General features: G+C 64.7%; 53 protein-coding genes (1 of these 53 cut by a window edge). 24 read left to right on the plus strand and 29 right to left on the minus strand.

Features of this window, described 5'->3' with window-relative positions; all coding sequences use genetic code 11:
- Nucleotides 1-59 carry the final stretch of an N-acyl-D-amino-acid deacylase family protein gene (locus tag AC1DPF_RS08840; RefSeq protein WP_477960791.1) on the plus strand. 1,663 nt of this gene lie to the left of the window's left edge, so 59 of the gene's 1,722 nt are visible here — the last part of the coding sequence; its start codon lies off the left edge, out of view; the stop codon is at nt 57-59.
- A gap of 49 nt (nt 60-108) precedes the next feature.
- Here the strand turns inward: AC1DPF_RS08840 and AC1DPF_RS08845 are convergent, their stop codons facing one another.
- A complete protein-coding gene (locus AC1DPF_RS08845) occupies nt 109-678 on the minus strand; it encodes a TetR/AcrR family transcriptional regulator (RefSeq protein WP_477866822.1) in 570 nt (189 codons plus the stop codon).
- Nucleotides 679-862: 184 nt separating this feature from the next.
- Here AC1DPF_RS08845 and AC1DPF_RS08850 point away from each other — a divergent pair, with 184 nt between their 5' ends.
- Together AC1DPF_RS08850 and AC1DPF_RS08855 are read left to right on the plus strand one after the other, a co-directional pair.
- A complete protein-coding gene (locus AC1DPF_RS08850; RefSeq protein ID WP_477960793.1) occupies nt 863-1,261 on the plus strand; it encodes a RidA family protein in 399 nt (132 codons plus the stop codon).
- 110 nt (nt 1,262-1,371) lie between these two features.
- Nucleotides 1,372-1,629 (plus strand): hypothetical protein, encoded by a 258-nt coding sequence (locus AC1DPF_RS08855; protein ID WP_477866826.1) that lies wholly within the window; start codon nt 1,372-1,374, stop codon nt 1,627-1,629.
- Between the two features lie 209 nt (nt 1,630-1,838).
- Here AC1DPF_RS08855 and AC1DPF_RS08860 read toward each other — a convergent pair whose 3' ends face one another.
- The 3 genes from AC1DPF_RS08860 to AC1DPF_RS08870 form a co-directional block, all read right to left on the minus strand.
- Complete coding sequence (locus tag AC1DPF_RS08860; protein ID WP_477960795.1) at nt 1,839-2,144, minus strand: hypothetical protein; 306 nt, start codon at nt 2,142-2,144, stop codon at nt 1,839-1,841.
- A 196-nt stretch (nt 2,145-2,340) separates the two neighbouring features.
- A complete protein-coding gene (locus AC1DPF_RS08865; protein WP_477960797.1) occupies nt 2,341-3,024 on the minus strand; it encodes a GNAT family N-acetyltransferase in 684 nt (227 codons plus the stop codon).
- 194 nt (nt 3,025-3,218) lie between these two features.
- Nucleotides 3,219-3,629, minus strand: coding sequence for a GNAT family acetyltransferase (locus AC1DPF_RS08870; RefSeq protein ID WP_477960799.1), 411 nt, complete (start codon nt 3,627-3,629; stop codon nt 3,219-3,221).
- A 377-nt stretch (nt 3,630-4,006) separates the two neighbouring features.
- Here AC1DPF_RS08870 and AC1DPF_RS08875 point away from each other — a divergent pair, with 377 nt between their 5' ends.
- Both AC1DPF_RS08875 and AC1DPF_RS08880 read left to right on the plus strand, forming a co-directional pair.
- Nucleotides 4,007-4,261 carry a hypothetical protein gene (locus AC1DPF_RS08875; protein WP_477960801.1) on the plus strand — a complete coding sequence of 85 codons (255 nt, stop codon included), beginning with the start codon at nt 4,007-4,009 and terminating at the stop codon, nt 4,259-4,261.
- A 32-nt stretch (nt 4,262-4,293) separates the two neighbouring features.
- Nucleotides 4,294-4,539, plus strand: a complete 246-nt coding sequence (locus AC1DPF_RS08880; RefSeq protein ID WP_477960802.1) for an HGGxSTG domain-containing protein — start codon at nt 4,294-4,296, stop codon at nt 4,537-4,539.
- Nucleotides 4,540-4,724: 185 nt separating this feature from the next.
- Here the strand turns inward: AC1DPF_RS08880 and AC1DPF_RS08885 are convergent, their stop codons facing one another.
- The 4 genes from AC1DPF_RS08885 to AC1DPF_RS08900 are packed head-to-tail and all read right to left on the minus strand — an operon-like array spanning nt 4,725 to nt 7,744.
- On the minus strand, nt 4,725-6,143 hold the full coding sequence (locus tag AC1DPF_RS08885; RefSeq protein ID WP_477960804.1) for an NAD(P)(+) transhydrogenase (Re/Si-specific) subunit beta: 1,419 nt from the start codon (nt 6,141-6,143) through the stop codon (nt 4,725-4,727).
- 21 nt (nt 6,144-6,164) lie between these two features.
- Nucleotides 6,165-6,452, minus strand: coding sequence for an NAD(P) transhydrogenase subunit alpha part 2 (locus AC1DPF_RS08890; protein WP_477866834.1), 288 nt, complete (start codon nt 6,450-6,452; stop codon nt 6,165-6,167).
- A 22-nt stretch (nt 6,453-6,474) separates the two neighbouring features.
- Complete coding sequence (locus tag AC1DPF_RS08895; RefSeq protein WP_477866836.1) at nt 6,475-7,596, minus strand: NAD(P) transhydrogenase subunit alpha; 1,122 nt, start codon at nt 7,594-7,596, stop codon at nt 6,475-6,477.
- A 4-nt stretch (nt 7,597-7,600) separates the two neighbouring features.
- Complete coding sequence (locus AC1DPF_RS08900; protein ID WP_477866838.1) at nt 7,601-7,744, minus strand: aa3-type cytochrome c oxidase subunit IV; 144 nt, start codon at nt 7,742-7,744, stop codon at nt 7,601-7,603.
- Nucleotides 7,745-7,900: 156 nt separating this feature from the next.
- On the opposite strand from AC1DPF_RS08900, the gene AC1DPF_RS08905 reads away from it, so the two are divergent.
- The 5 genes from AC1DPF_RS08905 (at nt 7,901) to AC1DPF_RS08925 (ending at nt 12,923) form a co-directional block, all read left to right on the plus strand.
- The gene (locus AC1DPF_RS08905) at nt 7,901-9,340 is read left to right on the plus strand and encodes a sigma-54-dependent transcriptional regulator (protein ID WP_477960806.1); all 1,440 of its coding nucleotides are present in this window, start codon (nt 7,901-7,903) and stop codon (nt 9,338-9,340) included.
- 87 nt (nt 9,341-9,427) lie between these two features.
- Nucleotides 9,428-10,486 carry a type III polyketide synthase gene (locus AC1DPF_RS08910; protein ID WP_477866842.1) on the plus strand — a complete coding sequence of 353 codons (1,059 nt, stop codon included), beginning with the start codon at nt 9,428-9,430 and terminating at the stop codon, nt 10,484-10,486.
- Nucleotides 10,486-11,595, plus strand: coding sequence for an NAD(P)/FAD-dependent oxidoreductase (locus tag AC1DPF_RS08915; RefSeq protein ID WP_477960808.1), 1,110 nt, complete (start codon nt 10,486-10,488; stop codon nt 11,593-11,595). Before AC1DPF_RS08910 ends, AC1DPF_RS08915 begins: the two co-directional genes overlap by 1 nt.
- 114 nt (nt 11,596-11,709) lie before the next feature.
- Complete coding sequence (locus AC1DPF_RS08920) at nt 11,710-12,360, plus strand: hypothetical protein (RefSeq protein ID WP_477866846.1); 651 nt, start codon at nt 11,710-11,712, stop codon at nt 12,358-12,360.
- Between the two features lie 50 nt (nt 12,361-12,410).
- Entirely contained in the window at nt 12,411-12,923 is a 513-nt protein-coding gene (locus AC1DPF_RS08925) for a hypothetical protein (protein ID WP_477866848.1), read from the plus strand.
- A 20-nt stretch (nt 12,924-12,943) separates the two neighbouring features.
- Here the strand turns inward: AC1DPF_RS08925 and AC1DPF_RS08930 are convergent, their stop codons facing one another.
- The 4 genes from AC1DPF_RS08930 to AC1DPF_RS08945 are packed head-to-tail and all read right to left on the minus strand — an operon-like array spanning nt 12,944 to nt 15,656.
- Complete coding sequence (locus AC1DPF_RS08930; RefSeq protein ID WP_477866850.1) at nt 12,944-13,180, minus strand: hypothetical protein; 237 nt, start codon at nt 13,178-13,180, stop codon at nt 12,944-12,946.
- Between the two features lie 55 nt (nt 13,181-13,235).
- On the minus strand, nt 13,236-14,021 hold the full coding sequence (locus tag AC1DPF_RS08935; protein WP_477866852.1) for a LysR family transcriptional regulator: 786 nt from the start codon (nt 14,019-14,021) through the stop codon (nt 13,236-13,238).
- Nucleotides 14,022-14,046: 25 nt separating this feature from the next.
- A complete protein-coding gene (gene apaG / locus AC1DPF_RS08940) occupies nt 14,047-14,445 on the minus strand; it encodes a Co2+/Mg2+ efflux protein ApaG (protein ID WP_477866854.1) in 399 nt (132 codons plus the stop codon).
- Nucleotides 14,446-14,447: 2 nt separating this feature from the next.
- Nucleotides 14,448-15,656 carry a trans-sulfuration enzyme family protein gene (locus tag AC1DPF_RS08945; protein WP_477960810.1) on the minus strand — a complete coding sequence of 403 codons (1,209 nt, stop codon included), beginning with the start codon at nt 15,654-15,656 and terminating at the stop codon, nt 14,448-14,450.
- Between the two features lie 107 nt (nt 15,657-15,763).
- On the opposite strand from AC1DPF_RS08945, the gene AC1DPF_RS08950 reads away from it, so the two are divergent.
- The 4 genes from AC1DPF_RS08950 to AC1DPF_RS08965 all read left to right on the plus strand — a co-directional run bounded on the left by AC1DPF_RS08950 (nt 15,764) and on the right by AC1DPF_RS08965 (nt 22,504).
- Nucleotides 15,764-16,312, plus strand: a complete 549-nt coding sequence (locus AC1DPF_RS08950; RefSeq protein ID WP_477866858.1) for a glutathione peroxidase — start codon at nt 15,764-15,766, stop codon at nt 16,310-16,312.
- 194 nt (nt 16,313-16,506) lie between these two features.
- Nucleotides 16,507-17,781, plus strand: a complete 1,275-nt coding sequence (locus AC1DPF_RS08955; RefSeq protein WP_477960812.1) for an efflux RND transporter periplasmic adaptor subunit — start codon at nt 16,507-16,509, stop codon at nt 17,779-17,781.
- Between the two features lie 89 nt (nt 17,782-17,870).
- Complete coding sequence (locus tag AC1DPF_RS08960) at nt 17,871-21,059, plus strand: efflux RND transporter permease subunit (RefSeq protein ID WP_477960814.1); 3,189 nt, start codon at nt 17,871-17,873, stop codon at nt 21,057-21,059.
- 11 nt (nt 21,060-21,070) lie between these two features.
- Nucleotides 21,071-22,504 carry an efflux transporter outer membrane subunit gene (locus AC1DPF_RS08965; RefSeq protein WP_477960817.1) on the plus strand — a complete coding sequence of 478 codons (1,434 nt, stop codon included), beginning with the start codon at nt 21,071-21,073 and terminating at the stop codon, nt 22,502-22,504.
- A 12-nt stretch (nt 22,505-22,516) separates the two neighbouring features.
- Here the strand turns inward: AC1DPF_RS08965 and AC1DPF_RS08970 are convergent, their stop codons facing one another.
- Entirely contained in the window at nt 22,517-23,551 is a 1,035-nt protein-coding gene (locus AC1DPF_RS08970; RefSeq protein WP_477960819.1) for an acyltransferase family protein, read from the minus strand.
- 224 nt (nt 23,552-23,775) lie between these two features.
- Here AC1DPF_RS08970 and AC1DPF_RS08975 point away from each other — a divergent pair, with 224 nt between their 5' ends.
- The 4 genes from AC1DPF_RS08975 (at nt 23,776) to AC1DPF_RS08990 (ending at nt 28,613) form a co-directional block, all read left to right on the plus strand.
- Nucleotides 23,776-24,849, plus strand: a complete 1,074-nt coding sequence (locus tag AC1DPF_RS08975) for an acyltransferase family protein (RefSeq protein WP_477960821.1) — start codon at nt 23,776-23,778, stop codon at nt 24,847-24,849.
- 62 nt (nt 24,850-24,911) lie between these two features.
- The gene (locus tag AC1DPF_RS08980; RefSeq protein WP_477960823.1) at nt 24,912-26,162 is read left to right on the plus strand and encodes a hypothetical protein; all 1,251 of its coding nucleotides are present in this window, start codon (nt 24,912-24,914) and stop codon (nt 26,160-26,162) included.
- A 38-nt stretch (nt 26,163-26,200) separates the two neighbouring features.
- Nucleotides 26,201-27,067, plus strand: a complete 867-nt coding sequence (locus AC1DPF_RS08985; protein WP_477866872.1) for a glycosyltransferase family 2 protein — start codon at nt 26,201-26,203, stop codon at nt 27,065-27,067.
- A gap of 127 nt (nt 27,068-27,194) precedes the next feature.
- Nucleotides 27,195-28,613, plus strand: coding sequence for an oligosaccharide flippase family protein (locus tag AC1DPF_RS08990; protein WP_477866874.1), 1,419 nt, complete (start codon nt 27,195-27,197; stop codon nt 28,611-28,613).
- Between the two features lie 18 nt (nt 28,614-28,631).
- Here AC1DPF_RS08990 and AC1DPF_RS08995 read toward each other — a convergent pair whose 3' ends face one another.
- The 8 genes from AC1DPF_RS08995 to AC1DPF_RS09030 all read right to left on the minus strand — a co-directional run bounded on the left by AC1DPF_RS08995 (nt 28,632) and on the right by AC1DPF_RS09030 (nt 37,590).
- Complete coding sequence (locus AC1DPF_RS08995; protein WP_477866876.1) at nt 28,632-29,615, minus strand: glycosyltransferase family 2 protein; 984 nt, start codon at nt 29,613-29,615, stop codon at nt 28,632-28,634.
- Nucleotides 29,616-29,617: 2 nt separating this feature from the next.
- Nucleotides 29,618-30,550, minus strand: coding sequence for an NAD-dependent epimerase/dehydratase family protein (locus AC1DPF_RS09000; protein WP_477866878.1), 933 nt, complete (start codon nt 30,548-30,550; stop codon nt 29,618-29,620).
- A gap of 14 nt (nt 30,551-30,564) precedes the next feature.
- Nucleotides 30,565-31,782, minus strand: a complete 1,218-nt coding sequence (locus AC1DPF_RS09005; RefSeq protein ID WP_477866880.1) for a DegT/DnrJ/EryC1/StrS family aminotransferase — start codon at nt 31,780-31,782, stop codon at nt 30,565-30,567.
- A complete protein-coding gene (gene rfbG, locus AC1DPF_RS09010; protein ID WP_477866882.1) occupies nt 31,773-32,906 on the minus strand; it encodes a CDP-glucose 4,6-dehydratase in 1,134 nt (377 codons plus the stop codon). Before rfbG ends, AC1DPF_RS09005 begins: the two co-directional genes overlap by 10 nt.
- Nucleotides 32,899-33,708 (minus strand): glucose-1-phosphate cytidylyltransferase, encoded by an 810-nt coding sequence (gene rfbF / locus AC1DPF_RS09015; RefSeq protein ID WP_477866884.1) that lies wholly within the window; start codon nt 33,706-33,708, stop codon nt 32,899-32,901. The genes rfbG and rfbF overlap by 8 nt, the downstream gene beginning before the upstream one ends.
- A 206-nt stretch (nt 33,709-33,914) precedes the next feature.
- A complete protein-coding gene (locus AC1DPF_RS09020) occupies nt 33,915-35,513 on the minus strand; it encodes a glycosyltransferase family 39 protein (protein WP_477960825.1) in 1,599 nt (532 codons plus the stop codon).
- A complete protein-coding gene (locus tag AC1DPF_RS09025; RefSeq protein ID WP_477960827.1) occupies nt 35,510-36,718 on the minus strand; it encodes a glycosyltransferase family 4 protein in 1,209 nt (402 codons plus the stop codon). The genes AC1DPF_RS09020 and AC1DPF_RS09025 overlap by 4 nt, the downstream gene beginning before the upstream one ends.
- Nucleotides 36,715-37,590, minus strand: a complete 876-nt coding sequence (locus AC1DPF_RS09030; protein ID WP_477866890.1) for a hypothetical protein — start codon at nt 37,588-37,590, stop codon at nt 36,715-36,717. The genes AC1DPF_RS09025 and AC1DPF_RS09030 overlap by 4 nt, the downstream gene beginning before the upstream one ends.
- Nucleotides 37,591-37,723: 133 nt before the next feature.
- Between AC1DPF_RS09030 and AC1DPF_RS09035 the strand changes: the two genes are divergently transcribed.
- Complete coding sequence (locus tag AC1DPF_RS09035) at nt 37,724-39,142, plus strand: lipopolysaccharide biosynthesis protein (RefSeq protein WP_477960829.1); 1,419 nt, start codon at nt 37,724-37,726, stop codon at nt 39,140-39,142.
- Here AC1DPF_RS09035 and AC1DPF_RS09040 read toward each other — a convergent pair.
- The 5 genes from AC1DPF_RS09040 to AC1DPF_RS09060 all read right to left on the minus strand — a co-directional run bounded on the left by AC1DPF_RS09040 (nt 39,072) and on the right by AC1DPF_RS09060 (nt 42,684).
- On the minus strand, nt 39,072-39,710 hold the full coding sequence (locus tag AC1DPF_RS09040) for a Crp/Fnr family transcriptional regulator (protein ID WP_477960831.1): 639 nt from the start codon (nt 39,708-39,710) through the stop codon (nt 39,072-39,074). The genes AC1DPF_RS09035 and AC1DPF_RS09040 overlap by 71 nt on opposite strands.
- 67 nt (nt 39,711-39,777) lie before the next feature.
- Nucleotides 39,778-40,164 carry a DUF6894 family protein gene (locus AC1DPF_RS09045; protein WP_477960833.1) on the minus strand — a complete coding sequence of 129 codons (387 nt, stop codon included), beginning with the start codon at nt 40,162-40,164 and terminating at the stop codon, nt 39,778-39,780.
- A 12-nt stretch (nt 40,165-40,176) separates the two neighbouring features.
- Nucleotides 40,177-41,619, minus strand: a complete 1,443-nt coding sequence (locus tag AC1DPF_RS09050; protein WP_477960835.1) for a M48 family metalloprotease — start codon at nt 41,617-41,619, stop codon at nt 40,177-40,179.
- A gap of 280 nt (nt 41,620-41,899) precedes the next feature.
- Nucleotides 41,900-42,274, minus strand: a complete 375-nt coding sequence (locus AC1DPF_RS09055) for a GFA family protein (protein WP_477866900.1) — start codon at nt 42,272-42,274, stop codon at nt 41,900-41,902.
- 2 nt (nt 42,275-42,276) lie between these two features.
- On the minus strand, nt 42,277-42,684 hold the full coding sequence (locus AC1DPF_RS09060; protein ID WP_477960837.1) for a DUF2177 family protein: 408 nt from the start codon (nt 42,682-42,684) through the stop codon (nt 42,277-42,279).
- A gap of 129 nt (nt 42,685-42,813) precedes the next feature.
- On the opposite strand from AC1DPF_RS09060, the gene AC1DPF_RS09065 reads away from it, so the two are divergent.
- Nucleotides 42,814-44,049: an MFS transporter gene (locus AC1DPF_RS09065; protein ID WP_477960839.1), complete on the plus strand. Its 1,236-nt coding sequence runs from the start codon at nt 42,814-42,816 to the stop codon at nt 44,047-44,049.
- A 119-nt stretch (nt 44,050-44,168) separates the two neighbouring features.
- On the opposite strand, the gene AC1DPF_RS09070 is transcribed toward AC1DPF_RS09065, so the two are convergent.
- Nucleotides 44,169-44,939, minus strand: coding sequence for a competence/damage-inducible protein A (locus AC1DPF_RS09070; protein WP_477866989.1), 771 nt, complete (start codon nt 44,937-44,939; stop codon nt 44,169-44,171).
- Nucleotides 44,940-45,075: 136 nt separating this feature from the next.
- Between AC1DPF_RS09070 and map the strand changes: the two genes are divergently transcribed.
- From map to AC1DPF_RS09090, 4 genes are all read left to right on the plus strand, one after another.
- Nucleotides 45,076-45,906, plus strand: a complete 831-nt coding sequence (gene map, locus AC1DPF_RS09075) for a type I methionyl aminopeptidase (RefSeq protein ID WP_477960841.1) — start codon at nt 45,076-45,078, stop codon at nt 45,904-45,906.
- Nucleotides 45,907-46,110: 204 nt separating this feature from the next.
- Complete coding sequence (locus AC1DPF_RS09080; RefSeq protein WP_012051005.1) at nt 46,111-46,449, plus strand: P-II family nitrogen regulator; 339 nt, start codon at nt 46,111-46,113, stop codon at nt 46,447-46,449.
- 92 nt (nt 46,450-46,541) lie between these two features.
- Nucleotides 46,542-47,954 carry a type I glutamate--ammonia ligase gene (gene glnA / locus AC1DPF_RS09085; RefSeq protein ID WP_477866909.1) on the plus strand — a complete coding sequence of 471 codons (1,413 nt, stop codon included), beginning with the start codon at nt 46,542-46,544 and terminating at the stop codon, nt 47,952-47,954.
- A gap of 111 nt (nt 47,955-48,065) precedes the next feature.
- Entirely contained in the window at nt 48,066-49,322 is a 1,257-nt protein-coding gene (locus tag AC1DPF_RS09090) for a multidrug effflux MFS transporter (RefSeq protein ID WP_477960843.1), read from the plus strand.
- 8 nt (nt 49,323-49,330) lie between these two features.
- Here the strand turns inward: AC1DPF_RS09090 and AC1DPF_RS09095 are convergent, their stop codons facing one another.
- A complete protein-coding gene (locus AC1DPF_RS09095) occupies nt 49,331-53,509 on the minus strand; it encodes a translocation/assembly module TamB domain-containing protein (RefSeq protein ID WP_477960845.1) in 4,179 nt (1,392 codons plus the stop codon).
- A complete protein-coding gene (locus tag AC1DPF_RS09100) occupies nt 53,509-55,572 on the minus strand; it encodes an autotransporter assembly complex protein TamA (protein ID WP_477960847.1) in 2,064 nt (687 codons plus the stop codon). Before AC1DPF_RS09100 ends, AC1DPF_RS09095 begins: the two co-directional genes overlap by 1 nt.
- Between the last annotated feature and the right edge of the window lie 124 nt (nt 55,573-55,696).

Raw genomic sequence — 55,696 nt, forward strand, 5'->3', positions numbered from 1 at the left:
GCACGGGCGAGGATACCGGCGCGCGGCCGGGCAAGCTGGTCGGCAGTTACGGAGATTGAAGCCGCCCTCGATCGCCACGGTTGTCGCGATCGTTGCCAGACGCGGACGTCAACTTTGCTCCGCCAGAAAACCCGTCGCCATGAGCCGGAACGCCTCGATCGCCTTCGGCAGGATTGATTGCGGCTCGTCGCTGGCCGCCACCCACAGCGCTGCATTCAATGCCGCGCCGCTCAGAAGGCGGGCCGCAGCCTCGACGTCGACAGGCTTCATGACAGCTTCGGAAACCAGCTTTGCCACCGCTTGCTTCGTCAGCTGCAGACAGGCGTTCTGGCTTGGCCACCGGGAGGGATCGCCGAGGAACGCAGGTCCGTCCAGCAGCACGATCCGTTGCACTTCGGGGTCCAGCGCCAGCTCGATATAAGCCACGCCTTCGGCCAGCAGCCCCTCCCACTCGTTTTCCGCGCCCGCGCCGGCCTGTTGTGCGCGCGCGGCCATCTCACCGTCGACCTCTGCCACGACGGCACCGAGCAGTCCCTTCTTGTCGCCGAAATTATGATAGAGCGCGCCGCGGGTGAGCCCGGCATCCGCGGTCAGTTCATCCATCGAGGACGCTGCAAAACCGTTCGCAGCAAACGCTTTTCGCGCAGCCGCGATCAGCTTGACGCGGTTTTCCTCCATCGTTTCAACACGCCGCCTCGCAGCCACAATAAACCTCCGCTCAGATACGCTTCGTATTTGAATTGACATACACATCGTATTCGTACTACATACGGTGCGTATATCAACCTGCATCGCTCTCTCTTTGAACAGCCCGCGCGCGCTTTCTGCGCGTAGGGGCAACAGACATGAAAGGAATTCGAATATGGCTCAGCGTGAAGCCGTCTTTCCCGCAAACCGTCATGCCCTCTACGAAGCGCATGGCTATTCGGCTGCTATCCGATCCGACAATCTGCTGTTCGTGTCGGGACAGGTCGGCAGCCGCGATGATGGCTCACCGGAACCGGACTTCGCGGATCAGGTTCGGTTGGCCTTCTCCAATCTGCAATCGACGCTTGTCGCGGCAGGGTGCGGCTTTGATGACATCGTCGATGTAACGACCTTCCATACCGATCCTGAGAAGCAGTTCGAAACCGTCATGGCCGTGAAGAGCGAGATCTTCCAACGGGCTCCATATCCAAACTGGACGGCGATCGGGGTCAATTGGCTTGCCGGCTTTGATTTCGAGATCAAGGTGATCGCCCGCATTCCCGGCAAGATATAGGCCGGCCTGGCGGGTCCCCATCTGCGCACCACCTGCTCACCGCCATTCACATCCAAATTGGATGGAACCAGTGCTGACGTCGGACATCTCCCGCTGCTACCAGCAGCGGGATGGGGGACAATGAGCATGATCGCCTCGCAACGATCGTTGGCGAAGTTCTAGACGCCGGGCGACTGGAGCTAGGTACGACGTACACCTCTTCACCAGCCATATGCGAGGCGCTGATAACAATCCTCGCGATGTCCATCGAGGCCAATGGCCACAACCGGGATGAGGACATCCGCACCGCCGCTCGGCATATGGCTCATAACCTGAGAGAAGACATTTTGGCGTTCGTGCTGGATTGCGACAAGGAACTATTCGCCTAGCCACCGAGCGTGGAAGTTCGCCAACGGATAGGAGGAGGACCCAATTGCCGTCCATTCCTGAGCCCTACGGTATATGTATAAGCGGACGATCGAACTAGGTGTTTGGTCCCAGCATGTGATGGTGTAAATTTATCACCGTCGCAGAGGAGGGGCTTATGGGCGTGCTTCAGTGGCTTCACGGTCAGATCATTGTGGCCAGAAGCATGGGGCTAATGCCTCTGATCCTTGCCTTTGTCGCTGCTGCTGTTCTGGCCATCGCTATCGGCCAGTTGGATCGCGATAGGCAGCGCAAAAGGAGGTCGCCGGTAATCGCCGTCATCACCGGATTTGGCGTGCAGGAAAGTCGGTGGCATCCGGGTCCAATTGTCGTGGCCGAAGACGTAGACGGGATTACCGGTAGCGCGCTCGTTCAACCGGGACAAATCGCTGGATGCCGCGTCGGTGACAAAATCAGGGCCGAACGCGATGGGATGGCCTTGTACCCTCGCCCGGCTCCGTGCCCCATCCAACTCCACCCCAGCTTACTTCAATCCAAAATCGGCCGATAGTCGAGCTAAGCTGAAGCAGTGTCCGTTCTAGCCCGCGCAGGTCGAAAGCGGACAGTCGAACCACCCATCCCGGCCATACTCATTCCAGATCGGCTCGAATGGACCGCTACCGAGCGAAGTCGCTTTGCAGGGTCGACTATCGGGCCGTCCGAAACAGCCGACATCAAGTGGCCGGGATCAAAGACCTTATCGCCCGACCTGAGGCATCGAAATTGCTGTCGTCGAGCCATGCTTCAAATCGTGCCCGCCGTTCCGGCCATTCCTGCTCAAGCATGGCGAACCAGGCCGTATTGCGGCGACGGCCTTTGACAATCTCGGCTTCCCTCCATGTACCTTCATAGACAAATCCGAACCGCTGAGCGGCCCGCATGGAGGCCGCATTCAATGCATTGCAGCGCCATACGACGCGGTGGTAGCCGAGCGCGAAGGCGTGCCAGAGCATCAAGAATATGGCTTCCGTTGCCGCCCGTGTGCGCTGCAGACGAGGCGAAAACCAGATGCTCCCGATCTCGATAGACGCATTGGCTGGAACGATGTCGCAGAAGGACGCCCACCCCTCCGCTCTACCGCTTGAAGCAGGGATCACCGCAAAGAAGGGCTGGTACGGCAATCCGACGATTTGTTCGAGATGCGCGCCGAACGCCTCTTCGCACGGAAACGGGCCATATCGCAGATACGTCCAGGACATATCGGCTGTTTGAGCTGCATCCCAAAGCTCAGCCGCGTGGGCCAATGACAGGGGTTCTAGGGACACGGACTCGCCCATGTAGCATTCCAGCGTGGGACTCTTTCTCACCGCGTCCGGCACGATTGGACCCAGCGGCCGCTCCGTCACACTGTTGGACATGCGGAGATCATGCCGCGCATCGGTTATTTGATCAACTGACCTTAGCCCCGCTGAATGCATGGGCCGCAACCAATGACCGCTCCACCCTCCATCATCGCCATTCCCGTCCAGCCCGCACGGAATGGCGGGTGCCGACCCCTGTTGGACTCTTATGGCGATCTGGCCCTCTCCGGGCGCTGTCGTTACACTCGGGGCTACAGCTGGCGACCCAGGCTAATGCGATCCTCAACCGAATACCCGAGGCTTTCATAGAACCGCACCATGGCCTCGTTTGTCGTCCTGACCTGAAGATTTACCTTACCGCAGCCGAGAGCATGCAACGCCTCTTCAGCCTGCCGAACAAGGGCGGTTCCAAAGCCACTGCGCCTGTTCTCCTTGCGGACCGCAACTGAGTAGAGCCAGCCTCGATGCCCGTCGTACCCAGCCATAATGGACCCGATAACATCGGTACCATCTACCCCTACAAAGAGAAGGTCAGGCTGGAACGCAAGTTTGGCCGGAACGGCGCTTTCGGCTCGGTTCCACGGCGGATCATTCGGAAACACCTCGTTCCACAAGGCCTTAACCCCATCGAAATCGGATGCTTGGTATCGCCTGATCTCCATTAGACTTTCCTTTCTAGCGTCGCTGCGCGGCGATTCACCGACAACTGCCGCCCATAGGGGACCGTCGCAAGGCCACCTCATGTCGCCGCTCGCCTCTCGCACGGCGCGTGTGACGAACGGATCGCCCGTTCGTGCTCGACGCCCGAAGCCATGCAGGCCTGCTTTGAGAGCCGAGGTGCCGCTTACGTAGTGGAACCTTGATGGGCCTATCCGGATTGTGTTCCGTATTTGTTCTTGCATATCCGCGCACCATCTGCTAGCAATCCGCCCCTGCACGCCAAGGCTTGCGCGCGATGGAAACAGGCCGGAATTGCCCTCGTCATCGCATAGCCGCGCCGGCTCGAATGCGTCCGCACCGAAAGGGCCCGATGAAAGATATGACCAAGCCCCCCAACCCTGAGACTGAGGGCGGCACCGACGCCACCGACCCCATGGCGTTGATGCGCGAGATGCTGAGAAAGCGGGCGGTCTCGCTCGATGCGCTCTTTGCCGAATTGGCGGGGCGTGCGGCGGAGAATTACACCAGATGGCCGCGCGCCGGAGAGCGCTATGCACGGCTTGCCTTGCAGGCGCAGGCGAATTGCCGGGCGGCGCTGGAGGCGATGGCGAAAGCCGATCGGGAACGGACGTGAGCGAAAAAATAAAAAAACGGGCGGACAACCCCATGCAACGGGAAATCCCGGCCCCCAAATGCCTGACAGACGCGCCGCGCTGCGGAGCGCGGACACGCACCGGAGCGCCCTGCCGGTCGCCGGCGGTGCGGGGCAGCGGGCGGTGCCGGATGCACGGCGGCAAGGGCAGCGGCGCGCCACGGGACAATCGCAACGCCTGGAAGCACGGCGCCCGCTCCGCCGCGACCGCGGCGATCGCCCGCTATCTGCGCGCGACGCGGCCCGGCGGCGGGTCCTGATGATCCGGCAGCCGGTTGCCAGCAAGCCTATCGCCTGTCGCACTCGTCGCCCCGGACCTGATCCGGGATCTCACTTCCTTCTTCCTCGCTCACCAACACACCGGCCGGCCGAACGCAGCAAGGTCCCGGATCAAGTCCGGGACGAGGTTTGCTGGAGGAGAGCGCCCTGCCCTCCCGGGGGCCCCTTAGTGCGCCATCGCCTTGACGATTTCCTCGACCATCTTCTTGGCGTCGCCGAGCAGCATCATGGTGTTGTCCATGTAGAAGACATCGTTGTCGACGCCGGCATAGCCGACACCGCCCATCGAGCGCTTCAGGAACAGCACGGTCTTGGCCTTCTCGACGTCGAGGATCGGCATGCCGTAGATCGGCGAGCTCTTGTCGGTCTTGGCCGCCGGGTTGGTGACGTCGTTGGCGCCGATCACGAAGGCGACGTCGGTCTGCGCGAATTCCGAGTTGATGTCCTCGAGCTCGAACACATCGTCATAGGGCACGTTCGCCTCGGCGAGCAGCACGTTCATATGGCCGGGCATGCGGCCCGCGACCGGATGGATCGCATATTTGACGCGCACGCCCTCGGCCTTGAGAAGGTCGCCCATCTCGCGCAGCGTGTGCTGCGCCTGGCTGACCGCCATGCCGTAGCCGGGCACGATGATCACCTGCTCGGCCTGGCTGAGCAGGAAGGCCGCATCCTCCGCCGAGCCACGCTTCCACGGCCGATCGGTCTTCGCCGCGCCGCCGGCCGCCGCCGTATCGCCGCCACCGAAGCCACCGGCGATCACGCTGATGAAGCTGCGGTTCATCGCCTTGCACATGATGTAGCTGAGGATCGCGCCAGACGAGCCGACCAGCGCGCCGGTGATGATCATCGCGGTGTTGTGGAGCGTGAAACCCATCGCCGCCGCGGCCCAGCCCGAATAGCTGTTGAGCATCGAGACGACCACCGGCATGTCGGCGCCGCCGATCGGGATGATCAGCAGGAAGCCGATCACGAAGCTCAGCGCGGTGACCGTGAAGAACACCCAATGGGCGTCGTCGGTGACGAAATAGGCGATCAAGCCGAGGATCGCGGCCAATGTGCCGAGATTGATGACATGCCGGCCCGGCAGCATGATCGGCGCGCCGGACATGTTGCCGTTGAGCTTGAGAAAGGCGATCACCGATCCCGAGAAGGTGATCGCGCCGATCGCGACGCCGAGGCCCATCTCGATCCGGCTGACATCATGGATGTGGCCGGTCGCCGCGTCGAGGATGCCGAACGCGTCGGGGTTGAGGAACGCCGCCACCGCGACCAGCACCGCGGCCATGCCGACCAGCGAGTGGAAGGCGGCGACGAGCTGCGGCATGTCGGTCATCGCGATCCGCCGTGCGGTCACGAAGCCGATGCCGCCGCCGATGGCGATGGCGATGGCGATCTCGACCAGGCCGGTGCCGTGCAGCACCAGCGTCGTCGCGACCGCGATCAGCATGCCGATCATGCCGAAGCGGTTGCCCCGGCGCGAACTTGTCGGGCTCGACAGGCCGCGCAGCGCCAGGATGAAGAGGACGCCCGAGATCAGGTAGGCGAGCGAAGCCCAGGCGGGCGTTTCGGCGAGTTCATGCATGTCTATACCCCTGCCCGCGCCTTAGCCCTTGCGCTCTTTTTTCTTGTACATGGCGAGCATCCGCTCGGTGACCGCGAAGCCGCCGAAGATGTTGACGCTGGCGAAAACCACCGCGAGCAAGCCCAGATATTTGGCGGTCGCACTGCCCGCCGCCGCGCTGGCGATCAGCGCACCGACGATGATGACCGACGAAATCGCGTTCGTCACCGCCATCAGCGGCGTATGCAGCGCCGGCGTCACCGACCAGACGACATAATAGCCCACGAAGCAGGCCATGACGAAGATCGACAGGATCGAGATGAAGTCCATGATGTGCCCCTATTCCTGTTGATCAGCCGAGCAGGCGTTCGTTGACGACCTTGCCGCCCTGCGTCAGCCTGACGGCGTTGCCGATCTCCTCGTCGAGAACCGGCCTGCCGGCCTCCTTGTCCCAGAAGGCGCTGAGGAAGTTGAACAGGTTGCGCGAATAGAGCGCCGAGGCGTCGGCCGCGAGCGTCCCCGCCATGTTCTTCGCGCCGATGATCTTGACGCCGTGCCGTACCACCGTCTGGCCGGCCACGCAGCCCTCGACATTGCCGCCGCTCTCGGCGGCGAGATCGACGATGACCGAGCCTGCCCGCATCGTCGCGACTTGCGCGTCGGTGATCAGCCGCGGCGCCGGGCGCCCCGGGATCAGCGCGGTGGTGATCACGATATCCTGCTTGGCGATGTGGCTGGACACCAGTTCGGCCTGCGCCTTCTGATATTCCTCCGACATCTCCGTCGCATAACCGCCCGAACCTTCGCCCTCGATACCCTTCACGGCTTCGACGAAGATCGGCTTGGCGCCCAGCGACTGGATCTGTTCCCTAGTGGCCGAGCGGACGTCGGTCGCCGACACCTGCGCGCCGAGACGGCGGGCGGTGGCGATCGCCTGGAGCCCGGCGACGCCGACGCCCATGATGAAGGCGCGCGCAGCCGAGACCGTGCCCGCCGCCGTCATCATCATCGGGAAGGCGCGGCCATATTCCGAGGCGGCCAGCACAACCGCCTTGTAGCCGGCGAGGTTGGACTGCGACGACAAGATATCCATCGACTGCGCACGGGTGATACGCGGCATGAACTCCATCGCCAGCGCCTCGAAACCCTTGGCGGCATAAGCATCGATGCGGGCGCGTTCTGCGAAGGGATTGAGGCCGGCCACGATCCACGCGCCGGGCTTCGCTCCGCCCACCGATTCCGGATCGGGGCCCTGCACGCCGAACAAAATGTCCGCATCCTGCAGCGTTGCCGCCCGGTCGCCCAGCTTCGCACCGGCCGCCTCATAGTCGGCGTCCGAGATCGAGGCTGCCTCGCCGGCACCTCGCTCGACCGCCATCTCGGCACCCAGCGCAATGAATTTCTTTACGGTTTCCGGCGTGGCGGAGACACGGCTCTCGTCGGCCGACACCTCCTTCAGCACTGCGATCTTCAACGGATCAACCCTTGGGGGCGATAAGGAAAATCACCAAAAGGCCGGTGATCGCGCTGGCGATCGTGCCGACCTTCAACAGGGTCAGAAAGCCGCCATAGGTCTGATTGTGAGCCTTGTAATCCATCGGCGCGCCATGATCGTCAGACATGTTTCTTCCCCGGGAACTGGTTGTCGATTTCGGCGCCCTTCTAAACAGAGGCATAGACTGTCTCAAGGCCTAATAGGCGCCGCCGCACCGCAATCGCCCGCGCTTTGCTTTTCCTTAGCTTTTCAACGCTAACAAGAGTGCGGAAGGGAAGAATGCATGGCTCGCGACTGCCCGCCAGGGCTTTTGCTGATCGATAGCGAACCTGCCCAGGCGGGTTTGATGACCACCATCGCACAGCGTGCCGGGTGGCGGGTGCTCCGCGCGCCCGATGTCGGCGCGGCCATCGATCTCGTGCGCCGCAGCGACTTGCGCCTGGATGCCGCGCTGATCGATCTCTGGGCGGCGGACGAGCAGGCCGTCCTCTCCATAGCTCAACTGAAGAGCCGCTTTGCCAATCTGCCGATCGTCGTCGTCACGGCACAGGATTCGGTCGATCTCGCGGTTGCGGCGATGCGCGCCGGCGCGCGAGACGTGATCATCAAGCCGATCGCCGGGATGCGCTTGCTCGCGGCACTGGACAATGCCGTCGCCACGCCCGGCCCCGTCGGCGAGCTGCGACCGCTTGCCGAAAAATGGGCGGAAGCACCTGATTCCGTGGAAATCATTGGTTCTACACCGACCTTCCGCAAGGCGGTCGACACCGCGATGCGGGCCGCGGCCACGCCAGCGTCGATCCTGATCGAAGGCGAAAGCGGCGTCGGCAAGGAAGTGCTGGCACAGGCGATCCACCGCGCCTCGCCGCGCGGCGCGGCACCGCTGATCACCGTCAATTGCGGTGCYATCCCCGMCAATCTSGTCGAGTCCGAGCTGTTCGGCCATGAGCGCGGGGCCTTCACCGGAGCCTTCGAGCGGCGGCTCGGCATGTTCGCCAATGCCGACGGCGGCACCATCTTCCTCGACGAGATCGGCGACCTGCCGGCCGAGGCGCAAGCCAAGCTGCTCCGTGTGCTCCAGTCTGGCGAGATCCGGCCGATCGGCGCAACTTCGACTCGACAGGTCTCGGTGCGGGTGATCGCTGCGACCAACCGGCGCCTGTCCGACGATGTCGCGCGGGGCCGTTTCCGCGAAGACCTTTTCTACAGGCTGGCGGTGGTACCGGTCACGCTGCCGCCCTTGCGCGAGCGCACCGGAGACATCAGGCCCCTCACCGAACATCTGCTCGGCCGGATCGCACGCCAACTCGGCTTGACGCAGCTCATGGCGGACGACAGCGCGGTGGCGCTGCTCGAAGGCTATGACTGGCCCGGCAATGTTCGCCAGCTTCACAATGTGCTGTTCCGCGCCGCGATATTCTGCCGCAACGGCCGGCTGTCTGCCGCCGATTTCTCGCATGTCGCGCACGCCCATGCCCAGGCGCCGGCCAATGACGACACGCCCTCGCCGCCCCCGACGGCCAGTGCCCATGCAATCCGCAGCCTCGCGCTATTCGGCCCCGACGGCCATGTTCGCCCGATGGAGGCGATCGAGGCCGACCTGATCCGCCTTGCCATCGGCCATTATCGCGGCCGCATGACGGAAGTCGCGCGTCGCCTGCAGATCGGCCGCTCCACCCTGTATCGCAAGCTCGGCGAGCTGGGGATCGAGCAGACCGGCTAAGCGGCGGACGTCCGCGCCGCTCGCCACATGGCTTGCGCCGGGTCGTTCCGCATGGGACATAACGCCGATGTCGCGCGTTGCCTCCCGATGACTGCCCATATCCACGCGATCGGTACCGCCGCTCCGGACTTCGACATACATGATATCTTCATCGGCTGGGCGAGCGAACGACTCCAGGGACGCGAACGCGCATTGTTCCTGAGGATGGCGGGCCGATCGGGCATAGAGCGCCGTTTCACCGTGCTGCCCCGCCAGCGCCCCGGCGGGACGCCCATCGACGCCGACGGCTTCTATGGCGACGGCATGCCGCCGACCTCCGAACGGATGGCGACCTATGCTCAGGAGGCGCCCGCCCTCGCGCTGAAAGCCGTGGCCGACCTCGGGCGGCGCACCGCGATCGACGGAATCACGCACCTCGTCGTGGCGAGCTGCACCGGTTTCGTGGCCCCTGGCATCGACCAGATCATCGCACGCAAACTGGGGCTCGACGGGTCGGTGGAGCGCACGCTCGTCGGCTTCATGGGCTGCTATGCGGCGGTCGCTGCACTGCGGGTCGCCCACCATATCGCGCGCTCCGACAGCGACGCCCGCATCCTCGTCGTGACGGTCGAGCTCTGCTCGCTCCACATGCAGGACACGTCCGAGATCGGATCGCTGCTGGCCCAGCTCCAGTTCGCCGATGGCGCCGCCGCGGCTCTGTTAAGCGCCGAGCCCAGCGGCATAGCCATCGATCGCTTCTTCGCGGCGACCCTGCCGGACAGCGATGAGCTGATCCGCTGGACGATCGGCGACGAGGGCTTCGTCATGCACCTGTCGGGCGAAGTGCCGGGCCGGATCGCGCAGGCGCTCGAATCCCCAGAAATGAAACGCGCCATCCTCGGCAACCGCGCCGCGCGCGACATTCCCAGCTGGGCCGTCCACGCCGGCGGACGATCTATCCTCGACGCGGTCGAGCATGGCTTTGGCCTGGGCAGTGCGGCACTGGCAGAATCGCGGCGGACGCTCAGCCGCTATGGCAACATGTCTTCGGCGACGCTGATGTTCGTGCTGGGTGGGCTGATGGCCGACTCTGCGGCTGTCGATGGCATCGCGGTGGCGTTCGGGCCAGGGCTTGCCGCCGAAGGCTTCGCGATCGCGAGCGTGTAATGGGCCCTCCCGGCCGCTCCGTCGTGATCGCCGGCGGCGGTCCGGCCGGATCCGCCGCGGCAATCCTGCTCGCCCGCGGCGGCACCCGGCCGCTGCTGATCGAGCGGAGCCGCGAAGCACAGGATGTCGTGTGCGGTGGCTTCTTAGGAGCGGATGCGATCGCGCTGCTGGCGCGGGTCGGCATCGATCCCGCCGCACTCGGCGCCAGGCCGATCGGGAGGGTGCGGCTGATCGCGGGCAAGCGGGTTGCGGAGGCCGATCTTCCCTTCCCGGCAGCCGGCCTGTCGCGCCGCACCCTGGACGCCGCCCTGATCTCGCGGGCCGCCGAAGAGGGCGCCGCCGTCGAGCGCGGCGTGGCGATCCGCACGGTCGATGCGGTGACGCGCCGCATCCATCTGGCCGACGAGAGCATGATAGAGACCGGCGCGCTGTTCCTCGCCACCGGCAAGCATGAACTGCGCGGCCTGGCCCGGCCGGTGCCCGCCGCACTCGATCCGGCCCTGGGGCTGCGGGTGCGGCTCGAACCCTCGCCCGCGCTCGCCGCAGCACTTGCGCATCGCATAGAACTCCACCTGTTCCGGGACGGTTATGCGGGCCTGCTGATACAGGACGATGGCGCCATCAATCTTTGCCTGTCGGTGGCGCAGTCCCGCCTCAAGGCCGCGGACGGCCAGCCCGCCTGCTTGATCGAGGCCCTGTCCAACGAAGCGCCGCTGCTGGCCGAGCGTTTCGGCGCAGCCGCAAGCGTCGGCGCATGGTCCAGCGTGGCGCGCGTTCCCTATGGCTGGCGCGCCCGGCACAGCGATCCCGGCATCTTTCGGCTGGGCGACCAGTCCGCGGTCATCGCGAGCCTCGCCGGCGACGGTATAGCGATCGCGCTGGCAAGTGCCGCAAGCGCCGCGCAATTCTACCTGAGCGGCGGCCCGGCTGCGGCAAGCGCCTTCCAACTCGCCTTTGCGGACAATGCCCGGCGGCCGGTTCGGGTCGCCAGTCTGCTGAAGAAAATGGGTGAGACTCCGTGGCTTGCAGGGCCGCTGATCGGCCTACTTGGCCATGCCCCAAGCCTTGTCCGGCAGGCAGCGGCGCTGACGCGGATCGAAATCGAATAGTGTTTACACATCGAAAAACATCCAAATCGGATGAATTGTCCCATCTTACTTGACCCCGAATCCTAGTTGTCTTCTTTTTTGCTAGCGCTCGTCGCGGATCAAATCGGGGGAATCATGTTCAAAATCATATTGCGCGGACTCGCGCTTCTCCTGCCCTGGGGGTGCGGAGCAATGTTATGTGCCGCTCAGCCGGCGTCGGCTGCCGTCTATGTCGACAACAGCCTTGGCGAGGTCCCGTCCACTGACATTCACAAGATTGCTACGCCCAAGCCCACGCAACTACTGTTCGAGTTCCAAACCGATGGGGCCTCCAATCCTAAGGCAACCAAATATGCAAAGCCCATCGTAACGGAGGAAGTAAAAGCGAGCGGGTTTGCGAGCGAAGTAAGCGAAGGTGCGGTACTCGATGGAGCGCGGCTGTCGATCGTCATGAACAACATTACGCAGAAAAACGCCGCCTCTAAGGGCTTCCTAACCGGTCTTACTCTGGGGCTTGCGGGCACCGTGGTCGCTGACGACTATGACGTTCTGCTCAGCTATGTAAGCGCCGATGGGCAAGCACCGATAACCCGCACCGTGCATCACCGGCTCTATATGAAGATAGGCGCCAAAGCTTCGCCACCCAATGCAACTCCGGTCAAGAAGATCGATGAAGCCGTGCGGATGATCATACACCAAGTCGTCACGCACGGTCTCAACGACATCGCGGGCGACACAGCATTTGCCGCCGCTACGGCGTCGACCATCGAGTCCGGTGTGCGATGAGAGCGGCACCTTTCATCCTGCTGGCGGCGATCCCGTTGATCGGCTGTTCGATGACCGCTGTTCCGGTCCAAACCGCCTCGATAAATGCTGTCCAGGCGATCAGCGCCGCACATCTGCCGCCCATGTGGACGGGCAGTTTTCGGCAAGCATCAAATCTACCGCCACAACATGATCGAGGCTTAAGCGTCCGAGCGGCAACAATCCGACCAGAAGGCGGCTCGTTCGCCGGCTATCTCGGCGAGACGCTGAAAGCGCAACTCCGTACCGCCGGCCGCCTCGACGTGACATCGAACATCATAATCTCAGGCGAAATCGTGCGCAGCGAGATCGGGTCGGGCATCGGCGAAAATGCTGGCCATGGCCTTCTTGCGGCCGAGTTCACAGTGACTCGCGGGACGATCCAGAACTTCCGCAAGGTCATCACGGTCGAGGCCCGATGGAACTCGTCCTTTATCGGAGGCGTCGCAATCCCTGCCGCCGAGCGAAACTACATGGCGCTCTATCCCGCACTCGTGACTCGCCTGTTCTCTGATCCCGATTTTCTCAGTGCCTTCAATGGATGAATTCGAACATCTGAAGCCCATCAGTCGCCGCGGTGTTCCCGCCGCCATTCCTTCTCCGCGCGCTCGCGGTCCTTGCGGTCGCGTTCTTCCTGTTTGCGGATTTCGCGGCCGCGGTTACGATCGGCCTCGTCCTGGCTGGTGGTGGCCCAGTCGACACCTTTGCCGACGGCGTGAACCGGTGCCATGACGATGGTCTTGGCGGTGCTGACGCAACCCGCCAGGAGGCTGAAGCAGCCGATTATCAGAAGCTTACGCATGGATACTCCCATAGCCATCGATGGCTCCAATGGCTAGCCCGGTTGAGCGCGGAGACTATATCGCCGTCAGGGTGGCGACCAGCGCCTTGACCTTTTTCTGCCGCCATTGCGGGGTGGGCGCAACGAGCCAGTAGCTTTTCGAAGTGGCTCGCGGTTCGCCGTGGGCCCGCACCCGCCCCTCGGCGATATCATGCTCGACCAGGAGCGCCGGCACATGGGCGGTGCCGAAGCCGGCAGCGGCGGCGTCGATCGCGAGACCGGCGTCGGCTACCATCAGCGCCGCCCCCTTATCGTCGGCGGGAGCGCCCGGCCAGCCGATCGGCGCGCCGTTAGCCAGGCCGATCGTGACTATCGCGCCATCGGCCAGCTTGACGCCCTCATGCTCGCCCGGCCCATCGGCATAGCAGATGGCTAGATCGAGATTGGCCTGGGTAAAATCGAGGCCTTCGTCTGACGACAGCAGCACGAAGCGCAACTCGGGATCGGTTCGGCCGAAGTCGGCCAGGCGCGGTGCCAGCCACTTGGCCGTGAAATCGCGCGGCGCCGCGATCGTCAGCGTCTTGGACGACTGGCCCGCCTGCATCGCACGGACTGCCTCCTCGAACTGCAGGAAGCCGGCGCGCAGGGCGTCGAGACCGGCCTCGCCCTCGGGGGTCAGCTCCAGGCCCTTGGCGGTGCGGCGGAACAGCACGACACCCAGCGTATCCTCCAGCGCGCGGATCTGCTGGCCGACCGCCGCCGGCGTCACCGCCAGCTCATCGGCTGCACGAGTGAACGACAGGTGCCGCGCGGCGGCATCGAGGACGCGCAGGCCGTTGAGGGGCAGATGGGTCCGTTTCACGCCGCCTTCGCCTTCACCGACGCATTCATATCGCGACAGCCGGGCCGATCAGCGGAAAGCGCGGGATCGCCGCCTCGAAGGTCGAGCCGTCCTCGGCCACCATATGGTAGCTGCCTTCCATCGAACCGGTCGGCGTCTGGAGCGGGCATCCCGAGACATAGTCATAGGATTTGCCCGGTTCGATCACCGGCTGTTCGCCGACCACGCCTTCGCCGCGCACGTCGTGCCGGCCACCACGTCCGTCGGAGATCATCCAGTGGCGCGTGAGCAGCTGCACCGCTTGGGTGCCCTCATTCTCGATGCGGATATGATAGGACCAGAACCATCGGCCGCGCGCCGGCTCCGACTGTTCGGGCATGAACGACACCGCCACCCGCACCACCACGCCGCGTGTCTGCGCCATGTGGGGGAAGAGCGCCTTCATGATCACAGCCCGACCGCCTTCAGCGCGCGATCGAGATCGTCGATCACGTCCAGAGGATCCTCGAGCCCGACGTTCAGGCGTAGCATGCCTTCCTCGACTCCCATTTCAGCGCGCACCTCCTCCGACAACCCGGCGTGGGTGGTCGAGCTCGGGTGAGTCATCAAGGAGCGTGAATCGCCGATATTGTTGGAAATGTCGACCAGTTCGAGCGCATCGAGCAAGCCATGCGCCTGCGTCCGGCCGCCATCGAGGAAAATCGAGATGATCGTCCCCCCGGCCGACATCTGCTTCATCGCCAGCTTGTGCTGGGGATGGCTGGGGAGTGCGGGAAACAGCGTGCGCGGAACCCGCCCGTCGAGGAATTCCGCCACCTTCAGTGCATTCTCGCTCTGGCGATTGATGCGCAGGTCGAGTGTTTCGAGCCCCTTCATCACCACCCACGCGTTGAAGGCGGACAAGGTCGGGCCGGTGTTCCGGGTGAACGACAGAAGCGTGGTGTTGATGAACTCGTTGGTCCCACATACCGCTCCGGCCAGAACGCGCCCCTGTCCGTCCATCATCTTGGTCGCGGAGTAGGCGACGATATCGGCGCCATAATCCATCGGCCGCTGGAGCAGCGGCGTGGCGAAGGCATTGTCGACGACCGTCAGCAGTCCCGCTTCCCTGGCGATGCCGCACACCGTCTCGAGATCGACGATGTCGAGTGTCGGGTTGGCCGGCGTCTCGAAGAAGAACAGCTTGGTGTTCGGCTTGATCGCCCGCTTCCACGCGTCGTTGTCGCGGCCATCGACGATGGTCGCCTCGATCCCGAAGCGCGGCAGCAGTGTGTCGGTCAGCCAGCGGCACGACCCGAAGGCCGCGCGCGCCGCGACGATATGATCGCCCATCGAGAGCTGGCAGAGCAGCGCCGCGGTCATCGCCGCCATGCCCGTCGCCATGCAGCGCGCCGCCTCCGCCCCTTCCATCAGCGCAAGCCGCTCCTCGAGCATCTCGACCGTCGGATTCTGGAGCCGCGAGTAGGTCATCCCCTTCTGTTCGCCCGAGAAGCGCGCGGCTGCGTCGCCCGCGCAATCATAGGCATAGCCCGAGGTGAGGAAGATCGCCTCGCTGGTCTCCCCGAACTGCGACCGCACGGTGCCGCCACGCACCGCCTGGGTTGCAGGGCGCCATTTGGTGGTGATCGAACGATCCTGGCCGGTAAGCTTTTTCATGCCCTCGCTTTGCCGTCACAGCCCTGTTCCGTCAATGCGCGAGCGGGGTTGCACCTGTGCTTCCCGCGTCCGATAGGAACAGCCCTCATCATATAGGAGAGTCGATCATGGCCACCGCGATCCAGGACATCCCGCTCAAGACGATCAACGGCCAGGATGCCAAGCTCGGCGACTATGCCGGCAAGGTGCTGCTGGCGGTCAACGTCGCGTCGAAATGCGGGCTCACCCCCCAATATACCGCGCTCGAGGCGCTATATAAGAAGTATAAGGACAAAGGCCTGGTGGTGATCGGCTTCCCCGCCAATAACTTCGGCGCGCAGGAGCCCGGCACCGAAAGCGAGATCCAGGAATTCTGCACGACGAACTATGGCGTCGATTTCCCCATGTTCTCCAAGCTGTCGGTGAAAGGCGAAGACCAGCATCCGCTCTATGCCAAGCTGGTTGCCGAGAAACCCGACAAGACCTTCAAGGACATGAGCTTCAAGGAAAAGCTCGAGGGCTACGGAATCAAGATCGACAAGGACGAAGACGTCATGTGGAACTTCGAGAAGTTCCTCATCGCCAAGGACGGCACCGTCGCCGGCCGCTTCTCCCCCGATATCGCGCCCGACGATGCCATCGTCACCAGCGCCATCGAGGCCGAACTGGCGAAGTGAAGCTGCGCGGTCACGCCGGCCGAATCCGGCGTGACTCGCACCGCCCTCCACCCGCCATCGGATAGCTTTGCGGGCGGATAGTTATTTTGCATCCGTTCTTCTGTCCTTCGCACTTGCAATGAATGTTACAGATCGGTACCTGCACATCAGGACGTACCGTTCTGTAACATATTTGCAATTCAGGGACAGGCAGCATGTATCTATCCGAGCTCAAGGCAGACCCTGTCGAGCGCGCTGCGGAGCCATCGGCCGCGCCGAAGCAGCGGCTTTCGAAGAAGCGCGCCGCCTATACCGCCCTGCCCATCGCGGGGCTCATGCTGTTCGCCAGCTATGACCTCCTCGGCCATGACAAGGCCAAGGCCGATGGCCAGGCTTTGCCGGTCGTCACGGTTGCCCAGCCGCTGCAGAAGACCATCGTCGAATGGGACGATTATGTCGGCCGTTTCGAGGCGAGCCAGGCGGTCGAGATCCGTCCGCGCGTATCCGGAGCGCTCGAGTCGATCCATTTCCGCGACGGTGACATCATCCGCAAGGGACAGTTGCTGTTCACTATCGACCCCCGCCCCTTCGCCGCATCGCTGGCCGAAGCACGCGCCCGCGTAGCGAGTGCTGCAACCGCGCTGTCGCTGGCCCGCAGCGAGCTGGCACGGGCCAATCGGCTCGTTGCCGATCAGGCGGTCAGCGCCGAGGAGGTCGACTCGCTCAAGGCGGCAGCCCAGTCGGCTGAAGCTGCGCTCGCCGCGGCGCGCGCGCAGGTCCAGGCGCGCCGGCTCGATGTCGAGTTCACCCAGGTTCGCGCACCGATCAGTGGCCGCGTCTCGGATCGCCGGATCGATATCGGCAACCTGGTCTCGGGCGATTCGACAGCGAATGCCACGGTCCTCACCACCATAAATGCCCTCGATCCGATCTACTTCGCCTTCGATGGCTCGGAAGCGCTCTACCTTAAGCAGCGTCGGCAGAAGGCCGGCAGCGACCATGTCGAGATCCGGCTTCAGGACGAGGCCGACTACAAATGGCGCGGCAAGGTCGACTTCACCGACAATGCGCTGAACGACGGCTCGGGTACGATACGCGGGCGGGCCGTGCTGGCCAATCCCGACTACTTCCTGACGCCGGGCATGTTCGGCAATATGCGCCTCTCCTCGGGCTCACCGCGCCCGGCGCTGCTGGTACCCGACGCCGCCGTGGTGACCGACCAGGCCCGCAAGGTGGTGTATGTGGTGACCGGCAAGGATGGCACGGTGACCGCGCAGCCAGTCGATGCGGGCCCACTGGTCAACGGGCTGCGGGTGATACGATCGGGGCTGAAGCCCCAGGACAGGATCGTGATCTCGGGCCTGCAGTTCGCCGCGACATCGCCAAAGGTCCAGGTGATCGCAGGCAAGGTCGAAGCCGCCGCGCCGGTGCCGAAGCTTGCCGTCACCGCGCCGGTCGCCTCGCAGGCGACGTTGGCCGGGGCCCACTGAATCACAGACTTATCGCCCGCGAGGCGGCTCGACGCCCTCCGCATGGAGGGCGATTGGCCCGTCTTGCCCGGCCAACAGGGACTAAGCCGATGCGCCTGAGCCATATCTTCATCCAGCGGCCGATTTTCGCCGGCGTGATCGCGGTGGTCATCACCATCGTCGGTGCGCTCGCCTATTTCGGCCTGCCGATTTCGCAATATCCCGACGTGGTGCCTCCGACCGTGACGGTCAGCGCGACCTATCCGGGCGCTTCTGCCGAGACGCTGGCGGACACCGTCGCCTCGCCGCTGGAGCAGGAAATCAACGGCGTCGACGATATGCTCTATCTCTCGAGCCAGGCGACTAGCGACGGCCGGCTGGTGGTCACCGTGACGTTCAAGCAGGGCATCGACCTCGACAAGGCACAGGTTCTCGTTCAAAACCGGGTGGCGCTGGCCGAACCGCGCCTACCCGAGGAGGTCCGCCGGCAAGGCGTGGTGACACGCAAGACCTCGCCCGACTTCATCCTCGTGGCGAACCTCATCTCCCCCGACAACTCGCTCGATCGCGGCTATGTCTCCAACTATGCGCTGAGCCAGATCCGGGACCGTCTCGCACGGCTCGATGGCGTCGGCGAAGTCCGGCTGTTCGGCGCGCGCGATTATGCGATGCGGATCTGGATCGATCCCGGACGCGCCGCCGCGCGCAACATGACCGCGGGCGAGATTGTCGCGGCACTGCGGGCGCAGAATGTCCAGGTCGCGGCCGGCGCGATCGGCAAGCCGCCCGAGGCGAACGGCGCGGCCTTCGAGTTCAATGTCGAGGCGCAGGGTCGGCTGAACACGCCGGAACAGTTCGCGGACGTGGTGATCAAGGCGGACGACGCAGGCCACCTCACCCGGCTGCGCGATGTCGCCCGCGTCGAGCTCGGCGCCGAGGACTATGGCATCAACATGTATCTGAGCGGCCAGCCGTCGCTCGGCATCGGCGTCTTCCAGCGCCCCGGCTCCAACGCGCTGGCGACCGCCGATGCGGTGCTCGCCGAACTCAAGGCAGCGTCTGCCAAATTCCCGAAAGGGCTGGAATATCGGGTGATCTACAACCCGACGAGCTTCATCCGCGAGTCGGTCAGCGCCGTGCAGCACACCCTCCTCGAAGCCGTCGTGCTGGTGGTCATCGTGATCCTCGTCTTCCTGCAGAGTTGGCGCGCGGCGATCATCCCGGTGATCGCGATCCCAGTGTCGCTGATCGGTACCTTCGCGGTGCTGGCGGCCTTCGGCTACTCACTCAACAACCTGTCGCTGTTCGGGCTGGTGCTCGCGATCGGCATCGTCGTCGACGACGCGATCGTCGTGGTCGAGAATGTCGAGCGCAATCTCGAACAGGGCCTCACTCCGATGCAGGCTGCGTTCCGGTCCATGGACGAGGTATCGACCGCGCTGGTCGCGATCGTGCTGGTGTTGTGCGCAGTGTTCGTGCCCACGATGTTCCTGACCGGACTCACCGGCGAGTTTTACCGCCAGTTCGCCGTCACTATCTCCTCGGCGACGATCATCTCGCTGTTGTTGTCACTGACGCTGTCGCCGGCGCTTGCCGCCCGACTGCTCCAACCCAAGGCAGAAGATGAGCCCGAGGGGCGCTGGGCGCGCATGGCCTATCGCGGCGGCAAGCGTTTCAATGCCGGCTTCGATCGCCTGAGCGCCTTCTATGCCAGCAGCACGCGCAAACTGCTCGCGCGGCCGAAGCGCGTGCTGTTCTCCTATGCCGGCCTCGTCGGCCTGACCGCGCTGGTGTTCGGCGCGACGCCGGTCGGATTCGTGCCCGCGCAGGATCAGGGCTATGTGCTGACGGCGATCTTCACGCCGCCGGGCACATCGCTGGCGTCGACCGACGCGACGATGCAGGCGGTTACGAAGAAGATGCTCACCATCCCCGGCGTCAAGGGCGCCGTGATGCTGGCAGGTTTCCATGGCCCGACCGGCACCACCGCCTCGAATGCGGCGGCCGCCTTCCTGGTGTTCGACAGCTTCGAGGAACGCGCGAAGCATGGCCAGACCGAAGCGACGATCCTCGCCCAGGCCCAGAAATATGCACAGGGCTTCAACCAGGGTCGGATCTTCGTGCTCAAGCCGCCGCTGATCCGCGGCATCGGCACAGGCGGCGGCTTCAAGCTGGTGCTGCAGGACCGGTCGGGCATGGGGCTCGAAAAGCTCAACCAGGTCGCCTGGCAGATGATCGGCGAGGCGCACAAGGATCCGACGCTCGCAGCCGTGCACACGAAGTTCGAATATGGTGTTCCCCGCGCCTATGCGGATATCGATCGCGCCAAGGCCGATATGCTCGGCGTACCGCCCAGCCGTGTGTTCGAAGCGCTGCAGGTCTATCTCGGCTCGGCCTATATCAACGACTTCAACCTCATCGGCCGCACCTATCGGGTGACCGCGCAGGCGGACACCCAGTTCCGCGACGACGTCTCGGACATCCAGCAGCTCAAGACGCACTCGAACAGCGGAGCGATGGTGCCGCTCGGTGCGGTCGCCACGATCGAGAACCGTGCGGGTGCCTATCGGGTGCTGCGCTATAACCTCTACCCGTCGATCGATATCGAGGGCGAATCCGCGCCGGGGCGCTCTTCGGGCGAGGGGCTGGCGGCGATGGACAGGCTCGCTGCCAAGCTGCCCGCGGGCGTGTCGGCCGAATGGACCGAGATCGCCTATCAGCAGAAACTGGCCGGCAATGCCGCGATGATCGTCTTCGCCGCAGCGGTGCTGTTCGTCTTCCTGGTGCTGGCGGCGCAGTTCGAGAGCCTGATGCTGCCGCTTGCCATCATCCTGATCGTGCCGATGACGCTGCTCGCGGCGATGACCGGCGTAAACCTGCGCGGCATGGACAACAACATCCTCACCCAGATCGGCCTCGTCGTCCTGATCGGCCTCGCCGCCAAGAACGCGATCCTGATCGTCGAGTTCGCCAAGCAGGGCGAGGAGGACGGACTGTCGACGGTCGAGGCTGCGATCCACGCGACTCAGGCGCGGCTGCGGCCGATCCTGATGACGAGCTTCGCTTTCATCCTGGGCGTGGTGCCGCTGCTGATCGCGACCGGCCCGGGCGCCGAACTGCGCCAGGCGCTCGGCACTGCGGTCTTTTCGGGCATGCTCGGCGTGACCTTCTTCGGGCTGGTGTTCACGCCGACCTTCTACGTTGCCGCCCGCAGCCTTTCCGATCGGTTCGCCCGTCGTTTCGGGCATCGGCCTGGCCCCGACGGCAGCACCGAATCCGCGCTCGTTCCCGCAGAATGATGGAGGACATCATGACCGCCAAGATATTGCCCATCGGCCTGCTGGGCCTTGCCAGCCTGCTGACCATCGCTGCTGCCGGACCCAATTATGTCCAGCCCGCCGTTCCGCCCAGCGCGACCCTGCCCTTCCTCGGGGCACCGGTTGCGCCGGTGACGGCCGCCGAACCCGAAGACGCGTGGTGGCGGCTCTACCAGGATCCCGTGCTCGATCGGCTGGTGGCGGACGCGCTTGCGGCCAACACCGACCTGCGCGTGGCGGTCGCCAACCTCGACAAGGCGCGCGCATCGCTGCGCGAAGCGCGGTCAGATCGACTGCCGCAGACCGATGTCAGCGCAGGCGCAACCTATGGCCGCTCCCCGCAGGGCCAGCGGAGCCCGAACGCGAAGCGAGAGGACTGGTCCTACGATGCCGGGTTGAGCATCGGCTATGAGGTCGACCTGTTCGGCCGCGTCAGCCGCTCGGTCGAGGCAGCGCGCGGCGATACGCAGGCGGCCGAGGCCGCACGCGATGCCGTAAGGGTCGCGATCGTCGCCGAGACCGCCCGCGCCTATGCCGACGCATCCTCTGCCGCCGAGCGCCTGGCGGTCGCGCAGCGCACCCTCGAGCTACTCGACCGAACCGTGACACTGACCGGCAAGCGCTTCGAAGCAGGCAGGACGTCGAGGCTCGACGTGTCGCGCGCCTCGGCGCTGCGCGAGCAGCAGCGCGCCACCCTGCCCCCGTTGCGCGCGCAGCGCGACGCCGCGCTGTTTCGGCTGGCGGCCTTGACCGGCCGGGCGCCGGCCGACCTCCCCGCCGATGTCGGGCAGCGCCAGACGACCCTGCGGCTCGACCGGCCGATACCGGTTGGCGATGGCCGTGGACTGCTCGCCCGCCGGCCCGACATTCGCGAGGCCGAGCGCCGCCTTGCCGCCGAGACCGCCCGGATCGGCATTGCGACCGCCGATCTCTACCCGCGCATCACCTTGGGCGGTTCGATCGGTTCGACCGGTCCTTCGCTCGGCGACATGTTCGGCGGTGGGCCGCTGCGCTGGCTGCTCGGGCCGTTGCTCAGCTGGAACTTCCCCAACCAGGAAGCCGGCCGCGCCCGCATCGCCGAGGCACGCGCCTCGACGCAGGCCGCGCTCGCCGGCTTCGACGGCACGGTGCTGCGCGCGCTGCAGGAAACCGAGACAGCGCTATCCGCCTATGCCCATGAGCTCGAGCGCCAGCAGGCACTCCGCGAGGCGGCAGGCCAGGCGATGACCGCCGCGACGATCAGCCGCGCCCAGCTGCGCGAGGGCCGGGTCGATTTCCTGACGGTTCTCGATGCCGAGCGGACCTCGGCGGAAGCCGATGCCGACCTCGCCGAGTCCGACGCGCGCGTGGCCGATGCGCAGGTTGAGCTGTTTCGAGCACTGGGCGGCGGCTGGCAGGTGGAGGCGCCGAAGGTGGCCGCGCGCTGACCTGGGCGGCCCTCATGCCGGATGTCGTCGAGCTTTCCCCAGTCCGAGCCAGGGCAGCGCGCCTGCCCGCTCGGCAACCACATAGAACAGATAGGGACCCGCTACCCCGGCGATCACGCCTGCAGGCGCATAGAGCACTACCAGCTGCGGGACATGGAGCTTCACCATCAGCAGCCGCGTGGCAGCGGTGAAGAACAGGTGGGTGACGTAGATCGCCATCGATGCCGCCCCGAGCCGGGCCATCCATGCCAGGGCGGCGCCGCGCAGCGACATGGAGATCAGCAATATCGCCGCGATCCCCGCCATCGCGGCCGGCAGCAGGAACACCGAATTGAAGTTCATGCCGGTCAGCGGCCCGACGATCGCGTCGGTGACGGCGAGCAGGCAGATCGCGGCGCCACTCCACGCTATCCTGGACTGGCCTGGCCAAGCCTTCACCCATCCGGACAGATGGACGCCCGCAAAGAAATAGAGCGGAAAATGAAGGAGTTGATGAAGAATTATATCGTTCCGGTAGAACTCGCCCAGCGCGAACATAGCGACCACCGGGATGAATATAGCTCTGCTGTTGCCGACGATCGCATAGCAGCATGAGAAGACGAACAGCGCGTAGAGAAACCAGAACGGGCTGGGCGGCGAAAGTGCGAGGTGGCGGCTGATGTCGGCGACACCGAAGGGCTCGCCCGCCCCGTTTACCAAATGCCATATGCAATAGGTCACCGTTGCCCACAGCAGATAGGGATAGGCGACGCCCTCGACGCGGCCCCGCAGGAAGCTTCTCCGGCCGCGCGCCAGCGGGATGACCGCGTTCACGCCCGCCAGGAAAATGAACAGCGGCATGTGGAAGGAATAGATGACGAAATCGAACCACGCCCAACGATCGCCTATCCCCGCCGCCGCCAGTCCGCGCTCGACATGCCCGGCGACAACCAGGATGATGCCGATGCCGCGCGCGGCGTCGAGCCATTCGAGCCGCTTGGAGCCACTGATTGCCTGGGGCTGTGCGACGGAAATCGTGCTGGCGGCCGCGTCGATGCTGATCGTCATAAGAGCTGCTCCGACGGTCCAACGAGAGAATCGAGGCGATACACCATCTCGGCGCTACCCCGCATGGATCTTTCGGCGTCCTTCTCGCGCATCGCGATGCACATATGGTCTGCGCGAAACGCAAGAGCGGAAAAGGCCCCGATCGGATCGCCAACGGCAGGTGGAACCAACGCGCCACCGTAATGTTTAGGGCAGATCCGCAAGCGCGAGGGTCGTGAGTGAAAGTGCGTTATCAGTTCCTCGACGCACTTCGCGGATATGCGGCGATAGGAGTGGTCCTCTTCCACATCGGGACGCGATTCGGCGGCATCCACACTGCCGTGAATGGATATGTGGCCGTCGATTTCTTCTTCATCCTGAGCGGCTTCGTGCTGGCAGGCGCCTATGAGGAGCGGCTCGCATCGAATCTGGGCCTGGCGAGGTTCTTGATATTGCGCGCAATCCGGTTGATGCCGATGGCTGTCTTCAGCGTCGTGGCAGGCACTGCTTATCTGTTGGTGCGCTATCACTTCGCGCCCGTGCTTTCCGATCCCGTCTCGGACATCATCGCGGCTTCGCTGCTCAACCTGTTCCTGCTTCCCAAATTGTGGGTGACGGCGGCGACCCGGGACGAGACCTTCCCTGCCAATGGTCCGCTCTGGTCGTTGAGCATGGAAGTCGCGGCGAACCTCATCTGGGCGCGCTTCCTTGTCGGTGCCCGGCTGGCAATCCTGGTTGCGGTCTGCGGTGCCGGAGGCGCGCTGATCGTCGTCATGTCGCTGTGGAAAGGCACGGGCGACCTCGGCTGGAACGCCTATACCTATCTTGGCGGCATAGGCCGCATCACCTTCGGCTTCGCCCTGGGGGTCATCCTGTTCCGGACGAAAGATTGGATCAGGCTGCGTTCGCCGATATGGCCCTATATCGCATTATTCCTGCTGACCGTTTCGATCTTCCTGCCGATCCGGCATGTCGCCTGGTTCCTCGCTTGCGTGCTGGTGCTGCTGCCCTTCGCGGTTGCGTGCGGCATGAGCGCCGGAGATCGACGTTTTTCCCCGTTCGACGATGTCCTGGGGAGGATTTCCTATCCGCTGTACGCGATCCACTATCCAATCCTGATGATGGGCGCGGGGCTGGAGAAGAAGTTCGGCAACGGCGCCGGCGCCCCCGCCCTCAGTTTGGCGATATTCGCGTTCATCGTCGCGGCATCATATCTGCTGATGCGCTGTTTCGATGAACCGGTGCGCAAATATCTAACCACGCTGTACCTGAATTGGCGACCCGCGTTCGCCCCGACGATAAGGGGACCTTTCCCATGATCCGATCGAGCGCGAACGCGGTTCTGCCGCGAAGCCGTCCTGTCGCGAGGTGGCTCCACGGATTGGCTCTGGCCGCTGTGCTGTCCTCCAGCGGCAGCTGGGCGGCGGAGATGAGCGTTGCCGACTTCCGCCAGACCCTGGGAATCAACACCCACCTGAACTATACCGATGGCGACTATAACCACGCCAACAAAGTGATCGAGGCGCTTCGTTACCTCGGCATATTCCACATACGCGACGGCGCCCCGTTCAGGGGATCGCAGGGTCAGGGCGCGCTTGCGAGGGCGGCGAAGGCTGGCCTCAAGTTCAACTTCGTGTTCCAAGGCAACCGGCCACCCGCGGCGACCATCGACGACCTGCTCGCCTTCAATGCCGCCAACCCAGGTTCGATCGCGTCGCTGGAAGCGCCCAACGAAGTAAACAACTGGCCGCTGTCCTACGGGCTGATGAAGGATGTACCCCGCAGCAACAGCTATCCTGCAACGCGCGCCTTCGTCCGGGACCTGCGCCGTCTGCTCCGCGCCACCCCGCTGCGCAGGACGCCGTTGCTCGCGCCCAGCTGGGTCAGCGTACTGACCATCGACGCCGCAGACGCCGACGCCGGCAACGCTCACCCCTACCCGCGCAACGGCGATCAGGCGTCTCGCCAGATGGTTATCGAAGTGGGGAAACAGAAGGCCGCTATCCCAGGCAAGCCAGTCTTCATCACCGAAACCGGCTATAACGATGCCACGAACATCAAGGCGGAAGCCGTCGACCGGGACACCGCTGCGAAGCTGATCCTCAACCTCTACGCCGCCTATGCCGCCGCAGGGATCGAGCGCACTTTCCCGTATCAGCTGCTCGACGCCTATCCGGATCCGACCGGCAAATCGTGGGAGAAGCATTGGGGGCTGTTCGACACGAGCTGGCAGCCCAAGCCCGCAGCGCGCGCCATCCACAACCTGACGGCGATCCTGAGCGACGGAACGGCGATACGCAGCGCCAGCCGCAAGATCCAGGCCCGCGTGGAAAGCGGGCCACCGGACCTGAAACTGCTCGAGCTTGCGAGACCGGATGGCGCGACGCTCATCCTGCTGTGGCGCGAAGCGGATCTTTGGGACCAGGCCAATCGGCGACCGCTCCCCGTCGAACCGGCAACCGTGCGACTGGACTTCGCACGCGGCGCGGACCTGACGGTTTACAGCCCGGTCACCGGCGCGGAGCCGGTCGACCGGTCGAGCGGCGCATCGCTGGCGTTGCCGATCGGAGATTCAATGATGATCGTCGAGGCAAAGCCTCTCGACGACGCCGGGCGCGGCAAGGGGAGGTAAACCGTGCGGAGACGCAATCCGCTTCTGGGGACGAACCAATGAAGATTTCGGTTGTCATAGCAACGATCGGTCGGCCGGAGCTGGTTCCGGTGATGCTAGGGGCGTTGAGCCGGCAGACGCGCGCCCCCGACCTGGTCGTGATATCGGCCGTGAAGGAAGGCGACGTGCAACTCGTCGACACGGCGTTCGAGACAGCGGTGCTGTTCGGGCCCAAGGGCCTGACCCGGCAGAGGAACCGCGCGCTGGACCTGGCCGAGAGCCGGAGCGACGTCGTCATCTTCTTCGATGACGACTTCATCCCCGCGGACGACTGGATCGAAGAGGTGGAGGCCATCTTCGCAAGCGAAGCCGACGTCGCCTGTGTTACCGGCAGCCTTCTGGCGGACGGCATCAACGGGCCCGGCATTTCCCTGGCCGAAGCGGCAAAGCTGCTGGACCGCGCACGCGGGAAGCCCCGCGTCCGGCGCCTGCGCGATTACGGGGCGCCCTATGGCTGCAACATGGCCTATGCCGTGAAGTTCGGTCGCGGGGTCCGCTTCGACGATCGCCTGCCGCTCTACGGCTGGCAGGAAGACCTGGATTTCGGATCGCTGCTCGGCCGGCACGGGCGGCTGGTCAAGGCCAGCCAGCTGATCGGGGTCCACATGGGCGTCAAGTCGGGGCGGGTATCCGGGGTGCGGCTCGGGGCGTCCCAGATCATCAACAACATCTATCTCTACAGGAAGGGGACGATGCCGCTCACCCGGGCGATGAAGTTCGCCGGCAGGAACATCGTCGCGAATTTCATCGGATCTATAAGGCCTCCTGCCTACATAGACCGTCGCGGCCGGCTCAAGGGCAATTTTCTGGGCATCGCCCAGGTGCTACGCGGCCGAATCGATCCCGAATATGTGGAACAGATTTGAGCGTCCCACGCTTCCGCGAAGGCCGTCACAGCGATGACAAACATTCCGACGGCCTCGTGATCGCGCAGCGGCGCGCACAGCGGCAATGCGCATCGAGGTCGAACGTGAACACGGGAAGCGCCTGCTCATGAACTCGATCCTGCTGTTCGCGGCGCGCGGTTGGTCACAGCTCTCGGCACTGGTGCTGATGCTGGTCGCCGGCCGCTTCCTGGGCCTGAACGACTTCGGCGAATTCACACTCGCTGCGGCGGTCGCCCTCATGCTCAACCAGTTCATGGCAGTCGGCACGTTCGAATATGTCATCCGCCATGCCGAGGAGAGGGACGCGCCCAACACGGCATTCTGGGTGAACATGATGCTGGGTGCCGCCTACTGGCTGGGCGGGATGCTGATCGCCTTCATCGCCGGCAGGGTGTTCAGGTCCGACACGGTGGCCATGCTCGTATATCTGATGGTACCGCTGTCGCTGCCGGCGGGCGCGCGGAGCACGGCGGAATCGATCCTGGTGCGCGACGGGCGGCTTGGCAGCATGGCCGTCACCAGCATCGTGGTGGAAACGACGGCGCTGGCCGTGGGGATCACCGGACTGCTGACCGGCTGGGGGGTCCTTTCGCTCGTCGCTACCCGCTATGTGCAATCCGGCGTGGCGTCGTTGATCTTCCTGGCGGTAGCGCGATGGATGCCGTCGTTCCGCTATTCGCAGGCGCAAGCGTCCGGCATGATGCGGCTCTGGCGCTCGATGATCATCGATCGTGGGTTGGGCTATTTCCAGAATTACGGCGCCGACCTGCTGCTCGGCTGGTTCATGAGCCCGGCTGCAGTCGCGATCTACCGAATGAGCTCGCGCATCATCGCGCTGGTCACGACCATTGTCTATGAACCGATGCGGACGATCAACTGGCGGATATTGTCGCGGATCCATTCGAATGGCGGCGAAATCGGACGCGCTACGGAACTGATCATCGGGTGCATCTACCTGCTGCTGCTCGGCCCGCTGCTGCTGCTCGGGATAACCGGCGGCGACGTGACCGTCTTCGCCTTGGGGCCCCAGTGGCGCGGCACCGAGATGGTCATCATGTTCCTCTCGATCAGCGCACTGTTCGGTCTGCCTAGTCAGCTGTCCGAACCCGGATTCGGGGTGGCGGGGGAGATCCGCAGGCTTCCACTCCAACGCATCATCACGATTTCGATCAGCATCTCCATGCTGTTCGTCTTCGCCCGCTACGGCCCGGTGGGCGCCGCCGCATCCCAGATGACGGCCGCCGCGCTCGGCTTCCTGGTAACCGCCATCATCCAGAATCGCGTGCTCGGAGTTCGTCCGCGCCACTATATGGTCAACGGCGGATATGCCCTTGCCGCGGGGCTGATGGCGGTCGGGCTGGCGAAGCTGTTCGAGGACTTCGCCCCGGACATGCCGCACGTCGTGCGCCTGTCGGCGATGGTGCTGATCGATGTGGCGATCTATGCCGGGCTGGTTGCGCTGTTCCGCCGCAAGCCGCTGCTCGACCTGTTGCGGCTGGCATCGGGCCGCGAAGCGACCGCGTAACCCGTCACCCGGCGGGTGCTAATCGGAAATCTCGGTGATCGATGGCTCGCGCTGCGGCTCCGGGCGATTCAGCATCGCCTCGACGAGCGGCGACGGAAGGCGTTTAGCCTGCATGAACAGCCGGCCGAGATATTCGCCGATGATGCCGAGGAAGATGGAATTGAGCGTGATCGAAAGCAGCAACAGCAAGGTCGTGGTCGCGAAACCCGCTGGCCAGGAGGACCCCGTGGTCAGACGCCATAGCAGATAGACGAAGATCAGAACGAAGGTGATGCTGCCGACGAAAAGGCCAACGGCCGAGGCTAGCCGCAGTGGCAGCAGCGAATGGTTGAGCAGGCCGTCCACGGCCAGCGACACCATCGGCTTGACCGAAAATTTGCTGCGCCCGGCGATCCGGCTGCCGCGATCATATTCGATGCCGACCTGCGAGAATCCCATCGAGCTTATCAGCCCCCGCAGATAAGGCGAGGTATCCCGCACGCCGCGCAGTTCGTGCAATATGCGACGATCGACCAACCGGAACTCGCCGGCATCGATCGGCAGATCGTCGTCGCTCATCGCGGCGATCAACCTGTAGAAGCCTCGCCGCGCCCAGCGCGTTAGGGGGTCGTCGCGCAGGCTCCGCCGCACGCCATAGATGACATGATGCCCCTCCCGCCAGCGTCTCAGCATCTCCGGGATCAATTCGGGCGGATCCTGCAGATCGCAGTCGAGCTGTATCGCGCACTCGCCGGCGGCGTGCTGGTAACCGACCAGCAACGAACGCTGATAGCCGTAGTTGCGCGAGAAGCGGATCACGCGGACCCGACGGTCCTTCGCGGCGATATCGGAGAGGATCGCGAAGGTCCTGTCCGAGGAATGATTGTCGGTGAAGACAATCTCATAATCATAGCCCGGCAACTTGGCGAAGACAGACACTATCGTCTCATAGCATCGCTCGACGGTCGCCTCCTCGTCGAAGGCCGGCACGATGATCGAAACCAGCGTGGGTATCATATGCATCTTCATGCTGCCGCCACCCGCTCGCCCCGTCGGCATTCGGCGATCAACCCCTTGATGCCCGAAACGATGTCGATGCGCGGCCGCCAGCCAATAAGCTGCTCCGCGCGGGCGCTGGACAATTGCAGCGTCACGGGATCGCTCTGGGCGCTGCACTGAACCAGCGTCGAGTCCGCTCCCGCCAATGCCGCCACTATCGCGGCCAGTTCGGCGACCCCCACCGCCTCTCCGGAACCGACATTGACGATCTCTCCGCCGGACAGGCCGGCGGTGCCCATGCGATAGAGGGCGTCGACCGCGTCGGAGACATGGATGAGGTCGCGCCGGTCCAGCGGCCGCCCGAGCTTGATCGACTTGCCCGAAGTGCAAGAGGCGATCAGCGAGGGGACCAGGAAGTCCGATGCCTGGCCGGGGCCGTAGACCAGCGCCAGCCTGGCCGTGATCAAGGGGAATGGCAGTTGCGGCGCGAGCGCCTGGGCATAATAGGTGCCGGCGACGATGGCGGCAGCATAGCCGTTGTCGGGATGTTCGCGCTGCCCTTCCTGGAACGGAACCCGCGCGACGCCATATTCCGCGATGGATCCCGTCCTGACGAAGCATCGAACGCGGCTCGTCGCCTTGGCGGCTTCCTGGACGAGCGTCAGGAAGCCGGCCGCTTCCTCGAGCGCGGCCTGGGCAACGCCCGGCTCATGCCGGCGCTTGGTAGCGCCGACGAGGTAGAATATATGGGTCGGACGGGTCTCGGACAGGCAGTGCCCGACCTCCGCCGCATCGAGCAGCGACAGCCGGTGCAGCCCGATCGACGCCAAGACGGGGGTCAGCCGGGAAATGTCGCTCGATGGGCGGGCAACCACGTCGACACGATGCCCTTCCGCGATGCACCGCCGGACGAGGTGCGATCCGACAAATCCCGTTCCGCCGACGATCAAGACGCGCATCGCCACGTCCTCGCCTATTCCGCCGCTGCCACGCGCGGGGCCTGGGCCTGCCGGTCGGCAAAGCCGGCGAAGGTCCGGTGCATGTGATCGATCTGCGCATCATCGAGACCATGGTGGCACGCAAGCAGTATCCCGCCGCGCATCACGCTGTCGGCCACCGGATAACCATCCCGCGAAGTGCGATGCGCGACCGAGCGCATGGCCGGCTGGCGCAGGATATTCCCGGTGAACACCGGCCGCGTCTGGATGTCGTGCGCTTCGAGCCATATCTGCATCTCGCGCCGGGTGAACGGCGCGTCGTCGCGCAGTGTCAGCGGGAAGGACAGCCACCCCGTCCGTGCGTCGGGCAATTCCCGCGGCAGTATGAACCACTCCTCATAGTCTGCGAAGAAGGCACGCTGCCGAGTGAAATTCTCGATCCGCCGGCGGATGTTATCCTCGAGCCGGTCGAGCTGGACCAGCCCAAAGGCCGCACCGAGCTCCGATGGCTCCAGATTATAGCCAAGCGCCTCGAACACGAACTTCGCATCATATTCGATACCGTCGACCTCGACATCGAACCGCGATTCCGCGGCCTCCGAGTCGACGAAGAGCGACGATGTCCGCCCCCACGACCGCAGCAACCTTGCGCTGCGGGCGAGCGTGTCGTCGTTGACGCAGAGCATGCCGCCGTTGCCCGCCGCATTGATGACATGCGACCCGTAGAAGCTGGTGGTGCTGATATGGGACCGAAGGCCGGTACTGCGGCCATGCAGGGTCGCGCCCAGCGTATCCGCGCTATCCTCCACCACCATCAGCTCATGCCGCGCCGCGATCTCCCAGATCCGATCCCAATCCGGCAGATTGCCAATCAGCGACGGGATCATCATCGCCCGCGTATTGGGCCCGATCATCGCCTCGATGGCGTCGGCATCGATATTGTACGTCCCTTCCTCGACGTCGACGAAGGCCGGCACCAGGCCATGGCGGGCGATCGGCGCCACGGTCGTCGCGAAGGTCAGCGCAGGCGTGATCACCTCGCTGCCAGCGGGCAGCCCCAGCAGTTCGACCGCCAGATAGTTGGCGGAGGATCCGGAATTGACCATGATGCCGTGCGCCTTGGCGAACAGCGCCGAGACGCCCGCCTCCATCGCACGCACTTTCGCGCCCATCTGGGTCGACGTACCGAGCACCTCGATCACGGCAGCGATCTCTGCCTCGCCATGTACGCTCTGTCCGTAATTCACGCGCATATTGAAACACCTTCCGTCCGGAGGGAGGATCCGAGATCCAGATATGAGGAAAGTTGGCCTCGGCTGACGGCGCGCATGTCGGCAGTGCCCCGGAGCGACGCGGCATACCATTCACCGGTGAGCCTGATGGTCTGCTGCATCGACAGCCTGGGCTGCCAGCCGAGTTCGGTAAAGGCCTTGCTACTGTCKAGACGCAGCACCGCGGCTTCATGGAGCGCGGCGACCCCGGACGCGAACTCGATGGGAAGGTCGAGTTCCGGCGCCGCCTGCATGATGGCACGCGCTATTGCTTCTGCGTCGGCACCACTGGTGTCCACCGGTCCGAAGTTCCACGGTCCCGAGAAGGCCGGTCCATCCTCGCCCAGCATGCGCGCCGCGAGCAGCAGATAACCCGACAGCGGTTCGAGGACATGCTGCCACGGCCGGATGCTGCGTGGATTCCGGATGACCATCGGCGAGCGGCTATGCGCGGCTCGAATGATATCGGGTATCAGTCTGTCCTCGGCCCAGTCGCCGCCGCCTATGACGTTACCGGCCCTGGCGGTTGCGAGATGCGGCCCGCCCGGGCTGCCGAACCAATTGCGCCGATAGCATTCGGCAACGAGCTCGGTACAGGCCTTGGAGGCGCTATACGGGTCGGTGCCGCCGAGCCGGTCGGTTTCCCGGTAGGGCGTGGCCGATCCCCGATCATCATAGCATTTGTCGCTCGTCACCACGATTGCCGCCCGCATCGACGGCATCGCCCTGGCAACGTCCAGGACGTTCGCCGTCCCGGTGACGTTGATCGCGAAGGTCTCTGCCGGGTGGCGGTGCGATCGACGCACGATCGGCTGCGCTGCAAGGTGAAACAGGATGTCCGCGTCGACTCCGTCGGCGGCCCGTTGCAGCGCCTCGACGTCGCAGATGTCGGCAATGCGACTGTCGACCAGCCCGCCGATTCCCGCCGAATGATAGAAGGAGGGGACCGTCGGCGGCGGCAGCGAAATACCGACGACATCGGCGCCAAGCGACTGGAGCCAGAGACTGAGCCACCCGCCCTTGAAGCCGCTATGCCCGGTAACCAGCACGCGACGCCCAGCGAAGGCCCGGGCGACCAGCTCGTCGTTGGACGGCTGCTCAGGCATAGATTTTCGGCCGCACCGTTGCGTCGGGTTCCCGGTCGAACTGCAGCCAGGGCGGCGTGCCGTCGACGCAGAGCTGTTCGAGCTGCTCGCGGTCCCTGACGGTGTCCATGGGATGCCAGAAGCCCTTGTGCTTGTAGGCGAACAGCTGCCCATCCCGTGCGAGCTGCGCGAGCGGTGCCTGTTCGAGCTGCTCCTTGTCGCCGCTCAGATAATCGAAGACCCCCGGCTCGAAGACGAAATAGCCGCCGTTGATCCAGGTCTCGTAGCTGGTGACCTTTTCGGTGAACTCCGCCACCCGATCACCCGCCAGATCGAGGCTGCCGAACCGCGCGGGCGGCTGGACCGCGGTGACCGTCGCGAGGCCGCCATGCGATCGGTGGAACGCCAGGAGCGCATCGATATCGACATTGCCGACACCGTCCGAATAGGTGACCATGAAGGTCTCGTCGCCCAGCCAGTCGCGCAGCCGGCGCAATCGGCCACCGGTCATCGTCGTCTCTCCGGTATCGACCACCGAAACATTCCAGTCGACCTGGCGGCACGGCTTGAGATCCATGCGGCCGGTTCCGATGGTGACCGTGAAATCGTTGTTCATCAGATGAAGATTGTTGAAAAACGACTTCATCATCATGCACTTGTAGCCACATGCTATGATGAAATCATGCTGGCCCCAATGGTTGTAGATATCCATCACGTGGAGCATGATCGGCCGTCCGGCCACTTCCACCATCGGCTTCGGAATGCGAACCGTTTCCTCGGAGATGCGGGAACCGAGCCCGCCCGCTAGCAGCACCGTTTGCATATACGTGCCCCCTTGCTGTTCGACCCTATCGGCCATGTGCTTGATATAGCCGCATCGGAGCGGAGCCGGCGCTGCGCAGGGGGATTAGTGGGCGAACCTATCGGGCGGCCCTGCCCGGTTCCATCGGCACAGTTCTCATCCCGAGGGGTTAGCCGGCGTACCTCGACTAAGCCTTAGCACCACGGCGAGGCGGCGCACGGCTGGGTTCAGCGCGCCGCCGGATTCGCCGCGCGCATGAAAAGCTGCGCCTGCGGACCGATGTCGACCGCGAGATAGTGGCGCGATCGGGCATAGTCGATGAAGGCGCCGTCGAGCTCGGCTTCCTGGCCCGTGACGATCGCCGCGGGCGGGTTCGCGTCGAGAAAGGGCGACAGACCGCGAATCGACGTCGTCACGAACTGGCGACGCTGGGCCGGTGGCAGATAGTCGGCCACCCGATAGACGAAGGGGCCCGCCGCGAACTCGCGATAGATCGGCAATTGCCCTTCCAGCGCCATGATGGGCGCGAGGGTGGCGACCCTCCCCTGCACCCCTGCCCGTTCGAGCACGGCCCGGATTTGCGCGCCCTGGGCATGAACGACATTGCCGGTCCAGCGGTCAGGTTTGGCCGCGGCGGGAATGGCCGGCAGGACCCTCGGAAGGATGATGGCCAGCGCGATTGCGCCCGCCATGGCGATCAGCGGCTGCATCCGGCGCTGCGCCGGCTCACCCAGCTGCCGATAGCACAATAGCGCGAGGACCAGCAGGAAGGGTACCGGAGGTTCGTAATATTGCGGAAAGGCCGGGGTCGGCGCGAAGCTGAGGATGGCGGCGAGGATAGTGATGCCCGCGACGAGGAGAATTGGCCAGCTGGCCAGCCGGCGCCAGCCGGATTGGGCCACGGTCAGCGCGAACGTGCCCGCCAGCACCGCCGCGAGCAATCCCGACCCGGCAAACCACACGCCATCGGCCACCAGCATCTTTGCCGCAGCGCTCATCGCCTTGGGCGCCGTGGAGTGCTGCCAATACGCAAGATGGCCGCCCGTGAAATAGCTCACCGTATGTGCGTAGAGAGTCTGCGGCCCGCCGATCAGCGGCACCAGCCCGGGAAGCGCACCGAGAATGCCGCCGGCAACCAGCGGCAGCACTGTGCGGCGGAAGCGCTCGGCAGCGGCCATGCCTCGCGGTACCAGCAGCGCCGCCACCGCGACCGGGGGAACCAGGAAGACATAGCTGATCTTCAGGATCACCGCGAAGCCGATCGCGAAACCGGCTCCGAACAGCGTCCAGGACCGTATCGGGCGCCGATCGAGCGCGACGACGAACAGGTGAACACCGAGCAAGGCAAAGGGAATAGGCAGGAAATTGTTGGTGACCAGTGTTCCCGCCGGCCCCAGCAGCGTTCCCGCCATGAGAATGAGGACGAAGGCAGCGCCGATCGTCCGGCGTCCGCCGGAAGCCTGGGTGGCGATCAACCACATCACCGATACCGCTGCGATCCAGCACAGGAAGATCAGCAGCCGCCCGGTCAGCAGGAGATGCTCGGCGCCGGTTGCGGCATAAAGCCCGCCGAGGAGGAGTGGCAGACCCGGCAGGTGGTTATATCCCAGTGCGCCATAAAGCGGTTCCCGGAAGATCAGCCGTGCCGCCGCTATGTGGATCTGCTCGTCATGGCCCAGCGGCGTGACCATGATGCGGCCGAACACCCCGGTCAGAAGGACTATCGCGCAGAACCAGAGCGCAAGGGGAAGGCGCCGGGCCTTGGCCCTGTCCAGCCCTGAAACCGCAACGGGAGCGGCAATAGCCTCTCCCGCCGCCCTGCTCATCGCTCATTCCCGACTGCCCGGGCCGACTTCTCGATGTGCATCCGGGCCCGGGGCTGCTTCCCTCGCGGAACCATGCTGTCATAGACCGCCATCACCGCCTCGGCATGTTTCTCCTCACCAAAGCGATAGCGGGCGTCGGCGCGGGCGGTGGCAGCGATCTTGGCTGATCGCGCCGGATCCGCCAGCAGCGACAGACATGCCTCGGCAAGATCCCTCGGCCGTTCGGGTGGCACCAGCAAGCCGGTCGCTCCATCGCGAATGGCCTCGATATTACCGCCCGAAGCGGTTGCGACCACCGGCGTGCCGACGAGCATCGCCTCGATCAGGGTGCGGCCAAAGGGTTCGCCGACGGCAGGGATCATCAGGAGATCGCAGCCGGCCAGCCAGAACGAGCCCGGCGTCCGATAGCCCAGAACATGAACGATATCCTGCACGCCCATCTGCACGGCAAGCTCCTTGACGCGCTCGGCCATGCGGCCCAGCGGCTCGCCGAACAGGGCACCATGTATTTCAGAGCGTGGTGACGCCTGCCGCATCGCGGCGATCGCCTCGACGAACAGCAGCGGCCGCTTACGCTCGATCATGGCGCCGGCATAGGCAATGACACGCGCATTGGAAGAAGCCGTGGGCAGCAGGTCCAGCAGGGCGGATCGGGCGGATGGCCTGTCGTGCACCATGTTGGTGTCGAAAGGGCTGTGGATGACATGGGCGCGCGGCGCTGCGGAATACCAGCCTGGCCGCGGCGCGGCGAAATGGGAGACGGCCACCACGCGATCCGCCAGGGCTGGCGCGACGAGGCGGAGACCGGCTGCGTTGGGCGAGCCCCGATGATGCCAGAGCAGCTTGGCCGCGGCGAGCTTTGCCGGAAGACCCCAGGTCGCCAGCGTCCGCCCGTCATTGCAGTGAACGATCTGGACATTCTTGCGGCGCAGGAACCGCGCAAGCCGGGGCGCGGCCGACAGCAGGCGCAGTGCGGCACCGGGCGGCACCGGATGTCCATGCTCGAGTTCGGCTGTTTTCGGAGCGACTTCGAACCGGATCTTCTCGCTGCGCAGCAACTCGGCTATCGCGCCCCGTTCATGCTGCACCACGACGATCGGATCATATTTTTCGGGGTCGAGATGCCGGATAAGAGCGGCAGAAGAGATATGGCTCCCGCCAACAAGGCTCCCAACGAAGGGAAAGCATATTCTAGTCGGCATCATGCGGCTCCATCCGGACTGGGTATCGGCGTGTTGAGCACCAGCGACTCTATTTCCGAGCCGGTCCCCACCCTGGCCATGATGATCAATCGGCTTCCATCTGGTGACAGCCGGAACAGAGTGCCGGCCGTTTTCGCGCCTTCCGACCGGGCGACGAGCAGCCACGCTCCGGGGCCCGAGAGATAGCGAACGACATTGCCCAGGGCCCGACGCAGATCGGCGTCGCCGAAATAGCCTCGATTGAGAATGTTGGCGGCCCTGATGAAATCGAACCGGCCGACGAACTCCTCGCTAAGCTGGAACACGTCGTTGCGTTGAACGGTGATGCGGGGCTCATCGCGTAGCGCGCGGCTCAGCAGCCACAGCTTTCGCGTCGAACGCTCCCGATAGCGGAGGTGGCGGCGCACCCGCGCTTTGACCAGCGCCCGCAGCAGCCCCAGGAGGATGACAACGCCGGTGACATAATCGGCACGACGGACCCATGCCCGGACCGCTCGACCAAGTAGTTCATATTGCAGAGGTAGCCCCTGCTCGTCGACCAGCACCCGGAGCCCGGGAAACACGTCGAGCAGATAGGCGCCGAGCGAAAGGTCGGTCCCCACGATCTGCGGGGTCTGGCCGGCCAGCGCCAACCGCTTGCTGAGTGCAAGTGTCGTGGTTCCAGACGAGATGCCTATATCCAGGACGTGCGAAAGTTGGACGTTCGCGCTGGCGAACATTTCTGTGCATCGATCGTCGAGTCGCTTGAAGCGATCCTTCGCCGTCCGCTTGAACGTGTTGTTGCCCGTCTTCAGGCCCGCAAAGAAGCGATCTTCGGCCTCGGCTGTGATCGCGGCGGCGTCATCCGAAAAATATTGCGAAGCGGTAATCGACATATGGGCCTCCCGGACTCTTCTTAGCGCCTGCAGCGACGCCGCAGGGCGGCGATTCCGGATTAAGCCAGCTTATAAGCTGCACTCTTGCGCGTAACGGGCCATCGGATCCCAACGACCTGGTTGGGGAGCCGCGATGATCGAAGGCACGAGCAAAGGATGGGCGCGCCTGGCAACGGCACTGGGCGCGATGAACAACCGACGCGTTCGTGCGGTCGGACATCTGCTTACCGGCACCTCGGCCACCGTCGTCCTGAGCCTGTTGTCGATAACCTTCGCCGCGCGCGGTCTCGGGCCAACGCAATATGGCGTACTCGCGCTGATCCTCACACTCGGCCAGGCATGCGAAAGGCTTTTCAGCTTTCAGTCGTGGCAGCCGCTGATCCGCTATGGCGCGACACTCGATCCCATCCGCGACGGCGACGACCTGCGATCGCTGTTCAAGTTCGGGCTGATGCTGGATGCAATGGGCAGCGTCGCGGCGTGGGCCGCCGCCAGCCTGTTTGCCGTCGCGGGCCATTTTTTCTTCGGCATTCCATGGGTGACGATCGAGATCGCACTGGTTTTCCTGCTTTCGCTACTCTTCAACATGAACGGCACCGCCACTGCGGCATTCCGCCTGTCCGGACAGTTTCGAATGGTCGCCTATCTTCAGGTGGCCGTGGCGATCATCCGGCTCGCCGCGACGCTGTTCGCCTTTGCGACGGGTGCCGGGCTGATCGGATTCGTCATCGTCTGGGGCGCGACACAGGCGCTCGGCGCCCTGCTCAACATCGCCTTCGCCATGCGCCTGCAGGCGAGTCTCGGCGTGGCCAGCGTGCTCAGGGCCAGCCTCGCTGGAATGGGGCGACGTTTCCCCAATGTCTGGGGGTTCACCTGGGGGGCCAACATATCGCTCACGATCTGGTCCAGTGCGCAGCAAGTCGATACGCTCATCGTCGGCTGGCTGGCGGATCCTGCCGCAGCGGGCATGTTCCACATCGCCAAGCGCGTCAGCCGCGTCGTCCAGCAGGTCGGCAGCCATGTCGAAGCGGTGGTGTATCCGGACCTGAGCCGCCTTTGGGCGGACAGCAGGAAATCGGCATTCGTCCGGCTGCTGATCGAAACCGAAATCATATTGGCACTGTTCGGAGCGACCTGTTTCGTGGTGGCGCTGCTTTTGTCGCGGATGGTGCTCGAAGCGACCGCCGGGCCGAGCTTCGGTGCGGCAGCGCCGCTGCTCAGCATCCAGATCCTGGCTGTCGGGCTGGCGATCAGCGGCGCAGCCAGTCGCGCCGGCCTGCTTGCGATGGGCCGCCAGCCGGCCGTCCTACGCACGGTGCTGGCCGCGGCGGCGGCATTCTACTGCTCGGTCGCCCCGCTGATTGAGATATTCGGTGCGATGGGCGCGAACATCGCGCATGTCCTGTTCGGCGCCATCTGGCTCGGCGGGCTCGGCTGGTCGCTGCGCCAGGGGTTGCGCTCGTCGCAACCCGGTGCTGCGATCACCGAGGTCGCAGATGGAGGTAGGACGGGTCGAACTGCGCGAAGTTCTTCAGTTGCTCCGGATCATTGAGGGACAGCATGCCGTGCGTGAGTTTCACCGCGCCGGTGTCCTCAAGCAATTTCAATGTGCGATTGGCCTGCACGGTGGTCATGCCCAACGCAGCCGACAGATCCTCGCGGCTGACCGGGAAGCTTAAGCTGCCGTTCGAATCCGCACCGGCAGCTCGGGCGCGCCAGAACAGCTCGCAGAACAGATGGGCCATGCGCACCTCGGCGATCATCTGGCTGTTCCGCATGAGCCAGGTGCGGAACATGCTCGCCTGCACCAGCGTCTCCCGCCACAGGAGATCGCGGATGTTGGGCCGCTGGTTCAGCACCGCAAGCATCTCCGCGTGCTCGACGAGGACGATCCGGCTCGGCACGGCCGCGCTCATCGCGGTGTCCATCACCGGCATGTGGAGGGTATCGGCGGAAGGCACGTCGGTCGGCAGATAGAAGGCGTGGATCTGGCGTTCGCCGTCTTCGGTGACGGTGAACCGGTGCAGAAGGCCGGTGACGATTCCCACGACATGCGACGGACGATCACCGACGCTGATGAGCTGTGCCCCCCTGCCTATTTCGCGGAACTCTCCCGCCATGGCGCGAAGCGCTTGTCGATCGCCATCGTCAAGAGGGCCGATAAGCTCAAGCCGCCTGATGAAGGTTTCACCCGTCATCGCCCGGCCCGATCTCGGCGCTTCCGAACAGCAGCCCACTGATGATCTCGATAGCGTCGCCGAACGGCAGCACGATGACCGTCGATCCGCTTGCATCCATCACATCTATCCAGCCCCGCAAGTCCATTCGGCCGTGCTGCAGTTCGTCGCACATGATCGATCGAGCCGCGGCGATCGCATAGTGCCGGGCAGCCTCCAGGTCCGGCAGAGTCACGCCCTCATAATCTTCGATGAAGCCGACCGAATTATACAGGTGGAAGCGATAGTGCGGCATCGTTTCCTTCATCCGAGCAGGGACCAGCTGTATCAGCGGCGGATCATGGTCGTCGCAATATAGGTTACTACCGGCCAACAGCACGGGGAGCTGGTCCGCCACTGCTGCTCGAGATCACGATCCTGCGCCATCCGCTCCAGCGAAGGTAACGATCTTCACATGCGCCCCCGGATGCACGGCGCCTGGCCCGTTCAACGCAGTCAGCAGCGCTTGGCCATGCGGATCGGCGACCCGCCGCGCCAGGCTCCGTTCAGTCTCCCCGGGTGCGACGATGACCACTCGCACCACGCGGGGCCGCAGCCGTGCGACCTCCTCCGGCGCCAGCAGGTGAAACGAGGTGAACAACCGCAGGATCGCCGCCGCGCTCGCATCCGATGGCGGCGACACGATTGCGAAGTGATAGGCATGGCCGCCGCCTGCGTCATAGGCAGCCACCGCGAGCGGCAGCGATCCCTGGCGGGTCGCGATGCGGACCGGTACGATGATGGCAGGCAGCCCATTGACGACGGTGGCTCGCGCCATGCCGATCTCCGCCGGCACATCGCCCAGCAACTGTGGCAGCATCGTCTCCACATAGGCCGGCAAGCCCCCTGGCGGGATCGGCCCGCCAGCGAACTCACCGCGCACCCCGGCAGGGCCGGACAAGGTGATCGCCTGTGGGCTGTTGGCAAGCGTAAAGCCTTCCGGCGCCTCGAACCCGATTCGCATGATCGGATGGGCGAAGCGGCGGCCGAGCACGAAGCCCTGCTCGGGATCGTCGCCATATAAAAGCCCGTCGATCGCGGCGAGATAGGCCGGCGCCTTATCGGGGAGGGCGCCGTCGGCGAGGCCCGTCTCCTCGGCGAGATGATGGGCCCGCTCCACCCGCTTGCCCGTCAGCGGATGGCTCAGCGCCCATTCGGGAACCCCCCTTGCGGCATCGCGGCCACCGCTGTCGGTGAGAAAAGCCTGTTGCCGATCGAGGGCGCCCAACATGTCCCCGGCAGCGTAGGGGTCATAGCCTGCACGACGCAGAAAACGGATGCCGAGCTCGTCAGCCTCATATTCCTGGCCCCGCGAGTAGCGCAGCGTGAACATCTCCGCAGCGGCGCCGGCGAGGCGGGTGAGCCGTTCCGATCCGGTCAGGCTCACCACGATCACGCCCAGCATGCTCCACAGCGAGCGGCTTTGCTGGCGCTCGCTGTGCCGCGCGACGATGTGGCCGACTTCATGACCGAGCACGGAGGCCAGTTCGGCCTCGCTGGATACGATCGCCATCAGTCCGCGCGTGACGTAGATATAGCAGCCCGGCACCGCGAAGGCGTTGACCACGTCGCTGTTGACGAGCGTGAAGGTGCATCGGCCGCCCAGCCCCGCGGCGTCCGCGACGGTCGCACCGAGCCGCTGGACATAACCCTCCTGTGGCCCCCGGTATTCGCCGCCGAACTGGGCAAGCAGCTGCGGATGCTGCTGCGCGCCGAAATCGCGATCCTCCTGACTCACGCTCGCCGCATATTCGGGCGCGGGATGGTCGCACCCGGTGACGATGAGGGAAAGCGCCAGGACGAGAACGGACATGCGACGCATCATCCGACGGCGCCTATGAACGCCAGCGTGACCGATGCCGCCACGGCCGGGCAAAGCAGCGAGCCTGGACATCCCGGCCGCGGGGAGAATAGGAAGAGCATCGACATCCTTCGACTGCAAGCGTGGATAGCGCCTAAATGCTCGGCGCTATGTTCCGTGCCCCTCGCCCCGCAGGCCGGCCACAACTACCTCCAGCGCGACCTGCCGAATCGGGTAGATGTGACTATGACCGATGACCAGCAGGTTGCGACCGACAACCTAGACTGCTCCGTTACTTCCCGGGGACATTCTCGCCCTTGCCCCAGTCGCGCCCTTCAAATGGCGTGATCCGTACGTCCAGATGTTGCCAGCCGTCGATGCAGCGKAGCGAAATGCTGATGCCGTCAGGATGCGAACGCGGGCGATAGAAGCTCTTGATGCCGCATTGCGAGCAGAAGATGTGCCGGGCCTTGCCGGTACCGAAGCGATAGGTGGTGGTGTCGCGCTGTCCTTCGAGCAGGCGGAAGCTGCTGTCCGGCACGATCAAGTGGAGAAAGCCCGTCATCGAACAGATCGAGCAGTTGCAGTCGAGGATCGCAAGCGGCGGCTCGCCGACCTCCGCCTCGAACCGCACCAGCCCGCAATGACAGCCGCCTTCGACCTTCACCTTCAGCCTTTCACCACATAGCGCGTTATCAGGCAGCCGCCTGCCGATCCCAGGCCCGATACGAAAGCACCCCATGCCATGTCGAGGACGGTGATGCGGCTGCTCCAAACGATCAGCGTGGCCTGATTGGTCAGGTCATAGGTCGCATAGGCGAAGAAGCCGAACACAGCGCCTTTGAGCAGCGCCCCCTGCCATCCGGCGCCAGCCAGACCAGGCGACACCGCGAAATAGACGAGGCCGACGATATAGAGCGCGTAGAAGAGGATCGCCGGAGCCATCCGGGGCTCGGGCGCCAGGATGGAGCCGATCAGTGGCTTGTAGAGCGACGGCCCCACCTGGGTCAGCCAGATGAAGTCCAGCGCGGCGAAAACAACCAGGGTCGCCACATAGGCGACGATGATGCGTGTCATGCGATCCTCCCCCTAAATCCTGCCCTTCATGAACGACTTGGCGGTTGCCGTCATCCTTGTCTTTTCGGCGACGAGCGGCGATGAAGCGGCGCGGCGTCGTCCTCCGGCCCGCCGGGATTCGGGGAAAGCATGTCGGTTCCAGATCGCGGTCGGGATTCCGCGACCATCTTCATCGTCGCGACCATCCTGATCGATGCGATTGGTTTCGGCATAATCATCCCGGTGCTGCCGCGGCTGGTGATGGAACTGGGCGGTCTCGACCTCGCAGATGCGACCTGGATGGGCGGATGGCTGGCCGTTACCTATGCGCTGACCCAGTTCCTCTGCGGTCCGCTCGCCGGCAATCTCGGCGATCGCTTTGGCCGGCGGCCGGTACTGCTGCTCGCGCTCGCCGGGCTTTCCATCGACTATATGCTGCTGGGGTTCGCGCCCAGCCTCGGCTGGCTTTTTGCCGGGCGACTGATCGCCGGCATCTTCGGCGCATCCTTCGGCCCCGCCACTGCGGCCTTGGCCGACATCACGGCACCCGAAGATCGGGCGAAACGCTTCGGCCTGGTAGGGGCGGCGTTCGGCATCGGCTTCATCATCGGACCCGCGATCGGGGGCCTGCTGGGCGACTTCAGCCACCGCGCGCCATTCTGGGCCGCGGCCGCGCTTGCGGCGGCCAATTTTATCTTCGGCTTCTTCAGGTTCCCGGAGACCTTGCCCGTGGACCGGCGTCGTCCGTTCGATCTGGCCCGCGCCAATCCGGTTGGTGCGCTGCTCGCGGCGCGCAAGCTTCGCGGCGTGCTGGGACTGGCCGGCATATTGCTCCTCTGGAACGTCGCATCGATGGTCTACCCGGCGACATGGGCCTATTTCGCAATCGCGCAATATGGCTGGTCCAACGGCATGATCGGCGCATCGCTCGCCATGGCGGGGATATCGATGACGGTCGTGCAGGTCGTCGTGCTCGGCCGCGTCGTGAAGCGGCTGCGCGAGCGGCGAACCGCCATGATCGGTGCCGGCGTGGCGGCGATATGCTACCTGCTCTATGCGCTCGTTCCCGTTGCCGGCTTCGGCCTCCTCCTTGTTGTCGTCTCTTCGCTGCAGGCGCTGGTCCAGCCATCCGTCACCGCCTTGATGTCGCAGCGCGCGCCCGCCGAGGCGCAGGGCGAGATGCAGGGCTTCATCGGCAGCTTGAACGCCGTCGGCGCGATCGCAGGGCCATTGCTGCTGAACCCGGCCCTCGCCTGGTTCACCGGACCAGCCGCGCCAGTTCATTTTCCGGGCGCCGCGTTCGTGATCGCCTCTACTTTCGGTTTTCTCGCTTTCCTTGCGCTGATGCTGACGAGGCGTGTGCGCGACCAGCAGGTTCGCGCCTAGAGCATGATCGTTTGAGGTGGAAGCGCGTGGCGCTTCCGCCGAAAGCGTGAATCATGCTCTGTCAAAGGTTTAGACCTTGATTCACGGATCAGGCTGATTCAGCCTGATCCGATCAAGGTCTAGATCCCGTCGGATACCGGCGTGTAGCCGAGCTGGACGAGCCCCGCGCCGATCGCAGACAGGCAACTCTCGATGGTGGTGGCGTCGGTCGAGCGAACGACGAAGTTGGCGCCGACCCTGCCCTCGCGGAAAAACGGGTAGCTGCCGATCTGCGATCCCGGATGCGCGTGCTCGGTCTCGCGCAGCAGTTCGGCCACCTCACTTTCGGCCACCCAGCAGCCGATCGTGCGCGACAGCATCGGCCGGCCACCTTCGAGCTGGTTCGACAGCGCCTCGAGCATCATTCCGGCGATGTGGGGGACGCCGGCCAGGATGAAGATATTGCCGATGCGGATGCCAGGCGCGCCCGACATGCTGTTCTCGATCAGGTCGGCGCCGTCGGGCACCCGGGCCATCCGCAGCCTTGCGTCGTTCAGCCCGCCGCGGCTCGCATAATAGCCCTCGAGCACGGCGCGGGCCTTGGGATGGATGATCACGGGCACGCCCAGCGCCGCGGCGATCGCGTCGACGGTGATGTCGTCATGTGTCGGGCCGATGCCACCGGTGGTAAAAAGATAGTCGTTGCGCGCCTTGAGCTGAACCACGGCCTCGCCGATCAGCGCTATGTCGTCGGCGACGACCCGCACTTCGGACAGCCGGATCCCCTGCATGTTCAGCCACAATGCGACCTGCGACACATTCTTGTCTTGGGTCCTGCCCGACAGGATTTCGTCGCCGATGACAAGCAGGGCCGCGGTCCAGATGCGCTCTTCTTGGTTCTGCGGAATCATGGGCAGAGCCATAGTGCCTGATCCACGCTGGTGGAAGCGCGATGCTGCATCTCAACTCGCGTCCGGCAGAAGGCGGGGAAGATCGTGCGGTGCAACGATGCTCGCAATGAGCCCGCACTTCGCTTATATCGGCGGAATGACGACATATGTAACCGCGGACGATATAGTAGCCGCCAATCCGCGCAGCGGCGCGATCAAGCTTCATGGACCTGCAGGCTTCGCGGGCATGCGCGCGGCAGGACGGCTCGCCGCCGAAATCCTCGACGCGCTGGTACCCCATGTCGTGCCGGGCGTGGAGACCCAGGCACTGGACCGCATTGTGTATGACATGACGATCGCCGGCGGCGCGGTTCCCGCCACGATGAACTATCGCGGCTATACGCATAGCTGCTGCATCAGCATCAATCATGTCGTCTGCCATGGTATTCCGGGCAGCAAGACGCTGAAGGACGGCGACATCGTCAATATCGACGTGACCCCCCTGCTCGACGGCTGGCATGGCGACAGCAGCCGCATGTATCTGGTCGGGGATGTCGGCATAAAGGCACGGCGGCTGGTCGACGTCACCCATGAGTGCTTGATGCTGGGAATAGAGCAGGCAAAGCCCGGCAACCGGCTGGGCGACATCAGCAGTGCGATCCAGCGGCATGCCGAAAAACATCGCTATGGCGTCGTCCGTGATTTTTGCGGCCACGGCCTCGGCCGCATCTTCCATGATTCGCCCGAAGTGGTGCATGTCGGCCGTCCCGGCACCGGCCCCGAATTGCGGCCAGGCATGTTCTTCACGATAGAACCGATGATCAACATAGGCCGGCCCGATGTGAAGATGCTCGAAGACGGCTGGACGGCGGTCACCCGCGACCGCTCGCTGTCCGCACAGTTCGAGCACTCGATCGGCATCACCGAGGACGGCTGCGAGATATTCACGCTCAGCCAGACGGGGCTGCACAAGCCACCCTATCTTTAAGGCGGTATCGTGGGCGGACAGGTGCGGCGCGGAGGTTATTAGCAAGGCATTGGCCTGCCCATTTTTCGAGCAGGCCGACGATATATGCCGGGTTTTGCGGCAATGCGGGAGAATATCGATGCGATGTCTCCGAGCCTTCTTGCGACTCGCGTAATCGCACGCTTATTGGGGGCCCGCAAAGAGCGCTGGCCGGGGAGGGCTCAGATGAAGAAAATCGAAGCGATCATCAAGCCGTTCAAGCTCGATGAGGTCAAGGAAGCCCTTCACGAGGTAGGTGTTTCCGGTATCACGGTAACCGAAGCCAAGGGCTTTGGTCGCCAAAAGGGTCACACCGAGCTGTACCGCGGCGCGGAATATGTTGTCGATTTCCTCCCCAAGGTGAAGCTGGAGGTTGTCGTCGACGACAGTCTGGCCGATCGCGTGGTCGAGGCGATCGCATCGGCAGCCCAGACGGGCCGAATCGGTGACGGCAAGATCTTCATCCTGCCGGTCGAGGGCGCGGTCCGCATACGGACTGGAGAGAGAGACGCGGACGCGATCTGATCGCGTCCAGCGGCGAAGAAGGCAGGGCGCAACGATCGCCCGAAACATCCACGAATTTCTCACATGATTTTCTCACGGGGAAGGCAAGCAATATGGCGAACAAGCCCGCTGACGTTCTGAAAATGATCAAGGACAAGGAGATCGAGTGGGTCGATCTTCGTTTCACCGACCCCAAGGGCAAGTGGCAGCACCTGACGATGGTCGCCGGCGTCGTTGGCGAAGACGAGCTGACCGACGGCTTCATGTTCGACGGGTCGTCGATCGAAGGCTGGAAGGCCATCAACGAGTCCGACATGATCCTGAAGCCGGACCTCGATGCGGTCTGGATCGATCCCTTCTCGGCCACGCCGATGCTGATCCTGGTCTGCGACATCGTCGAGCCGTCGACCGGGGAGCTTTATGCCCGCGATCCGCGCTCGACCGCGAAGCGCGCCGAAGCCTATGTGAAGTCGATTGGTATCGGCGACACCGTCTATGTCGGACCCGAAGCGGAATTCTTCATGTTCGACGACGTGCAGTTCGATACGACCTACAACTCGTCCTACTACAAGCTCGACGACATCGAGCTGCCGACCAACACCGGCAAGGCGCTCGAGGGTGGCAATCTCGGCCACCGTCCCCGCGCCAAGGGCGGCTACTTCCCCGTCGCGCCCGTCGACAGTGCGGTAGACATCCGTGCCGAGATGGTATCGACCATGCTGGAAATGGGCCTGCCCTGCGACAAGCATCACCATGAGGTCGCCTCGGCGCAGCACGAACTGGGCCTGACCTTCGGCACGCTCGTCACCACGGCTGACCGCATGCAGATCTACAAATATGTCTGCTGGCAGGTGGCTGCCGCCTACGGCAAGACCGTCACGTTCATGCCGAAGCCGATCAAGGAAGATAACGGCTCGGGCATGCACACCCACATATCGATCTGGGGCGAAGGCAAGCCGCTGTTCGCCGGTAACGGCTATGCCGGTCTGTCGGAAATGTGCCTCTACTTCATCGGTGGCGTCATCAAGCACGCGAAGGCGCTCAATGCTTTCACCAACCCGACCACCAACAGCTACAAGCGGCTGGTGCCGGGCTATGAAGCGCCAGTGCTGCTCGCCTATTCGGCGCGCAACCGTTCGGCATCGTGCCGCATTCCCTATGGCGCCGGCGCCAAGGCGAAGCGGGTCGAGTTCCGCTTCCCCGACGCGATGGCCAATCCCTATCTCTGCTATTCGGCGCTGCTGATGGCGGGTCTCGACGGGATCGAAAACAAGATCCATCCCGGCGAGGCGATGGACAAGAACCTCTACGACCTTCCGCCGGAAGAGCTCGCCGAAGTTCCGACCGTCTGCGCATCGCTGCGCGAAGCGCTCAACAGCCTGTCGGCCGACCATGCCTTCCTCACCAAGGGCGGCGTGTTCACCGAAGACCAGATCGAATCCTATATCGAGCTGAAGTGGCCGGAAGTCGCCCGTTGGGAGATGACCCCGAGCCCCGTCGAGTTCGACATGTATTATTCGAGCTGATTTCCGGACCAGGGCTTCAGGGGGCTCCGGGGCAACCGCTCCGGGGCCCCTTCTCGTTTGTTGCCATTGCTCATCACCGTGCCTATCTGCCCGTCACCGACAGGATTTTCGATGAACGCACCGCCGAGCTTAACAACCGCAAGGGCAGCGCACGGCATGCGCTTCGGTGAGTTCGTCGCGCTGATGGCATCGCTTATGGGCGTCAACGCCCTCGGCATCGATGCCATGCTTCCTGCGCTCAGCATGATCGGGCGGGAGCTGGGCGTCGCGATCGAGAACCATCAGCAACTCATCGTGGTGGCCTATGTCGCCTGTTTTGGCGTGGGGCAGCTCTTCTGGGGACCGCTTGCGGATCGCTATGGCCGCCGTAACATATTGGTCGGGGCGATGGTCGTCTACGCCGCGATGAGCTTCGCCGCTGCCCACGCGGCAAGCTTCGAACTGCTTCTGGCGGCGCGAGCCACCCAGGGGCTGTCGGCGGCGTCCACGCGCGTGCTCTCGATTTCGATCATCCGCGATTGCTATGAAGGCCGGCGGATGGCCAAGGTGGTTTCCATCACCTTCATGGTGTTCCTCGCCGTCCCGATCTTTGCGCCGTCGATCGGCCAGCTGGTCCTGCTGGTCGCACCCTGGCGCTGGATTTTCTACTTCCTCGGCGGTTACAGCCTGCTGGTCGCATTATGGGCCTCGATCCGACTCCCAGAGACCCTGAACCCTGCCAATCGGCGGGCGATCAGCTTCGCCGTCGTCGGCGATGCCCTGCGTCAGATCCTCACCAATCGCTATTCGATCGGCTATACCGTCGCGATGGCCGCGGTATATGGCGGGCTGATCGGCTTCATAAACAGTTCCCAGCAGATCCTCCTGCATAGCTTCCATGCGCCCGAACTGTTCGCCATCTGCTTTGCCGTCGCGGGCAGCTTCATGGCTCTGGCCGCGCTGATCAACGCCCGATTCGTCGAGCGCTACGGGACGCGGATGATCTCGCATGCTGCCCTGCTCGCAATAATCATCATATGCCTGGTGCGGCTGGRCATCATCGCGAGCGGCCGCGAGACGCTGCTGCTTTTCACCCTGCTCAATGGCCTGACCTTCTTCTTCTACGGCCTGACGGGATCGAATTTCGGCGCGATGGCGATGGCACCCATGGCGCACCTCGCGGGCACGGCCTCGTCGGTGCAGGGCTTCATCCAGACCTCGATAGCAACATTGGTCGGGCTCGTGATCGGCCAGTCCTTCGCCGGGACCACCCTTCCCCTCACGCTGGGCTGGGAGTTGATGGGGCTGGCGGCGCTGGCGGTCATTCTGGTCGTCGAACGTGGCCGACTGTTCCGCCCGCAATATCCGCAGCCATCGCCGCGCGGCTGAAACCGGACTCAATAATCCTTCGATACCTTCACGCTGGCACTTTGGCGACCGATCGTCGAAATGCTCGACAGCAGAGACAGCCAGCGCGTGATCTGAAACTCGACGCGCGTCGCCGAATAACCCTGCCCGTCGCTGATCACCTCCACATAGGTACGCCGCCCGATATATTTTCCGGCGGCCACTGCTGTGCCGGCGCCGATCGTCGGATCTGCAGGCAGGATGCGCAGCCGATCGAGGCCGGCAGCACGGCGCACCGCATTGATCGGGTTGAGTCCCCCGCCCCCACCGCGCAGCGATCCCACTGCCGCCGCGAGTTGCAGCGCCTCCGGCGCCGAGAGATTGGTGATCGATGTCCCGAACAGCAGCCGCGAGAGCAACTCGTCTTCCGGTAGCGCCGGAATGCTCGAAAAATTGATCTCCGGCCGCTGCCCCGTGCCCGACACGGTGATCGTCGCGCTTACGCCGTTGAGATTCGCCTTGGCGGTAATGTCGAGCAAGGGATCCGGCGGCGTTTCGCCGAGGAAGCGAATAGAACCGCGATCGAGATCGAAGCGCCGGCCCGCGAACTCATACCCCCCGCGAACCAGGTCGACGCGGCCGTTGATCGCCGGACTGTCGATCGTGCCGCCGAGATCGAGCTTGCCGCGCCATTCGCTGTCGAGGCCAAGCCCGGTGACCGCCAGCTGATTGCGCGCGTCGAGCTTGATGGCCAGGCGCCACGGTGCCCGCCGGACGATCACGCCTTCGTCGTCGGGGCGGTTCAGTTCGATGGTTTCGAACTGCGGGATCGTCGCGACCGCCGCAGCCCGGCCCAGCTGGAAACGGCCGCGCACCAGCCGGACGTCGCCCGCGATCGTACCGCCATTACCGTCGGACCTGATCGTCAGCGGGCCGGTGACCGAGGCGCCGATGTCATCGCGATTGAGCAGCTGGGCATTTTGCGCGTCGATCGCGACGTCCATGCCGATGCCCTTGCCGCCAGCGAAATCAAAGGCAGCTCGGCCGCTGACCGTGCCGCCGCCCTTCGTCTGTCCGCCGAGCTTGTCGATCAGCAGCCGCGATCCATCGAATCGGCCCGACGCGGCGATGTTGGTGATCACCGTTCCCGAGATAGCGCTTTCGAGACGCGCCTGACTCGACTGCAGCGAGCCGCGGATCAGCGGGTTCGCACCCGTGCCGCTGATATCGGCGCCGATCGCGACCGGACCCGAAATGTCGATCGTCTCTATGCCGATCAGCCGCCACAACGTGTCGGCCGGCCCGCCATAGCGGATCTGGGCAAAGAGACTGCCGCTGCGCAGCCGTTCCGGCAGGGTTCCGGTGCCCGGCAGGCCGGCGATCCGGACCTGACCTCGCCCGATCACCTTGCCACCGCTCGACACCACCGCCCGGGCCGCAGCCACGCTGTCGGTCAACACCGCGGCGACGGCGACATCGGCCGGACGCGAGGTCAGCACCAGCCCCGATCGCGACAAGCCCGCGATCTTCAGATTGGCGCGGCCGGTCGGCCTGCGGGCGCCGCGCTCGATCCGATAGTCGACGTCTCCGGTGGCGATACCGGACAGGCTGAGCTGGGGAAAAAAGATGTCGAGCACCGACAAAGGCATGGACTGGATTCCGGCCTTCAGTTCGTTGGCAGCGCCCCCGAACCGGCCGGCGACCGTCGCCTTGCCGCCGGCAAAGCTCAACATTGCCGGATCGAGCCGCCAGCCATCGCCCTCGCGCCGGAATACCGCAGGAGATTCGATGCGGATCGGGCGGCGGTCGATTGCGCCCTCCGCCGTCAACATCAGGCTATCCGGCGTGAAGCGGGCGACGCTGGTGAGCTGAAAGCCGCGCCCCCGCGACCCCGCCAGATTGGCGGTGATGCTGCCGCTGCCGCCGGTCATGCTGATCTCGGCCCGACCCCGCCCGAGGGTAATTCCGTTCACGGTCGCGCCGAGCACAGCGATCGTGCCCCTGCCCTGGATGCCCGCCGGATCGAGCAGCATCGCACCGTCGAGCCGGCCCCGCCCGACCGTGAAGGGGGTCGGGCCGGCAAAGCTGGCGCGCTGCGCCCGAAGATGCGCCTCGATCTTCTGCAGCCCGCGTTCGATAGAGAACAGCAGCGGCCCGGTGACGCTGCCACCGGCGAGATCGATCCGGCCGGTGAATCCGCCCGGATCGGAGCGCAAGCTGCCACCACCCTTGGCGCCACTGACGGCAACCTCTGCCACGGCGATAGTCGCGGGTTGTCCTGACGGCAGAAGGATCAGGCCGTTGCTCCCCCAAGCGCCCAGCTGCGAACCACCAGAAGCGGTGTAGGCGAACCCCTGCGGCGTGGGCATCAGCTTGACTGATACATCGGCCAGGCCGAGCGCGGGCAGCGGCGATGCAAATAACAGGTCGACCTTCGGCCGGCTGATATTACCATCGAGGGTGAGTTGCAGCGCGCCGTAGCGCGCCTGGGTGCCGCTGCCCTTGAAGTAGAATGTCCCGTCACGGCGGCGATAGCCATTGCCCGAGATCCGGATTTCGGGACCTGTCAGGACCAGCCCATCGAAATGCAGCACGCCATCGGAGCCACGTCGCAGCCGCGTATCGATCCTCGGCAGGCCGCCGGCCATCGAGCGCAGGAAACCGTTGTCAAACCGGCGCACCCATGCGCGTCCACGACCCGCCACCATCGTCCCGCGGCCACCAGCACCGGGCACGACCTTCAGCTCCGAATTGACATCGACGATGCCGATGCCCGGAATGAAGTAACGCAGTAATTTTCCTTCCAGGGCAACATCATATTGCCCGGTCCTCAGGTCGAGATTGACCGAGAGCTTGCCGCCGAGCTTGTCCGAACTCAGCTTCAATCCGTCGCCGCTGACCGTTGTCGCGGTGACGAGCAACAGGCCATCGACCTTGAGATTGCCGAGGATGCCCCCAGCGACATCGCCAATCCCGGTAACGCGCCGCGCCGTCAGCTTCACCGGCAGCTTCACCGGCGATTCCGACAGATGGCCCTTGCCGTCCGCCCGCACCCCGTCAAAGCCGGTAGTATCGAACGCGACATGATCTGCGGTAAGCGCATAGCCGAAGGCTGCGGAAGCGAAGGGGCCATCGAAGGTGGCGTGGAGCCGCAGGTCGCGCCCGGTCATGTTGGGGAACAGCGCTGGCGGTTTGAGCAGGCGGGCATCGATCACCACGCCATCGAAGGCGCTGCTCGCCAGGTCGAGCGTGCCCGAACTCACCACCTCGAGCGACGGAGTCTTGACTGCCATCGATCCCGCCAGGCGCCGGTCCGCCAGCGTCGCCGTGCCGTCGATCCTGATCGTGGGGGCGCTCAGCCGCTGAAGCTTTCCCTTGAGGAAGCTGCTCGGCGCCAAGGTGCCGTCGAGCGCATATTTTCCGCTGTTGGCGGCGAGCCTGAGCTCGACGAGCCTGATGTTGCCGACATCGAGCGTGGCCCGCCCCTTCCAGCCCGTCCAGCTCCCCGCACCGGAGATCACCCCGTCGACAGGTTGTTTCCAGCCCGTAGCCCCCGCGATGACGCCTTCCGCCGGACCGATCAGCTTCGCATCGATGTCGAAGCGGTCATTGTCCGGCTCCGAATCGAGTTGGAGCGCGAGCCGGTCGCCCGCACTGGATGCGGAGTTCAGCTTCAGCAGCGCACGGCCCTTGGCGATGTCCGCGCTGGCATCGATGCGCGCGGTCAACCGGCGGCCCGCCACCGGAGCCTCGAGACGCAGGCGGTCGATCCCGAGCCGTCCGACATGGACGTCGAAACCCGGCAGGAGCGGTCCCTTCTTGGGCGAAGGCGTGAGCTTCGGCAGCCTGTGCAGGATCATCAAGTCGGAGTCGGCGCTGCGGATCCACAGCTTGTTCGCCACCCACGCCGCCGGCCTCCAGTCGAGGTCGATCTCGGGCGCTTCCAGAAACAGGCCGGCGCTATCGTACAGGCGCAGATCGCGCAGCGTCGCCTTGTTCCAGATCGATCCGTCGATCCGCCCGATCCGGATGCGCAAGCCTGACGAGGGCCTGAGCGCGCTGATCCGGTCGATGATCAGCCGGTGCCCGGGTCCACTGTCGAGCATCCACACCGCCGCCGAGAGCAGCAGCAGGATCGACAGAAGCCCGATCGCCATCGCGCGCAGGATCGGATGCTGCCCCCGCCAGGCGACCACCCGCTGCTCCATCGTGGTGACATCTTGCGCCATCAGAAGGCCTGGCCAAGCGAGACATAGACCGCGACCCGCGAATCGCCGCTTCGCCTGTTGATCGGCGTGCCGACGTCGACACGGATCGGCCCGAAACTGGTATAATAGCGAACGCCGAGCCCGGTGCCGAAGCGCATGTTCCGGAAGGTGGGCAGCCGCGCGGCGTAGAGGTTGCCGCCGTCGAGAAACGGCACCACCCCGAAATCCCCGAACCGGATCCGCGCTTCGATCGAGAATTCGGCAAGGCTGCGGCCGCCGGCGGGATCGCCGTTGACATCGATGGGGCCGATCTTCTGGTAGCCATAGCCACGCACCGATCCGCCGCCGCCCGCGTAGAAGCGCCGCGTCGGCGCAATCCGTTCCGCCGACGCCCCGATGATCGAGCCGAACCGCACCCGGCCGGCAATCACCGTGCGGCCGCCAATCGGCAAATAGCTGCTGCCGTCGATCTGCGCCTTCACATAGCCGAAGGCGCTGCCCTGCAGCGACAGCTCGGGCGAAACCCGCGCGGCGAGGCGATAGCCCCGGCTCGGATTCAACAAGTCATCGGATCCGTCATAGGACAGGCTGGAGGGCAGCGCCCCGGTCAGGTAACTCCGCCGCCGCGGCGCGCCGGTCGCCTTGACGGTGTCGTCTTCCTTGGAGGCGGTGATCTCGCCGCCATAGGACCAGGTCCATTTCTTCTGCCAGATGATATTGGTCTGGCGCTCCAGGCCGGCGGCGAGCGTGACGCTGCGCGCTTCGAAGGCTGTTTCGTCGAGATGGCTGAACAGCAGCTGGCCGGTGAGCACCCGGTCACGCGCCTTGTAGTTGTTGCGCCGCAGGATCGCCCCGAACGACTGCTCCTGCGTGCCGAGCACGCCGCGGAACGTGACGGCCCCTTCGGGCCGGATCAGGTTGCGATGCTGCCAGCTCGCCTCCAGCCGATAGCCTTCGCCGGTGCCGTAGCCGATCGCCCCCGATATGGTGCGCGGCGGCGCCGGCTCGAGTTTCACCGACACATTGACGACATGCGGGTCGGCGGTCGGGATCGGCTTGATCGTGACCGAGGAAACAAGGCTCGTCTGGATGAGGGCGCGGCGGAAATCCTCCATCTTGGCGGCATCGTAGATATCGCCCGAGCGGAAGCGCGCGATCCGGCCAAGGTGCTTCGCGCTGAACAGCCGCTTGCCCTCTATCGTGATGCGGCCGATCCGTTGGACGAAGCCCGGCTCCACGGGCACGGTGAGCGCCACCCCATGTTCATCATGATCGACCGTCAGCCGAGGATCGCCGACCTTCGCGAAGACGAAGCCCTCGCGGCCAAGCTCCGCCTTCAGCGCCGCCTGTCCGGCCGCGATCTTGTCCGAATCCGCCGGTTGTCCGGTCTTCAGGGCAAAGGCGTCGCGCATATGTTCGATTTTGTCGCCGGCCTGCTCCAGTCCCGGGAGGTCGATAGCGGAGAGCGTGTAGAGCGCGCCGGGTTCGACAAGCAGGGTAACGAGAAGCCGTCCGCCATTCTCATCCTCGATCCGCGTATTGATGTCCGCATCATAATAGCCGGCCGCACGCATCAGCTGAATCAGCAGCGCCTCGTCCTGCCGCGCACGCCGGTCGATCTGTGCCGTGTTGCCGCTGCCCCTGCCCTCCTCCAGCGCGGACAGCAGCTTGAAGCGGCTTCGTATGGCCGCCTCGCTCTCGACCGCGATGCCTTCAGGCCCGGAAAGCCCGTCGATCGCTACACGATAGCGCCGCTCGGTCGGCGCATCACCGGTCTGCGCCGCAACCGGGCTGGCGCCAGGAGCGTTGGCGACGGGCGACGGCACGGCCAGGTCGGCCTCCGGCCAGCCGACTTCCATCCCCGGCATCGGTGCCATCTCGGTCGATGGGTCAAGTGCAGGCAGCGCCGCTTCGCTGCCGGCCGCCGGGAGCTGCTGTGGCTGCGATTGCGGCTGCGTCTCCGGCTGAGGCTGGTTTCCCTGCTCAGGCCGCGACTGGGCGCGCACCGATATCGGCGCCGACACGCACAGGATTGCGCCTAATATGATCGAAGGAGCACGGAGCGACGTGCGGGCTGCACTCATGCGCCAACCCTAGCGACAGGGCGCACCGCCCGCCAGAGGCTAGTGACAAGCAACGGCCATGCGAAGGCGGGGCGCGACCAGCGGCGTGGAGCCGGGGCCGAGCCTCCCCGGCGGTGACCAGCCG

The sequence above is a fragment of the Rhizorhabdus sp. P4_G6 genome (genome assembly GCF_056401045.1).

Coding starts and splice junctions, on each gene's coding strand:
- AC1DPF_RS08845 (WP_477866822.1), bottom strand. CDS start 678: ATGGAGGAAAACCGCGTCAAGCTGATCGCGGCTGCGCGAAAAGCGTTT.
- AC1DPF_RS08850 (WP_477960793.1), top strand. CDS start 863: ATGGCTCAGCGTGAAGCCGTCTTTCCCGCAAACCGTCATGCCCTCTAC.
- AC1DPF_RS08855 (WP_477866826.1), top strand. CDS start 1,372: ATGGGGGACAATGAGCATGATCGCCTCGCAACGATCGTTGGCGAAGTT.
- AC1DPF_RS08865 (WP_477960797.1), bottom strand. CDS start 3,024: ATGTCCAACAGTGTGACGGAGCGGCCGCTGGGTCCAATCGTGCCGGAC.
- AC1DPF_RS08870 (WP_477960799.1), bottom strand. CDS start 3,629: ATGGAGATCAGGCGATACCAAGCATCCGATTTCGATGGGGTTAAGGCC.
- AC1DPF_RS08875 (WP_477960801.1), top strand. CDS start 4,007: ATGACCAAGCCCCCCAACCCTGAGACTGAGGGCGGCACCGACGCCACC.
- AC1DPF_RS08880 (WP_477960802.1), top strand. CDS start 4,294: ATGCAACGGGAAATCCCGGCCCCCAAATGCCTGACAGACGCGCCGCGC.
- AC1DPF_RS08885 (WP_477960804.1), bottom strand. CDS start 6,143: ATGCATGAACTCGCCGAAACGCCCGCCTGGGCTTCGCTCGCCTACCTG.
- AC1DPF_RS08890 (WP_477866834.1), bottom strand. CDS start 6,452: ATGGACTTCATCTCGATCCTGTCGATCTTCGTCATGGCCTGCTTCGTG.
- AC1DPF_RS08900 (WP_477866838.1), bottom strand. CDS start 7,744: ATGTCTGACGATCATGGCGCGCCGATGGATTACAAGGCTCACAATCAG.
- AC1DPF_RS08910 (WP_477866842.1), top strand. CDS start 9,428: ATGACTGCCCATATCCACGCGATCGGTACCGCCGCTCCGGACTTCGAC.
- AC1DPF_RS08915 (WP_477960808.1), top strand. CDS start 10,486: ATGGGCCCTCCCGGCCGCTCCGTCGTGATCGCCGGCGGCGGTCCGGCC.
- AC1DPF_RS08920 (WP_477866846.1), top strand. CDS start 11,710: ATGTTCAAAATCATATTGCGCGGACTCGCGCTTCTCCTGCCCTGGGGG.
- AC1DPF_RS08925 (WP_477866848.1), top strand. CDS start 12,411: ATGACCGCTGTTCCGGTCCAAACCGCCTCGATAAATGCTGTCCAGGCG.
- AC1DPF_RS08930 (WP_477866850.1), bottom strand. CDS start 13,180: ATGCGTAAGCTTCTGATAATCGGCTGCTTCAGCCTCCTGGCGGGTTGC.
- apaG (WP_477866854.1), bottom strand. CDS start 14,445: ATGAAGGCGCTCTTCCCCCACATGGCGCAGACACGCGGCGTGGTGGTG.
- AC1DPF_RS08945 (WP_477960810.1), bottom strand. CDS start 15,656: ATGAAAAAGCTTACCGGCCAGGATCGTTCGATCACCACCAAATGGCGC.
- AC1DPF_RS08950 (WP_477866858.1), top strand. CDS start 15,764: ATGGCCACCGCGATCCAGGACATCCCGCTCAAGACGATCAACGGCCAG.
- AC1DPF_RS08955 (WP_477960812.1), top strand. CDS start 16,507: ATGTATCTATCCGAGCTCAAGGCAGACCCTGTCGAGCGCGCTGCGGAG.
- AC1DPF_RS08960 (WP_477960814.1), top strand. CDS start 17,871: ATGCGCCTGAGCCATATCTTCATCCAGCGGCCGATTTTCGCCGGCGTG.
- AC1DPF_RS08965 (WP_477960817.1), top strand. CDS start 21,071: ATGACCGCCAAGATATTGCCCATCGGCCTGCTGGGCCTTGCCAGCCTG.
- AC1DPF_RS08970 (WP_477960819.1), bottom strand. CDS start 23,551: ATGACGATCAGCATCGACGCGGCCGCCAGCACGATTTCCGTCGCACAG.
- AC1DPF_RS08985 (WP_477866872.1), top strand. CDS start 26,201: ATGAAGATTTCGGTTGTCATAGCAACGATCGGTCGGCCGGAGCTGGTT.
- AC1DPF_RS08990 (WP_477866874.1), top strand. CDS start 27,195: ATGAACTCGATCCTGCTGTTCGCGGCGCGCGGTTGGTCACAGCTCTCG.
- AC1DPF_RS08995 (WP_477866876.1), bottom strand. CDS start 29,615: ATGCATATGATACCCACGCTGGTTTCGATCATCGTGCCGGCCTTCGAC.
- AC1DPF_RS09000 (WP_477866878.1), bottom strand. CDS start 30,550: ATGCGCGTCTTGATCGTCGGCGGAACGGGATTTGTCGGATCGCACCTC.
- AC1DPF_RS09005 (WP_477866880.1), bottom strand. CDS start 31,782: ATGCGCGTGAATTACGGACAGAGCGTACATGGCGAGGCAGAGATCGCT.
- rfbF (WP_477866884.1), bottom strand. CDS start 33,708: ATGCAAACGGTGCTGCTAGCGGGCGGGCTCGGTTCCCGCATCTCCGAG.
- AC1DPF_RS09020 (WP_477960825.1), bottom strand. CDS start 35,513: ATGAGCAGGGCGGCGGGAGAGGCTATTGCCGCTCCCGTTGCGGTTTCA.
- AC1DPF_RS09025 (WP_477960827.1), bottom strand. CDS start 36,718: ATGATGCCGACTAGAATATGCTTTCCCTTCGTTGGGAGCCTTGTTGGC.
- AC1DPF_RS09030 (WP_477866890.1), bottom strand. CDS start 37,590: ATGTCGATTACCGCTTCGCAATATTTTTCGGATGACGCCGCCGCGATC.
- AC1DPF_RS09035 (WP_477960829.1), top strand. CDS start 37,724: ATGATCGAAGGCACGAGCAAAGGATGGGCGCGCCTGGCAACGGCACTG.
- AC1DPF_RS09040 (WP_477960831.1), bottom strand. CDS start 39,710: ATGGCGGGAGAGTTCCGCGAAATAGGCAGGGGGGCACAGCTCATCAGC.
- AC1DPF_RS09050 (WP_477960835.1), bottom strand. CDS start 41,619: ATGTCCGTTCTCGTCCTGGCGCTTTCCCTCATCGTCACCGGGTGCGAC.
- AC1DPF_RS09060 (WP_477960837.1), bottom strand. CDS start 42,684: ATGACACGCATCATCGTCGCCTATGTGGCGACCCTGGTTGTTTTCGCC.
- AC1DPF_RS09065 (WP_477960839.1), top strand. CDS start 42,814: ATGTCGGTTCCAGATCGCGGTCGGGATTCCGCGACCATCTTCATCGTC.
- AC1DPF_RS09070 (WP_477866989.1), bottom strand. CDS start 44,939: ATGATTCCGCAGAACCAAGAAGAGCGCATCTGGACCGCGGCCCTGCTT.
- map (WP_477960841.1), top strand. CDS start 45,076: ATGACGACATATGTAACCGCGGACGATATAGTAGCCGCCAATCCGCGC.
- AC1DPF_RS09080 (WP_012051005.1), top strand. CDS start 46,111: ATGAAGAAAATCGAAGCGATCATCAAGCCGTTCAAGCTCGATGAGGTC.
- glnA (WP_477866909.1), top strand. CDS start 46,542: ATGGCGAACAAGCCCGCTGACGTTCTGAAAATGATCAAGGACAAGGAG.
- AC1DPF_RS09095 (WP_477960845.1), bottom strand. CDS start 53,509: ATGGCGCAAGATGTCACCACGATGGAGCAGCGGGTGGTCGCCTGGCGG.
- AC1DPF_RS09100 (WP_477960847.1), bottom strand. CDS start 55,572: ATGAGTGCAGCCCGCACGTCGCTCCGTGCTCCTTCGATCATATTAGGC.